62 protein-coding genes (2 of these 62 running past the window's edge) are annotated in these 54,697 nt (G+C 63.7%); 49 read left to right on the top strand and 13 right to left on the bottom strand.

The window, feature by feature from the left end; all coding sequences use genetic code 11:
• The 34 genes from rpoB to rplQ all read left to right on the top strand — a co-directional run.
• Positions 1-286 carry the 3' end of a DNA-directed RNA polymerase subunit beta gene (rpoB, locus tag ACLD0W_RS16725; protein WP_410308597.1) on the top strand. The gene continues 3,857 nt to the left of window position 1, outside the view, so only the last 286 of its 4,143 coding nucleotides appear in the window; its start codon lies beyond the left edge, outside the window; the stop codon is at positions 284-286.
• A 102-nt stretch (positions 287-388) separates the two neighbouring features.
• The gene (rpoC, locus tag ACLD0W_RS16720; RefSeq protein ID WP_410308596.1) at positions 389-4,588 is read left to right on the top strand and encodes a DNA-directed RNA polymerase subunit beta'; all 4,200 of its coding nucleotides are present in this window, start codon (positions 389-391) and stop codon (positions 4,586-4,588) included.
• 169 nt (positions 4,589-4,757) lie between these two features.
• The gene (gene rpsL / locus ACLD0W_RS16715) at positions 4,758-5,132 is read left to right on the top strand and encodes a 30S ribosomal protein S12 (RefSeq protein ID WP_067606428.1); all 375 of its coding nucleotides are present in this window, start codon (positions 4,758-4,760) and stop codon (positions 5,130-5,132) included.
• 122 nt (positions 5,133-5,254) lie between these two features.
• Positions 5,255-5,725: a 30S ribosomal protein S7 gene (rpsG, locus tag ACLD0W_RS16710; protein ID WP_138770772.1), complete on the top strand. Its 471-nt coding sequence runs from the start codon at positions 5,255-5,257 to the stop codon at positions 5,723-5,725.
• Positions 5,726-5,803: 78 nt separating this feature from the next.
• Positions 5,804-7,903 (top strand): elongation factor G, encoded by a 2,100-nt coding sequence (gene fusA / locus ACLD0W_RS16705; RefSeq protein WP_410308595.1) that lies wholly within the window; start codon positions 5,804-5,806, stop codon positions 7,901-7,903.
• A gap of 32 nt (positions 7,904-7,935) precedes the next feature.
• Positions 7,936-9,129, top strand: coding sequence for an elongation factor Tu (gene tuf / locus ACLD0W_RS16700; RefSeq protein ID WP_377899043.1), 1,194 nt, complete (start codon positions 7,936-7,938; stop codon positions 9,127-9,129).
• Between the two features lie 214 nt (positions 9,130-9,343).
• Positions 9,344-9,655, top strand: a complete 312-nt coding sequence (gene rpsJ / locus ACLD0W_RS16695) for a 30S ribosomal protein S10 (protein ID WP_067612426.1) — start codon at positions 9,344-9,346, stop codon at positions 9,653-9,655.
• Positions 9,656-9,726: 71 nt separating this feature from the next.
• Positions 9,727-10,362, top strand: coding sequence for a 50S ribosomal protein L3 (gene rplC / locus ACLD0W_RS16690; RefSeq protein WP_138770774.1), 636 nt, complete (start codon positions 9,727-9,729; stop codon positions 10,360-10,362).
• A gap of 14 nt (positions 10,363-10,376) precedes the next feature.
• Entirely contained in the window at positions 10,377-10,979 is a 603-nt protein-coding gene (gene rplD / locus ACLD0W_RS16685; protein ID WP_204429043.1) for a 50S ribosomal protein L4, read from the top strand.
• Positions 10,976-11,272 carry a 50S ribosomal protein L23 gene (gene rplW / locus ACLD0W_RS16680; protein WP_410308594.1) on the top strand — a complete coding sequence of 99 codons (297 nt, stop codon included), beginning with the start codon at positions 10,976-10,978 and terminating at the stop codon, positions 11,270-11,272. Before rplD ends, rplW begins: the two co-directional genes overlap by 4 nt.
• A 19-nt stretch (positions 11,273-11,291) precedes the next feature.
• The gene (gene rplB, locus ACLD0W_RS16675) at positions 11,292-12,116 is read left to right on the top strand and encodes a 50S ribosomal protein L2 (RefSeq protein WP_410308593.1); all 825 of its coding nucleotides are present in this window, start codon (positions 11,292-11,294) and stop codon (positions 12,114-12,116) included.
• Between the two features lie 22 nt (positions 12,117-12,138).
• The gene (gene rpsS / locus ACLD0W_RS16670; protein ID WP_204429035.1) at positions 12,139-12,414 is read left to right on the top strand and encodes a 30S ribosomal protein S19; all 276 of its coding nucleotides are present in this window, start codon (positions 12,139-12,141) and stop codon (positions 12,412-12,414) included.
• A gap of 10 nt (positions 12,415-12,424) precedes the next feature.
• Complete coding sequence (gene rplV / locus ACLD0W_RS16665) at positions 12,425-12,769, top strand: 50S ribosomal protein L22 (protein WP_410308592.1); 345 nt, start codon at positions 12,425-12,427, stop codon at positions 12,767-12,769.
• A 4-nt stretch (positions 12,770-12,773) separates the two neighbouring features.
• Positions 12,774-13,469 carry a 30S ribosomal protein S3 gene (rpsC, locus tag ACLD0W_RS16660; RefSeq protein WP_138770780.1) on the top strand — a complete coding sequence of 232 codons (696 nt, stop codon included), beginning with the start codon at positions 12,774-12,776 and terminating at the stop codon, positions 13,467-13,469.
• 13 nt (positions 13,470-13,482) lie between these two features.
• Positions 13,483-13,896 carry a 50S ribosomal protein L16 gene (gene rplP, locus ACLD0W_RS16655; protein ID WP_138770781.1) on the top strand — a complete coding sequence of 138 codons (414 nt, stop codon included), beginning with the start codon at positions 13,483-13,485 and terminating at the stop codon, positions 13,894-13,896.
• A gap of 3 nt (positions 13,897-13,899) precedes the next feature.
• The gene (gene rpmC / locus ACLD0W_RS16650) at positions 13,900-14,091 is read left to right on the top strand and encodes a 50S ribosomal protein L29 (protein WP_410308591.1); all 192 of its coding nucleotides are present in this window, start codon (positions 13,900-13,902) and stop codon (positions 14,089-14,091) included.
• Positions 14,092-14,093: 2 nt separating this feature from the next.
• Positions 14,094-14,363 carry a 30S ribosomal protein S17 gene (gene rpsQ, locus ACLD0W_RS16645; protein ID WP_410308590.1) on the top strand — a complete coding sequence of 90 codons (270 nt, stop codon included), beginning with the start codon at positions 14,094-14,096 and terminating at the stop codon, positions 14,361-14,363.
• Between the two features lie 49 nt (positions 14,364-14,412).
• Positions 14,413-14,781, top strand: a complete 369-nt coding sequence (gene rplN, locus ACLD0W_RS16640) for a 50S ribosomal protein L14 (protein WP_138770784.1) — start codon at positions 14,413-14,415, stop codon at positions 14,779-14,781.
• Positions 14,782-14,796: 15 nt separating this feature from the next.
• Positions 14,797-15,111 carry a 50S ribosomal protein L24 gene (gene rplX, locus ACLD0W_RS16635; RefSeq protein ID WP_138770785.1) on the top strand — a complete coding sequence of 105 codons (315 nt, stop codon included), beginning with the start codon at positions 14,797-14,799 and terminating at the stop codon, positions 15,109-15,111.
• Between the two features lie 13 nt (positions 15,112-15,124).
• Positions 15,125-15,664, top strand: coding sequence for a 50S ribosomal protein L5 (rplE, locus tag ACLD0W_RS16630; RefSeq protein ID WP_410308589.1), 540 nt, complete (start codon positions 15,125-15,127; stop codon positions 15,662-15,664).
• A gap of 8 nt (positions 15,665-15,672) precedes the next feature.
• On the top strand, positions 15,673-15,978 hold the full coding sequence (gene rpsN / locus ACLD0W_RS16625; protein WP_410308588.1) for a 30S ribosomal protein S14: 306 nt from the start codon (positions 15,673-15,675) through the stop codon (positions 15,976-15,978).
• Positions 15,979-16,004: 26 nt separating this feature from the next.
• Positions 16,005-16,397, top strand: coding sequence for a 30S ribosomal protein S8 (gene rpsH, locus ACLD0W_RS16620; RefSeq protein ID WP_410308587.1), 393 nt, complete (start codon positions 16,005-16,007; stop codon positions 16,395-16,397).
• A 31-nt stretch (positions 16,398-16,428) separates the two neighbouring features.
• Positions 16,429-16,962, top strand: coding sequence for a 50S ribosomal protein L6 (gene rplF, locus ACLD0W_RS16615; protein WP_410308586.1), 534 nt, complete (start codon positions 16,429-16,431; stop codon positions 16,960-16,962).
• Positions 16,963-16,979: 17 nt separating this feature from the next.
• A complete protein-coding gene (rplR, locus tag ACLD0W_RS16610; RefSeq protein WP_204429019.1) occupies positions 16,980-17,330 on the top strand; it encodes a 50S ribosomal protein L18 in 351 nt (116 codons plus the stop codon).
• Between the two features lie 12 nt (positions 17,331-17,342).
• Entirely contained in the window at positions 17,343-17,840 is a 498-nt protein-coding gene (gene rpsE / locus ACLD0W_RS16605) for a 30S ribosomal protein S5 (protein WP_067612765.1), read from the top strand.
• Between the two features lie 24 nt (positions 17,841-17,864).
• On the top strand, positions 17,865-18,047 hold the full coding sequence (rpmD, locus tag ACLD0W_RS16600; protein WP_203101496.1) for a 50S ribosomal protein L30: 183 nt from the start codon (positions 17,865-17,867) through the stop codon (positions 18,045-18,047).
• A gap of 3 nt (positions 18,048-18,050) precedes the next feature.
• Positions 18,051-18,485, top strand: coding sequence for a 50S ribosomal protein L15 (rplO, locus tag ACLD0W_RS16595; protein WP_410308585.1), 435 nt, complete (start codon positions 18,051-18,053; stop codon positions 18,483-18,485).
• A gap of 11 nt (positions 18,486-18,496) precedes the next feature.
• A complete protein-coding gene (secY, locus tag ACLD0W_RS16590) occupies positions 18,497-19,876 on the top strand; it encodes a preprotein translocase subunit SecY (RefSeq protein WP_410308584.1) in 1,380 nt (459 codons plus the stop codon).
• Positions 19,877-19,912: 36 nt separating this feature from the next.
• The gene (gene rpmJ, locus ACLD0W_RS16585; protein WP_008928865.1) at positions 19,913-20,029 is read left to right on the top strand and encodes a 50S ribosomal protein L36; all 117 of its coding nucleotides are present in this window, start codon (positions 19,913-19,915) and stop codon (positions 20,027-20,029) included.
• Between the two features lie 124 nt (positions 20,030-20,153).
• Entirely contained in the window at positions 20,154-20,510 is a 357-nt protein-coding gene (gene rpsM / locus ACLD0W_RS16580) for a 30S ribosomal protein S13 (RefSeq protein WP_138770794.1), read from the top strand.
• A 22-nt stretch (positions 20,511-20,532) separates the two neighbouring features.
• Complete coding sequence (gene rpsK / locus ACLD0W_RS16575) at positions 20,533-20,931, top strand: 30S ribosomal protein S11 (protein ID WP_014996090.1); 399 nt, start codon at positions 20,533-20,535, stop codon at positions 20,929-20,931.
• Between the two features lie 16 nt (positions 20,932-20,947).
• Positions 20,948-21,574, top strand: a complete 627-nt coding sequence (rpsD, locus tag ACLD0W_RS16570; RefSeq protein ID WP_204429016.1) for a 30S ribosomal protein S4 — start codon at positions 20,948-20,950, stop codon at positions 21,572-21,574.
• Between the two features lie 20 nt (positions 21,575-21,594).
• A complete protein-coding gene (locus ACLD0W_RS16565; RefSeq protein ID WP_204429013.1) occupies positions 21,595-22,602 on the top strand; it encodes a DNA-directed RNA polymerase subunit alpha in 1,008 nt (335 codons plus the stop codon).
• A gap of 20 nt (positions 22,603-22,622) precedes the next feature.
• Positions 22,623-23,006, top strand: coding sequence for a 50S ribosomal protein L17 (rplQ, locus tag ACLD0W_RS16560; RefSeq protein WP_204429012.1), 384 nt, complete (start codon positions 22,623-22,625; stop codon positions 23,004-23,006).
• Between the two features lie 178 nt (positions 23,007-23,184).
• On the opposite strand, the gene ahpF is transcribed toward rplQ, so the two are convergent.
• The 3 genes from ahpF to ACLD0W_RS16545 all read right to left on the bottom strand — a co-directional run bounded on the left by ahpF (position 23,185) and on the right by ACLD0W_RS16545 (position 25,733).
• The gene (ahpF, locus tag ACLD0W_RS16555; RefSeq protein ID WP_410308583.1) at positions 23,185-24,756 is read right to left on the bottom strand and encodes an alkyl hydroperoxide reductase subunit F; all 1,572 of its coding nucleotides are present in this window, start codon (positions 24,754-24,756) and stop codon (positions 23,185-23,187) included.
• A gap of 91 nt (positions 24,757-24,847) precedes the next feature.
• On the bottom strand, positions 24,848-25,411 hold the full coding sequence (gene ahpC, locus ACLD0W_RS16550) for an alkyl hydroperoxide reductase subunit C (RefSeq protein WP_410308582.1): 564 nt from the start codon (positions 25,409-25,411) through the stop codon (positions 24,848-24,850).
• Positions 25,412-25,532: 121 nt separating this feature from the next.
• On the bottom strand, positions 25,533-25,733 hold the full coding sequence (locus ACLD0W_RS16545) for a CopG family transcriptional regulator (RefSeq protein WP_410308581.1): 201 nt from the start codon (positions 25,731-25,733) through the stop codon (positions 25,533-25,535).
• 137 nt (positions 25,734-25,870) lie between these two features.
• Between ACLD0W_RS16545 and dauA the strand changes: the two genes are divergently transcribed.
• The 3 genes from dauA (at position 25,871) to ACLD0W_RS16530 (ending at position 28,750) form a co-directional block, all read left to right on the top strand.
• Complete coding sequence (gene dauA, locus ACLD0W_RS16540) at positions 25,871-27,583, top strand: C4-dicarboxylic acid transporter DauA (protein WP_410308580.1); 1,713 nt, start codon at positions 25,871-25,873, stop codon at positions 27,581-27,583.
• Positions 27,584-27,696: 113 nt separating this feature from the next.
• Entirely contained in the window at positions 27,697-28,233 is a 537-nt protein-coding gene (locus tag ACLD0W_RS16535) for a bacterioferritin (RefSeq protein WP_204429002.1), read from the top strand.
• Positions 28,234-28,267: 34 nt separating this feature from the next.
• The gene (locus ACLD0W_RS16530; RefSeq protein WP_410308579.1) at positions 28,268-28,750 is read left to right on the top strand and encodes a GyrI-like domain-containing protein; all 483 of its coding nucleotides are present in this window, start codon (positions 28,268-28,270) and stop codon (positions 28,748-28,750) included.
• A gap of 14 nt (positions 28,751-28,764) precedes the next feature.
• Here ACLD0W_RS16530 and ACLD0W_RS16525 read toward each other — a convergent pair whose 3' ends face one another.
• From ACLD0W_RS16525 to ACLD0W_RS16515, 3 genes are all read right to left on the bottom strand, one after another.
• Positions 28,765-29,139 (bottom strand): hypothetical protein, encoded by a 375-nt coding sequence (locus ACLD0W_RS16525; RefSeq protein ID WP_410308578.1) that lies wholly within the window; start codon positions 29,137-29,139, stop codon positions 28,765-28,767.
• A gap of 68 nt (positions 29,140-29,207) precedes the next feature.
• A complete protein-coding gene (uvrA, locus tag ACLD0W_RS16520) occupies positions 29,208-32,087 on the bottom strand; it encodes an excinuclease ABC subunit UvrA (RefSeq protein ID WP_410308577.1) in 2,880 nt (959 codons plus the stop codon).
• A gap of 134 nt (positions 32,088-32,221) precedes the next feature.
• The gene (locus ACLD0W_RS16515; protein ID WP_410308576.1) at positions 32,222-32,869 is read right to left on the bottom strand and encodes a LuxR C-terminal-related transcriptional regulator; all 648 of its coding nucleotides are present in this window, start codon (positions 32,867-32,869) and stop codon (positions 32,222-32,224) included.
• 183 nt (positions 32,870-33,052) lie between these two features.
• Here ACLD0W_RS16515 and ACLD0W_RS16510 point away from each other — a divergent pair, with 183 nt between their 5' ends.
• The 5 genes from ACLD0W_RS16510 (at position 33,053) to gspD (ending at position 38,917) form a co-directional block, all read left to right on the top strand.
• Complete coding sequence (locus ACLD0W_RS16510) at positions 33,053-34,426, top strand: MFS transporter (RefSeq protein WP_410308575.1); 1,374 nt, start codon at positions 33,053-33,055, stop codon at positions 34,424-34,426.
• Between the two features lie 105 nt (positions 34,427-34,531).
• Entirely contained in the window at positions 34,532-35,059 is a 528-nt protein-coding gene (ssb, locus tag ACLD0W_RS16505; protein ID WP_410308574.1) for a single-stranded DNA-binding protein, read from the top strand.
• Positions 35,060-35,074: 15 nt separating this feature from the next.
• Entirely contained in the window at positions 35,075-35,797 is a 723-nt protein-coding gene (gene gspN, locus ACLD0W_RS16500) for a type II secretion system protein N (RefSeq protein ID WP_410308573.1), read from the top strand.
• A gap of 161 nt (positions 35,798-35,958) precedes the next feature.
• Positions 35,959-36,762 (top strand): type II secretion system protein GspC, encoded by an 804-nt coding sequence (gene gspC, locus ACLD0W_RS16495; RefSeq protein WP_410308572.1) that lies wholly within the window; start codon positions 35,959-35,961, stop codon positions 36,760-36,762.
• A 7-nt stretch (positions 36,763-36,769) separates the two neighbouring features.
• Positions 36,770-38,917 carry a type II secretion system secretin GspD gene (gene gspD, locus ACLD0W_RS16490; protein WP_410308571.1) on the top strand — a complete coding sequence of 716 codons (2,148 nt, stop codon included), beginning with the start codon at positions 36,770-36,772 and terminating at the stop codon, positions 38,915-38,917.
• A 48-nt stretch (positions 38,918-38,965) separates the two neighbouring features.
• Here the strand turns inward: gspD and ACLD0W_RS16485 are convergent, their stop codons facing one another.
• On the bottom strand, positions 38,966-40,006 hold the full coding sequence (locus tag ACLD0W_RS16485; protein ID WP_410308570.1) for a hypothetical protein: 1,041 nt from the start codon (positions 40,004-40,006) through the stop codon (positions 38,966-38,968).
• A complete protein-coding gene (locus ACLD0W_RS16480; protein ID WP_410308569.1) occupies positions 39,993-41,516 on the bottom strand; it encodes an adenylate/guanylate cyclase domain-containing protein in 1,524 nt (507 codons plus the stop codon). Before ACLD0W_RS16480 ends, ACLD0W_RS16485 begins: the two co-directional genes overlap by 14 nt.
• 95 nt (positions 41,517-41,611) lie before the next feature.
• Here ACLD0W_RS16480 and ACLD0W_RS16475 point away from each other — a divergent pair, with 95 nt between their 5' ends.
• Positions 41,612-42,607, top strand: coding sequence for an alpha/beta fold hydrolase (locus tag ACLD0W_RS16475; RefSeq protein ID WP_410308568.1), 996 nt, complete (start codon positions 41,612-41,614; stop codon positions 42,605-42,607).
• A gap of 618 nt (positions 42,608-43,225) precedes the next feature.
• Here ACLD0W_RS16475 and ACLD0W_RS16470 read toward each other — a convergent pair.
• Positions 43,226-45,232, bottom strand: a complete 2,007-nt coding sequence (locus ACLD0W_RS16470) for an SDR family oxidoreductase (protein ID WP_410308567.1) — start codon at positions 45,230-45,232, stop codon at positions 43,226-43,228.
• 180 nt (positions 45,233-45,412) lie between these two features.
• Between ACLD0W_RS16470 and ACLD0W_RS16465 the strand changes: the two genes are divergently transcribed.
• From ACLD0W_RS16465 to ACLD0W_RS16450, 4 genes are all read left to right on the top strand, one after another.
• Positions 45,413-46,099, top strand: coding sequence for a nitroreductase (locus ACLD0W_RS16465; protein ID WP_410308566.1), 687 nt, complete (start codon positions 45,413-45,415; stop codon positions 46,097-46,099).
• A gap of 63 nt (positions 46,100-46,162) precedes the next feature.
• On the top strand, positions 46,163-46,513 hold the full coding sequence (locus tag ACLD0W_RS16460; protein WP_410308565.1) for a putative quinol monooxygenase: 351 nt from the start codon (positions 46,163-46,165) through the stop codon (positions 46,511-46,513).
• Positions 46,514-46,538: 25 nt separating this feature from the next.
• On the top strand, positions 46,539-47,468 hold the full coding sequence (locus ACLD0W_RS16455) for an AAA family ATPase (RefSeq protein WP_410308564.1): 930 nt from the start codon (positions 46,539-46,541) through the stop codon (positions 47,466-47,468).
• A 3-nt stretch (positions 47,469-47,471) separates the two neighbouring features.
• Complete coding sequence (locus tag ACLD0W_RS16450) at positions 47,472-48,830, top strand: VWA domain-containing protein (RefSeq protein WP_410308563.1); 1,359 nt, start codon at positions 47,472-47,474, stop codon at positions 48,828-48,830.
• Here the strand turns inward: ACLD0W_RS16450 and ACLD0W_RS16445 are convergent.
• Positions 48,796-51,216, bottom strand: coding sequence for a 7TM diverse intracellular signaling domain-containing protein (locus tag ACLD0W_RS16445; RefSeq protein ID WP_410308562.1), 2,421 nt, complete (start codon positions 51,214-51,216; stop codon positions 48,796-48,798). The genes ACLD0W_RS16450 and ACLD0W_RS16445 overlap by 35 nt on opposite strands.
• 133 nt (positions 51,217-51,349) lie before the next feature.
• On the opposite strand from ACLD0W_RS16445, the gene ACLD0W_RS16440 reads away from it, so the two are divergent.
• Positions 51,350-51,901, top strand: a complete 552-nt coding sequence (locus tag ACLD0W_RS16440) for a porin family protein (RefSeq protein ID WP_410308561.1) — start codon at positions 51,350-51,352, stop codon at positions 51,899-51,901.
• A gap of 90 nt (positions 51,902-51,991) precedes the next feature.
• On the opposite strand, the gene ACLD0W_RS16435 is transcribed toward ACLD0W_RS16440, so the two are convergent.
• Positions 51,992-53,314: an ABC1 kinase family protein gene (locus ACLD0W_RS16435; RefSeq protein WP_410308560.1), complete on the bottom strand. Its 1,323-nt coding sequence runs from the start codon at positions 53,312-53,314 to the stop codon at positions 51,992-51,994.
• A 109-nt stretch (positions 53,315-53,423) separates the two neighbouring features.
• Entirely contained in the window at positions 53,424-53,849 is a 426-nt protein-coding gene (locus tag ACLD0W_RS16430) for a hypothetical protein (RefSeq protein ID WP_410308559.1), read from the bottom strand.
• Positions 53,850-54,116: 267 nt separating this feature from the next.
• On the opposite strand from ACLD0W_RS16430, the gene ACLD0W_RS16425 reads away from it, so the two are divergent.
• Positions 54,117-54,497 (top strand): hypothetical protein, encoded by a 381-nt coding sequence (locus tag ACLD0W_RS16425; protein WP_410308558.1) that lies wholly within the window; start codon positions 54,117-54,119, stop codon positions 54,495-54,497.
• Between the two features lie 76 nt (positions 54,498-54,573).
• Here ACLD0W_RS16425 and ACLD0W_RS16420 read toward each other — a convergent pair whose 3' ends face one another.
• On the bottom strand, positions 54,574-54,697 hold the 3' portion of the coding sequence (locus tag ACLD0W_RS16420; RefSeq protein WP_410308557.1) for a hypothetical protein. The gene runs 77 nt beyond the window's last position; the window shows 124 of its 201 coding nt (coding positions 78-201); its start codon lies off the right edge, out of view — the gene reads right to left on this strand; it ends in the stop codon at positions 54,574-54,576.

Below are 54,697 nucleotides of genomic sequence, written 5' to 3'. Positions count from 1 at the left end.
CGGCTCCTACAGCCTGGTGACCCAGCAGCCGCTGGGCGGCAAGGCGCAGTTCGGTGGCCAGCGCTTCGGTGAGATGGAAGTGTGGGCCCTGGAGGCCTACGGCGCGGCGTACACGCTGCAGGAAATGCTCACCGTGAAGTCGGACGATGTGAATGGGCGTACGCGCATTTACAAGAACATCGTCGATGGCGACCACCGGATGGATCCGGGTATGCCGGAGTCCTTCAACGTACTGCTGAAGGAAATCCGTTCGCTCGGTATCAACATCGAGCTGGAAAACGACTGAGGCCGAGTGCGCCGCTCCCGCCCCCAGGGCCGGGAGCGGCACCTCGTCTGACCCGGGTTTAGGAAAGAATCGCGAGCGAAAGCTCCATACGGAGGACTGGCCTTGAAAGACTTGCTGAATCTGCTCAAAAGTCAGGGACAAGTCACGGAGTTCGACAAACTGAAGATCGGTCTGGCACCGCCGGATCTGATCCGTTCCTGGTCTTTTGGCGAAGTGAAAAAGCCGGAGACCATCAACTACCGCACCTTCAAGCCGGAGCGTGACGGCCTGTTCTGCGCGCGCATTTTTGGTCCGATCAAGGACTACGAATGTCTGTGCGGCAAGTACAAGCGTCTCAAGCACCGTGGCGTGATCTGTGAAAAGTGCGGCGTGGAGGTCACCCTCTCCAAAGTACGCCGGGAGCGCATGGGCCATATCGAGCTGGCCAGCCCGGTGGCGCACATTTGGTTCCTGAAATCGCTGCCGTCCCGCATCGGCCTGATGCTGGACATGACCCTGCGCGACATCGAGCGGGTGCTGTACTTCGAATCCTTCGTGGTCACCGAGCCGGGCATGACCACCCTGGAGCGCGGCCAGCTGCTCACCGACGAAGAGTACTTCGACGCGCTGGAACAGTTTGGTGATGAGTTCGAAGCCAAGATGGGCGCGGAAGCGGTGCAGCAGCTCCTCACCGAGCTGGATCTCAAAGAAGAGATCAACACCCTGCGCGAGGAAATCGAGGCCACCAACTCGGACACCAAGCTCAAGAAGCTGTCCAAGCGGCTCAAGCTGATGGAAGCGTTCCACGCCTCCGGCAACGAGCCCGAGTGGATGATCATGACGGTGCTGCCGGTGCTGCCGCCGGACCTGCGTCCGCTGGTGCCCCTGGACGGTGGCCGTTTCGCGACCTCCGACCTGAACGACCTGTACCGTCGCGTGATCAACCGCAACAATCGTCTCAAGCGGCTGCTGGATCTGAACGCGCCGGACATCATCGTGCGCAACGAAAAGCGCATGCTGCAGGAGTCCGTGGACGCGCTGCTGGACAACGGCCGTCGCGGCCGTGCCATCACCGGTTCCAACAAGCGCCCGCTGAAGTCCCTGGCCGACATGATCAAGGGCAAGCAGGGCCGTTTCCGTCAGAACCTGCTCGGCAAGCGGGTGGACTACTCCGGTCGTTCCGTGATCGTGGTGGGCCCGACCCTCAAGCTGCACGAGACCGGTCTGCCGAAAAAGATGGCGCTGGAGCTGTTCAAGCCGTTCATCTTCGCCAAGCTGGAAGCCCGGGGCCTGGCCACCACCATCAAGGCGGCCAAGAAGATGGTCGAGCGCGAAACCGCCGAGGTGTGGGATATCCTCGCCGAGGTGATTCGCGAACACCCGGTGATGCTGAACCGGGCGCCGACCCTGCACCGTCTGGGTATCCAGGCGTTCGAGCCGGTGCTGATCGAGGGCAAGGCGATCCAGCTGCACCCGCTGGTGTGCGCCGCCTTCAACGCGGACTTCGACGGTGACCAGATGGCGGTGCACGTACCGCTGACCCTGGAAGCCCAGCTGGAAGCCCGCGCGCTGATGATGTCCACCAACAACATCCTGTCCCCGGCCAACGGTGAACCGATCATCGTGCCGACCCAGGACGTGGTGCTGGGCTTGTATTACATCAGCCGTGAAAAGATCAACGCCAAGGGTGAAGGCCGCATCTTCGCTGACACCAAGGAAGTGATGCGCGCCCTGGGCACCAAGGAAGTGGATCTGCACGCCCGCATCAAGGTGCGCGTGTACGACGTGGTCAAGGATCAGGAAGGCCGTGTCGAGGAAGGCACCCGGCTGGTGGACACCACCCCGGGCCGCTGCAAGATCTGGGACATCGTGCCCGCGGGCATCGGCTTCGATCAGGTCAACCGCAACATGACCAAGAAGGCGATTTCCGGGCTGCTGAACACCTGCTACCGGATCCTGGGCACCAAGGAAACCTGCATCTTCGCTGACCAGATCATGTACATGGGCTTCCGCGAAGCGACCCTGTCCGGCTCCTCCATTGGTGTCGAGGACATGGTGATTCCGGACGCCAAGGTGAAGCTGATCGCCGCCGCCGAGGAAGAGGTGCGCGAGATCGAGGAGCAATTCGCTTCCGGTCTGGTGACCCGTGGTGAGCGCTACAACAAAGTGGTCGACATCTGGGCGCGCACCAACGACCAGATCGCCAAGGCGATGATGGACAACCTGAACAAGGAAATCGTCGTCAACAAGAAGGGCGAGGATGAAGAGCAGGCGTCCTTCAACTCCATCTACATGATGGCGGACTCCGGCGCCCGGGGCTCCCCGGCGCAGATCCGTCAGCTGGCCGGCATGCGCGGCCTGATGGCCAAGCCGGACGGCTCGATCATCGAGACGCCGATCACCAGTAACTTCCGTGAAGGGCTGAACGTACTCCAGTACTTCATCTCCACCCACGGTGCCCGGAAAGGTCTGGCGGATACCGCGCTGAAGACCGCCAACTCCGGTTACCTGACCCGTCGTCTGGTGGACGTGGCCCAGGATCTGGTGATCACCGAGCAGGATTGCGGTACCGAGGACGGTCTGCTGATGACCCCGCTGATCGAAGGCGGTGACATCGTGGAGCCCCTGCGCGAGCGGGTGCTGGGCCGTACCGTGGCCCGTGATCTGGTCCGCCCCGGCACCGACGAAGTGGTGTTCCAGGCCGGCCTGGTGCTCGACGAAGTCTGGGTGGAAAAACTCGAGGCCATGGGCATCGACGAAATCGCGGTGCGCTCTCCGATCACCTGTAAGACCAAGTGGGGCATCTGTTCCGCCTGCTACGGTCGTGATCTGGCGCGCGGTCACCGGGTCAACGTGGGTGAGGCCGTGGGCGTCATGGCGGCCCAGTCCATCGGTGAGCCGGGTACCCAGCTGACCATGCGGACCTTCCACATCGGTGGCGCGGCGAGCCGGGCCACCGCGGTGTCCAACATTCAGATCAAGCACGGCGGCAAGGTGCGTTTCCACAACGCCAAGCACGTGCAGCACCGGGACGGTCTGGTGATCGTTTCCCGCTCCGCGGACCTGGCCGTTCTCGACGACCTGGGCCGTGAGCGCGAGCGCTACAAGATGCCCTACGGTGCCCTGGTCACGGTCAACGAAGGTGACAGCGTGGACGGCGGCCAGGTGGTAGCCACCTGGGATCCGCACACCCACCCGATCATCGCCGAAGTGGCGGGTAAGGTGCAGTTTGGTGACATGGAGGAAGGTATCTCCGTGAACTACCAGACCGATGAGCTCACCGGCCTCACCAACATCGAGGTGCTGAGCAGCCAGGACCGCCCGTCCGCGGGTAAGGACCTGCGTCCGGTGGTGCGTGTGACCGATGCCAAGGGCAAGCCGGTGACGCTGCCCAATACCGAGAATCCGGCCAACTACTTCCTGCCCGGCGGCGCGCTGTCGGCACTGAAGAACGGCGCGGACATCCAGGTAGGTGACGTGATCGCGCGGATTCCCCAGGAATCCTCCAAGACCCGGGACATCACCGGTGGTCTGCCGCGGGTGGCCGACCTGTTCGAGGCCCGTAACCCGAAAGAGGCCGCGATTCTCGCCGAGAAGAGCGGGACCGTCTCCTTCGGCAAGGAGACCAAGGGCAAGGTGCGGCTGGTGATCACCCCGGACGAAGGTGGCGATACCTACGAAGAACTGATTCCCAAGTGGCGTCAGCTGAACATCTTCGAAGGCGAGCACGTGGAGAAAGGCGAGGTGGTCTCCGACGGCCCGCTCAACCCCCACGACATCCTGCGTCTCATGGGTGAAGTGGAGCTGGCCCGTTACATCGTCAACGAGGTGCAGGAGGTTTACCGCCTGCAGGGCGTGAAGATCAACGACAAGCACATCGAGACGATCATCCGTCAGATGCTGCGCAAGGTGGAAATCACCGACGTCGGCGACTCTCCGTTCATCAAGGGCGAGCAGCTTGAGTACGCCCGTCTGGTGGAAGAGAACGAGCAGCTCAACAGCGACGACAAGATGCCGGCACGGGGCGAACGCCTGCTGCTGGGTATCACCAAGGCGTCCCTGGCCACCGAGTCGTTCATCTCCGCGGCCTCCTTCCAGGAGACCACCCGGGTGCTGACCGAGGCGGCGGTAACCGGCAAGGAAGACGGCCTGCGCGGCCTCAAGGAAAACGTGGTGGTGGGGCGTCTGATCCCGGCCGGTACCGGCTATGCCTACCACGAGGAGCGCCGGCGTCAGCGGGCCGAAGCCAGCGGCGACGGTCCCACCATGGACGAAGTGGAAGCGGCCCTGTCCGAGGCGCTCAGTTCCTCCGACCAGGAGTAACCGGGCCCCGGAGCGGGCATGGACCTCCGGCGCCTTGACTTGGCGCCGGGGGGTCCCTAGAATCCGTCGCCCCTGTCTATAGCCCGGAAAAGGCTATGGGACCAACACAAGGGTGGCGACCCGAAAAGCAAGGTTCGTCACAGAACTGTAAGCGTGGAGCAGTAGTTTCATGGCAACTGTAAACCAGCTTGTGCGGAACCCGCGCAAGAGAAAGGTTGAGAAAAGCGACTCGGTCGCCCTGCAGGGCTGCCCGCAGCGTCGCGGCGTTTGCACCCGGGTGTACACCACTACCCCGAAAAAGCCGAACTCCGCGCTGCGTAAGGTTTGCCGGGTGCGCCTGACCAACGGTTATGAAGTGTCCTCCTATATTCCGGGGGAAGGTCATAACCTGCAGGAGCACTCCGTGGTGCTGATCCGTGGCGGTCGTGTAAAAGACCTCCCGGGTGTGCGTTACCACACCGTGCGCGGCACGCTGGACACCGCTGGTGTTCAGGATCGCAAGCAGCGTCGTTCCAAGTACGGCGCCAAGCGGCCGAAGAAGTAAATACACCCCTTTCCATACGGCCGGGCGCCTGGCGACCCGGCGGGATGAGTAAGGCCGGGCTTCGTCCCGGGTAACCCTGAAGCTTTCCCCGCCCCGGCGGGGCATGATGAGGAACACATCCGATGCCAAGAAGACGCGTCGTAGCCAAACGCGAGATCCTGCCGGATCCGAAGTTTGGAAGCCAGCTGCTGGCCAAGTTCATGAACCACGTAATGGTCGACGGTAAGAAGTCCGTGGCCGAGCGCATTGTGTACGGTGCGCTGGATACCGTGGCTGAGCGCAAGAATGGCGAGCCCCTGGAACTGTTCGAGAAAGCCCTCGACAACATCCGCCCGATGGTGGAAGTGAAGAGCCGCCGTGTCGGTGGCGCCACCTATCAGGTGCCGGTCGAGGTGCGTCCGAGCCGCCGTACCGCCCTGGCCATGCGCTGGCTGGTGGACTCCGCCCGCAAGCGCGGTGAGAAAAGCATGGCCCAGCGTCTCGCCGGTGAGGTGATGGACGCGGCGGAAGGCAAGGGCGCCGCCATGAAGAAGCGGGAAGACGTGCACCGCATGGCCGAGGCCAACAAGGCCTTCTCCCACTTCCGCTTCTGAGGCAGAAGGCAGCACGAGTAAACCGGCCTGCGATCAGGCCGGTTTTTGTATTGGATTCAGTGAATCGAGGTTAGCAGCGTGGCACGTAAGACTCCTCTCAACCGTTATCGCAATATTGGTATCTGCGCGCACGTGGACGCGGGCAAGACCACGACCACCGAGCGCGTTCTTTTCTACACCGGTGTGTCTCACAAAATCGGTGAGGTGCACGATGGTGCCGCGACCATGGACTGGATGGAGCAGGAGCAGGAGCGTGGTATCACCATTACCTCCGCTGCTACCACCACCTTCTGGCAGGGCATGGACCAGCAGTACGACCAGTACCGCATCAACATCATCGACACCCCCGGGCACGTGGACTTCACCATTGAGGTGGAACGTTCCTTGCGGGTTCTCGACGGTGCCGTGGTGGTGTTCTGTGGCACCTCCGGCGTTGAGCCGCAGTCCGAGACCGTATGGCGCCAGGCCAACAAATACGAAGTGCCCCGCATCGTGTTCGTCAACAAGATGGACCGTGCCGGCGCCAACTTCGAGCGCGTGGTTGAGCAGATCCGCAAGCGCCTCGGCGCCAAGGTGGTTCCGATTCAGCTGAACATCGGCGCCGAGGACGAGTTCAAGGGCGTGGTCGACCTGATCCGGATGAAGGCGATCTACTGGAACGAGGCTGACATGGGCATGACCTATGAGCAGACCGAGATTCCCGCCGAACTGCAGGACCGCTGTAACGAACTGCGTGAGCAAATGATGGAGTCCGCCGCGGAAGCCTCCGAAGAGCTCATGGAGAAGTATCTGGAAAGTGGCGAGCTGACCAACGAAGAGATCAAGGCCGGTCTGCGCCAGCAAGTGCTGGCCAACGAGATCGTGCTGGCTCTGTGTGGCTCCGCGTTCAAGAACAAGGGCGTGCAGGCCATGCTCGACGCCGTGGTGGAATACCTGCCGGCGCCGGACGAAGTAAAAGCCATCCAGGGCGTACTGGAAGACGGCGAAACCGTGGAGTCCCGTAAGTCCTCCGACGACGAGCCGTTCTCCGCGCTGGCGTTCAAGATCGCCACCGACCCCTTCGTGGGCTCCCTGACCTTCATCCGGGTGTACTCCGGGGTGCTGAATTCCGGTGACTCCGTGTTGAACTCCGTGAAGGACAAGAAGGAGCGCGTTGGTCGTCTGCTGCAGATGCACGCCAACAGCCGTGAAGAGATCAAGGAAGTGCGCGCCGGCGACATCGCCGCCTGTGTGGGCCTGAAGGACGTCACCACCGGTGACACCCTGTGTGACCTGAACAAGGTGATCGTGCTCGAGCGTATGGAATTCCCGGATCCGGTGATCTCCGTGGCGGTGGAGCCGAAATCCAAGGCCGACCAGGAAAAAATGGGCATGGCCCTGGGGCGCCTGGCTCAGGAAGATCCCTCCTTCCGGGTGAAGACCGACGAGGAAACCGGCCAGACCATTATCTCCGGCATGGGCGAGCTGCACCTGGACATCCTGGTGGACCGCATGCGTCGTGAGTTCAAGGTGGAAGCGAACATCGGCGCGCCGCAGGTGGCGTACCGCGAGACCTTCACCAAGCCGGCCGACGTGGAAGGCAAGTTCGTCAAGCAGTCCGGTGGTCGCGGCCAGTACGGTCACGTCAAGGTCAAGTTCGAGCCCATCGACCGCGATGAAGAGTTCCAGTTCGAGGAACAGATTCACGGTGGTGTGGTTCCGAAGGAATACTTCGGCGCGGTCCAGAAAGGTATCGACGAGCAGCTGCAGGCTGGCGTGCTGGCCGGTTACCCGATCCTGGGCGTGAAAGCGATTCTCTACGACGGTTCCTACCACGAGGTGGACTCCAACGAGAACGCCTTCCGCATGGCGGGTGCCCTGGCGGTGAAGAACGCCGCCAAGGAAGCCGGCGCGGTACTGCTGGAACCGATGATGAAGGTGGAAGCGGTTACTCCCGAAGAGTACATGGGTGATGTGATGGGCGACCTTAACCGTCGCCGCGGTATCGTGCAGGGCATGGAAGACACCCTGTCCGGTAAGATCATTCGCGCGGAGGTGCCGTTGTCCGAGATGTTCGGTTACGCTACCGACCTGCGCTCCATGTCCCAGGGTCGTGCCAGCTACTCCATGGAGTTCCTGAAGTACGCCGAAGCGCCGCGCAACATCGCCGAAGATGTGATCAGCGGTAAGAAATCTTAAATTTACGGTTAATTTGTTAAAGGTATAGAGCCGTGGCAAAGGAAAAGTTTGAACGTAATAAACCGCACGTAAACGTAGGCACCATTGGTCACGTTGACCATGGTAAGACGACGCTGACCGCCGCCCTGACGCGGGTGTGCTTCGAGACCTGGGGTTCCGGTTCCGCGAGCGCGTTTGACCAGATCGACAATGCGCCGGAAGAGCGTGAGCGCGGTATTACCATTGCGACCTCTCACGTGGAATACGATTCCCCGAATCGTCACTACGCGCACGTTGACTGCCCCGGCCACGCCGACTACGTGAAGAACATGATCACCGGTGCGGCGCAGATGGACGGCGCGATCCTGGTGGTGAGCGCGGCGGACGGCCCGATGCCGCAAACCCGCGAGCACATCCTGCTGTCCCGCCAGGTGGGCGTACCGTTCATCGTTGTGTTCCTGAACAAAGCGGACATGGTGGACGATGAAGAGCTGCTGGAACTGGTTGAAATGGAAATCCGTGAGCTGCTGAGCAGCTACGACTTCCCGGGCGACGACACCCCGATCATCACCGGTTCCGCGCTGAAGGCTCTGGAAGGTGACACCAGCGATATCGGCATGCCGGCGGTGGTGAAACTGGTTGAGTGCCTGGACGACTACATCCCGGAGCCGGAGCGCGCCGTGGATCAGCCGTTCCTGATGCCGATCGAAGACGTGTTCTCCATCTCCGGCCGCGGTACCGTGGTAACCGGTCGTGTGGAGCGTGGCATCATCAAGGTGGGCGACGAGATTGAAATCGTTGGCATCAAGGACACCACCAAGACCACCTGTACCGGCGTTGAGATGTTCCGCAAGCTGCTGGACGAAGGCCGGGCGGGCGAGAACGTGGGCGTGCTGCTGCGCGGCACCAAGCGTGACGACGTTGAGCGTGGTCAGGTGCTGGCGAAGCCGGGCTCCATCACTCCGCACACCAAGTTCGAAGGTGAAGTGTACGTGCTGAGCAAGGAAGAGGGTGGTCGTCACACCCCGTTCTTCAACGGCTACCGTCCGCAGTTCTACTTCCGTACCACGGACGTGACCGGTGCGTGCACCCTGCCGGAAGGCACCGAAATGGTGATGCCGGGCGACAACGTACAGATGACTGTACAGCTGATCGCACCGATCGCCATGGAAGAAGGTCTGCGTTTCGCGGTCCGCGAAGGCGGCCGTACCGTGGGCGCCGGCGTGGTATCCAAGGTCATCGAGTGATAGTTAGACAAAAAATGGCCGGGGCGCTTGCCCTGGCCATTTTTTGTCTCTATAATTTGCGCCCTCTTCGCTGGTAAAGCGTAGCGAAAGAGCGCGATCAACCGGGGCATCGTTCCCGGGCTTGTTTTGACACCCACCACCTTCCGGATGGATAGGTCGGGCGGGCTTTTTGCCATCTAATGAATGGTTCGAAACAGTCTGGAGTTTGTTAGCTATGGCTAACCAAAGAATCCGCATCCGTCTCAAGGCCTTTGATCATCGCCTGATCGATCAGTCCGCCCAGGAGATCGTGGATACGGCAAAACGGACGGGTGCGCAGGTACAGGGGCCGATTCCCCTGCCGACGCGCAAAGAACGGTTTACGGTGCTGATCTCTCCGCATGTGAATAAAGATGCGCGGGACCAGTACGAGATCCGCACTCACAAGCGGCTGGTGGATATCGTCGAGCCCACGGACAAAACCGTGGACGCGCTGATGAAGCTGGACCTGGCTGCTGGTGTGGACGTGCAGATCAGCCTGGGATAACTGGCCTGAGAGACAGCTCAGACCTACAACTACGGGCGGTTCAACCGCGACAGGTTGTAAAGAGGTAAACAATGGCGATTGGTGTAATCGGTCGGAAATGCGGGATGACCCGGGTGTTCACTGAAGAAGGTGTCAGTGTTCCGGTTACCGTTATCGAGGTGACTCCGAACCGGGTAAGTCAGGTCAAGACCGACGAGACAGATGGCTACGAAGCCGTGCAGGTAACGGTGGGTGAGCGCCGGGCCAACCGGGTGACCAAGCCTCAGGCGGGTCATTACGGCAAGGCGGGCGTGCAGGCTGGCCGCAAGGCGGGCGAATTTCGCGCCGAAGCGGGCGAGCTGCAGGCCGGCTCCGAGATTACCCTGGAAATCTTCGAGGCAGGTCAGTCCGTGGACGTGACCGGCACTTCCAAGGGGAAGGGCTTCGCGGGCGCCGTGAAGCGTTGGAATTTCCGTACCCAGGATGCGACCCACGGCAACTCTCTGTCCCACCGGGCTCCCGGCTCCATCGGTCAGAACCAGACCCCGGGGCGGGTGTTCAAGGGCAAGAAAATGGCCGGTCATCTGGGCGCCGAGCGTGTCACGGTTCAGAACCTGGAAATCGTGCGCGTGGACGCGGAAAAGAATCTGTTGCTGGTAAAGGGTGCCATCCCCGGTGCGGCCGGTGGTGATGTGATCGTGCGCCCGGCAGTGAAGGCGAAGGCCTGAAAGAGGAATAGAGGATGAATCTCAATACTGCCTCTGGAGGTACCGTAACCGTTTCCGAAGTCGCCTTCGGCAAGGACTTCAACGAGCCTCTGGTTCATCAGGTTGTGACCGCGTTTCTGGCCGGTGCCCGTCAGGGTTCCAAGGCCCAGAAAAACCGTGCCGCGGTAGCGGGCGGTGGTCGCAAACCCTGGCGTCAGAAGGGAACGGGTCGGGCCCGCGCGGGTACCATTCGCAGCCCGCTGTGGCGTGGCGGCGGCAAGACGTTCGCTGCCGAACCCCGCGATTTTTCACAGAAAGTGAATCGCAAGATGTACCGCGGCGCGCTGCGTTGCATTCTGTCCGAGCTGGTGCGCCAGGAGCGTCTGGTGGTGGTCGATGAATTTGCCATCGAAGCCCCCCGGACCAAGGAAGTGGCCACCAAGCTGAAGGATCTGGCTCTGAGCAGCGTGCTGATCGTGACCGGCGAAGTGGACGAGAATCTGTACCTGGCGGCCCGCAATCTGCCCAAAGTGGATATTCGCGACGCCAAGGGTGTGGATCCGGTCAGCCTGATCGCCTTCGAGAAAGTGCTGATCACGGTGCCGGCTCTGAAACAGCTTGAGGAGGCGCTGGCATGAACAAAGAGCGTATTTTTAGCGTACTTCTCGCGCCGCATATTTCCGAGAAGGCCACCATGGCGGCCGAGCAGGGCAACGCTTTCGTGTTCAAAGTCGCGAAAGATGCCAACAAGCTGGAAATCAAGAAAGCGGTGGAAAGCCTGTTTGATGTGAAGGTTCGCTCCGTGCGTACCCTCAACGTCAAGGGCAAGCAGAAGTTCTTTGGTCGCATCTCCGGCAAGCGCGCGGGCTGGAAGAAAGCCTACGTGTCGCTGGCGGAAGGCCAGGACATCGATTTCCTGGGCGCAGAGTAAGGTAAGGGAGTAAGGAATCATGGCGATTGTAAAAACCAAGCCGACTTCCCCGGGCCGCCGCTTTGTCGTCAAGGTGGTCAACGAGGAGCTCTACAAAGGCGCTCCGTACGCACCGCTGCTGGAAGCCAAGAGCAAGAACGGCGGCCGTAACAACAACGGTCGCATCACCACCCGCCATAAAGGTGGTGGTCACAAGCAGAAGTACCGTCGTGTCGACTTCCGTCGCAACAAGGACGGCGTGCCGGGCGTGATCGAGCGGATCGAATACGATCCCAACCGCTCCGCGCACATCGCCCTGGTCAAGTACCTGGACGGCGAGCGTCGCTACATCCTGGCGCCGAAAGGCCTCAAGGCCGGCGACCGGGTGCAGTCCGGCGAAGACGCGTCGATCAAGGTGGGCAATGCTCTGCCGCTGCGCAACATCCCGCTGGGTTCCACGGTTCATAACGTGGAAATGAAGCCTGGCAAGGGTGGTCAGCTGGCACGGTCCGCCGGTACTTCGGTACAGGTTCTGGCAAAGGATGGTGGCTATGTGACCCTGCGTCTTCGCTCCGGCGAGATGCGCAAGGTGCACGCCGAGTGTGTGGCCACCATCGGTGAAGTCTCCAACAGCGAGCACAGTCTGCGCTCGCTGGGCAAGGCCGGCGCCAAGCGCTGGCGGGGTGTTCGCCCGACCGTACGCGGTGTGGCGATGAACCCGGTGGATCACCCGCACGGTGGTGGTGAAGGCCGCACTTCCGGTGGTCGTCATCCGGTAACCCCGTGGGGCGTGCCCACCAAGGGCCACAAAACGCGTACCAACAAGCGCACCTCCAAGATGATTGTGCGCGACCGTCGTAAGTAAGGGATAGAGAGAGGTTCAGGCTGTGCCACGTTCACTGAAGAAAGGTCCGTTTCTGGATCACCACCTGCTCAAGAAGGTGGAAGAAGCGGTGGAAGCCGGCTCCCGTAAGCCGATCAAAACCTGGTCCCGTCGCTCCATGATCATCCCGGAGATGGTGGGTTTGACCATCGCGGTGCATAACGGCCGTCAGCATGTGCCGGTATTGGTCACTGAGCATATGGTGGGCCACAAGCTGGGCGAATTCGCCCTGACCCGCACCTACCGCGGGCACATCGTGGACAAGAAGGCTAAGCGATAAGGTGACAGCCATGGCGACTGAAGTTGCAGCCCGTCTGCGGGGCGCAAGAATTTCGGCTCAAAAGGCCCGGCTGGTGGCAGACCAGATCCGCGGCCTCGAGGTGGAGAAGGCGTTGAATGTTCTCGCCTTCAGCCCCAAAAAGGCGGCCCGGATTGTTAAAAAGGTGCTGGAGTCCGCGATTGCCAACGCGGAAAACAACGAAGGCGCCGACGTGGATGAGCTGAAAGTATCCACAGTGTTTGTGGATGAGGGCATGACGATGAAGCGTATTCGTCCGCGCGCCAAAGGCCGCGCCGATCGCATTCTCAAGCGTACGTGCCACATTACTGTGAAAGTCTCGGAAGGTCAGGAGTAACCAGATGGGTCAGAAAGTTCATCCGATCGGTATCCGCCTGGGCATCGTCAAGGAGCACAACTCCCTGTGGTATGCCGGGCCGAAAACCTATTCCGACTGCCTGGTGACCGATCTGCAGGTACGTGAGTATCTGTTCAAGCGACTGAAGAACGCGTCCGTGAGTCGGGTGAAAATCGAACGTCCCTCCGAGAACGTTCGAATCACCATCTCCACCGCGCGTCCCGGTATCGTGATCGGTAAGAAGGGCGAGGATGTGGAGCGCCTGCGCCGTGACGTGGCCGCCATGATGGGTGTGCCCGTTCACATCAATATCGAAGAAGTGCGCAAGCCCGATCTGGATGCGCGTCTGGTGGGCGACAACATCGCCGGTCAGCTGGAGCGTCGCGTGATGTTCCGCCGCGCCATGAAGCGGGCCGTGCAGAACGCCATGAAGGCCGGCGCCGAGGGCATTCGCGTGCAGCTGTCCGGTCGTCTGGGTGGCGCCGAGATCGCCCGTACCGAATGGTACCGCGAAGGTCGGGTTCCCCTGCACACGCTGCGTGCCGATATCGATTACGCCAGCGTCCGTGCGGAAACCACCTACGGCACCATCGGCGTCAAGGTCTGGATCTTCCGCGGCGAAGTGCTGGGTGGCATGGAGCAGGTGCAGGAAGAGCAGAAGCAGCAGTCCAAGGGCGCCAAGAAGCGCGGCCGCGGTTAAAGGGTAACTAACGATGTTGCAGCCGAAGCGTACCAAATTCCGGAAAGTTCAAAAGGGCCGTAACCGCGGCCTGGCACAGCGGGGCAGCAAGGTGTCTTTCGGCACCGTGGGCCTGCAGGCCACCGGTCGTGGCCGGATCACCGCTCGCCAGATCGAAGCCGCGCGTCGTGCCATGACCCGTCATATCAAGCGGGGCGGCAAAATCTGGATTCGCGTGTTCCCCGACAAGCCGATCACCCAGAAGCCCCTCGAGGTTCGGATGGGTAAAGGTAAGGGTAACGTGGAGTACTGGGTAGCCCAGATTCAGCCGGGCCGCATGCTCTACGAAATGGAAGGTGTTTCAGAAGACGTGGCGCGTGAAGCGTTTCGTCTCGCCGCGGCCAAGCTGCCGATCAGCACCCGCGTTGTGACTCGGACGGTGATGTAAGCCATGAAAGCGAGTGAACTGAGAGATAAAAGTGTTGAAGAGCTGCAGAACCAGCAGCTCGAGTTGCTGGAGCAGCAGTTCAAGCAGCGCATGCAGCTGGCATCCGGGCAGCTTTCACAAACCCATAACCTCGGGAAGGTTCGCCGTGATATCGCACGTGTGAAAACCATTCTGAGAGAGAAGCAGGGTAACTAGTCATGGCAGAAGCGAAAGAACAACTGCGCCGGACCGCGACTGGCAGAGTGACCTCCAACAAGGGTGATAAAACCATCACCGTGTTGGTGGAGCGCCGGGTTCAGCACCCCATTTATGGCAAGATCATCAAGCGGTCCACGAAACTGATGGCGCATGATGAAGAGAATCAGTGCAACGAAGGCGACCTGGTCACTATCGAAGAGTGCCGTCCGTTGTCCAAGCGTAAGACCTGGACGCTGGTGAACGTGGTGGAACAGACCAACAAGGTCTGACCGACGTTGCTGTGGCTGCCTGCAGGGCAGGAGTTGGAGAGAGTAAGCGATGATTCAGACCGAAACCATGCTCGAAGTCGCCGATAACAGCGGCGCGCGTCGAGTGCAGTGCATCAAGGTGCTGGGTGGTTCCCACCGCCGCTATGCAGGCATTGGTGACATCATCAAGGTCACAGTAAAGGAAGCGATTCCGCGCGGCCGCGTCAAGAAAGGTGACGTGATGACCGCGGTGGTGGTGCGCACCCGTCGTGGCGTGCGTCGCCCGGATGGCTCCGTGATTCGTTTCGATGAAAACGCCGCGGTGCTGCTGGGTAACAACAAAGCGCCGGTAGGTACCCGGATCTTTGGCCCGGTGACTCGTGAACTGCGTACCGAGCAGTTCATGAAGATCATTTCACTGGCACCGGAAGTTCTTTAAAGGCGGGTGAAGGCAATGCTCAAGATCAAGCGTGATGATGAAGTCATCGTAATCGCGGGCAAGGACAAAGGTAAGCGCGGCAAGGTACAACGCGTGCTGCCGAACGGTCGCCTGGTAGTGGCCGGTGTGAACGTGGTGAAGAAGCACGTGCGCGCTAATCCTAACCGCGGAATCCAGGGTGGCATCGTGGAACAGGAAGCCGGTATCGACGCTTCCAACGTGGCCATTTGGAATGCCAAGGCCGAGAAGGCGGACCGCGTGGGTTTCCGCGTCGAGGACGGCCGTAAGGTGCGTTTCTTCAAGTCCAACGGCGAACCGCTGGACGCGTGAGGACAGGTGGACCATGAGTGATCTGAAAAAGGTTTACAACGAAGAGATCGTGCCGAAGCTCAAAGAGCAATTCGGTTACGATAACGTCATGCAAGTGCCGAAAATCACCAAAATCACCCTGAATATGGGTGTGGGTGAAGCGGCCTCGGACCGTAAGGCCATCGAAGGTGCCTTGTCCGACATGACCGCGATCGCCGGCCAGAAGCCGTTGGTTACCAAGGCACGCAAGTCCGTGGCGGGTTTCAAGATCCGTGAGGGCTGGCCGATCGGCTGCAAGGTGACGCTGCGTAACCGTCGTATGTACGAGTTTCTGGAGCGTCTGGTTTCCGTGGCGATCCCGCGGGTACGCGACTTCCGTGGTCTGAACCCCAAGTCCTTCGACGGCCGGGGTAACTATTCCATGGGTCTGCGCGAGCAGATCGTGTTCCCGGAAATTGATTTCGACAAGGTCGACAAGCTGCGTGGTCTGGATATTACCATTACCACCACGGCGAAGACCGATGACGAAGCACGCGCGCTGCTGCGCGCCTTCAACTTCCCGCTGAAAGGCTGAGAGGATTCATGGCAAAAGTCTCTATGAAAAATCGGGAGGCGAAGCGCGCCAAGCTGGTTCAGCGTTACGCCGCCAAGCGTGAAGCGCTGAAAGCGATCATCCAGGATCCCAACGCCGAACCCGAGGCGAAGTGGGAAGCCCAGATCCAGCTTCAGAAACTGCCGCGCGACTCCTCCCCGGTACGCCAGCGTAATCGCTGCCGGATCACCGGTCGTCCGCACGGCTACTACCGTAAATTCGGTTTGAGCCGCATCAAGCTGCGCGAAGCGGCGATGCGCGGCGACGTCCCCGGCCTGGTTAAATCCAGCTGGTAATCGAGTAAAAGCGGAGCGATTGCGGCATGAGCATGCAAGATACCCTGGCGGATATGTTTACCCGTATCCGCAATGCGCAAATGGCCCGGAAGAGCAAGGTGGAAATCCCCTCTTCCAAGACCAAAGAGGCCATTGCCAAGGTACTGAAGGAAGAAGGTTACATCGAAAGCTTTTCGGTGGCTGGCGACAAGAAGCCGGTCCTGACCGTAGAGCTTCGGTATTTCGAGGGCCAGCCGGTGATCGAGAAGATCGCCCGGGTGAGCCGCCCCGGCCTGCGCGTTTACAAAAACGCTGGTGATATTCCCAAGGTCAAGGGCGGTCTGGGCGTGATGGTCGTGTCCACCAACCAGGGCATTCTTTCCGATCGCGCGGCACGCCAGGCCAACGTCGGCGGCGAGCTGATCTGCGAAGTGTCCTGACGGTGACGGTGTAGACGGGTTAGGTGCAGCAATGTCTAGAGTAGCGAAGAATCCGGTTAAATTGCCCAGTGGTGTCGAGGTGAAAGTCGACGGCGCCAAGGTGTCCGTCAAAGGCGGCAAGGGCAACCTGGAACACGAAGTGCACGAACTGGTGGAAGTGTCCGTGGACGACGGTGTGTTCACCGTCAAGCCGCGCGAGGAGTCCCAGGATGCCTGGGCACTGGCCGGTACCACCCGGGCCCTGGTGAACAACATGGTCACCGGCGTTTCCGAGGGCTTCGAGCGCAAGCTGGTTCTCAACGGCGTGGGTTACCGCGCACAGGCGCAGGGCAAGACCCTGAACCTGACGCTGGGTTTCTCCCATCCGGTGGCCTACCAGCTGCCCGAGGGCATCACCATCGAGACCCCGACCCAGACCGAAATTGTCATCCGGGGCATTGATAAGCAGCTGGTGGGTCAGGTTGCCGCCAATGTCCGTGGTTTCCGTCCGCCCGAGCCCTATAAAGGCAAGGGGGTGCGCTATGCCGATGAGCAAGTGCGCCGTAAGGAAGCCAAGAAGAAATAATCGTTGAGACTAGAGCCATGATGGACAAGAAAGTTGCACGTCTGCGCAGGGCCAAACGTACTCGCCTGAACATCCGCGAGTCCGGCCAGATCCGTCTGTCCGTACATCGCACCCCGCGCCATATCTATGCACAGATTACCAGCGCGGCCGGTGACCAGGTTCTGGTCGCGGCGAGCACGGTGGAGAAGGACCTGCGTGGTGGGGCGACCGGCAATGCCGACGCCGCCGCCAAAGTGGGCGAAATGATCGCGAAGCGCGCCAAAGAGGCGGGCATCGAGCGCGTCGCCTTTGACCGTTCCGGTTTCCGTTACCACGGTCGTATCAAGGCGCTGGCCGATGCCGCGCGCGAAAACGGGCTTGAATTCTAAGGGTGCTTGGTTATGGCGAAAGTTGATCCCAACGAAGGTCTCCAGGAGAAGCTGGTTCAGGTGAACCGGGTCGCCAAGGTGGTCAAAGGCGGTCGGATCTTCGGCTTCACTGCGTTGACCGTGGTGGGCGACGGTAAGGGCAAGGTAGGCTTCGGCCGCGGCAAGGCACGCGAAGTGCCGGCGGCGATCCAGAAAGCCCTGGAAGCGGCCCGTCGCAATATGATTCAGGTGGACCTGAAAGGCACCACCATCCAGCACCCGATCAAGGCGCGTCATGGGGCCTCCAAGGTCTACATGCAGCCCGCCGACGACGGTACCGGTGTGATTGCCGGCGGTGCCATGCGCGCCGTGCTGGAAGTGGCCGGTGTGCAGAACGTACTGGCCAAGTGCTACGGCTCCACCAATCCGGTGAACGTGGTGCGGGCGACCTTCAACGGTCTCAAGCAGATGTCCTCCCCGGAATCGGTGGCGGCTAAGCGTGGCAAGTCCGTTGAAGAGATTCTCGGCTAAGCGCACACAGACGGAAGCTTAAAGATGGCTGACAAGATCAAAGTAACCCAGGTTAAAAGCACCAACGGCCGGCTGGAAGGCCACAAGGCCTGTGTGCGCGGTCTCGGGCTGCGCCGCATCGGTCACACCGTTGAAGTTGAAGATACGCCTGCGGTGCGCGGCATGATCAACAAAGTCGCGTACATGGTACGGGTAGAGGGAGAATAAGCGATGCGTCTCAATGATCTGCATCCGGCTGACGGTTCCCGTCCGCAAGAGAAGCGGGTAGGCCGTGGTATTGGCTCCGGTCTGGGCAAGACCGGTGGTCGTGGCCACAAAGGTCAGAAGTCCCGCTCCGGTGGTACCGTGAAGCCCGGTTTCGAAGGCGGTCAGATGCCGCTGCAGCGCCGCGTGCCCAAGTTTGGCTTTACCTCCAAACTGGCCATGGCCACCGCCGAGGTTCGCCTCGAGGAACTGGCCAAGGTGGAAGGCGACGTGGTCGACCTGGACACTCTGAAAAAAGCCGGCGTGGTGCGCTCCGACAAGAAGCGCGCCAAGATCGTACTGCGTGGCGGCATCGATCGCGCGGTCACCGTACGCGGCGTGGCGATCACCAAGGGTGCGCGCGAAGCGGTGGAAAAGGCCGGCGGTAAAATCGAAGAGTAAAAGGCGGGGTTATGGCCAAGAACCGTGCACAAACTTTGAAGAACAGCACCGGGGCCACCGGCGGCGCTACCCGTGAACTGGGGCGTCGCATTGGGTTTCTGCTGGGCGCCCTGGTGGTGTTCCGCATTGGTGCGCACATTCCGGTGCCGGGGATGAACCCGGACGCGTTGCAACAGATGTTCAACAACAACCGGGATACTATTCTTGGCCTGTTCAACATGTTCTCGGGCGGTTCGCTGGAGCGCATGAGTATTTTTGCGCTCGGCATCATGCCGTACATCACCGCGAGCATCGTGATCCAGCTGATGAGCGCCGTGGTGCCTTCTCTTGAGCAGCTGCGCAAGGAAGGGGAGCAGGGCCGTCGCAAGATCACCCAGTACACCCGCTATCTGACCGTGGTGCTGGGCCTGATTCAGTCGTTCGGCGTGGTCGCCGGGCTGAAGAGCCAGGGCATTACCCTGCTGCCGGAGGCGGCCTCCACCATGCAGGTGGCGAGCTTCTACTTCGTGGCGGTGAGCACCCTGGTAACGGGGACCGTTTTCCTGATGTGGCTGGGTGAGCAGATCACCGAGCGGGGCATCGGCAACGGCATCTCGATGCTGATTTTCGCTTCCATCGTGGCCGGTTTGCCCGGTGCGGTGGCGCAGACCTTCGAGTCCGCCCGGCAGGGCGATCTGAGTCTGCTGGCCATGCTGCTGGTATTCCTGGTGGCGGTGGCGGTGATCTTCGGCGTGGTGTTCGTGGAGCGTGGTCAACGGCGTATTACCGTCAACTACGCGCGGCGTCAGCAAGGCCGCCGGGTCTACGCGGCCCAGCAAAGCCATCTGCCGCTGAAGGTGAACATGGCGGGCGTGATTCCGGCCATCTTCGCCAGTTCGATCCTGCTGTTCCCGGCGTCCATCAGCCAGTGGTTCAGCACCAGTGATCCGGACTCCTGGTGGGGCCAGACGCTGCGCACCGTGAGTGACGCACTGCTGCCTGGCACGCCGCTGTACATTTTGCTGTTTACCCTGGCGATCGTGTTTTTCTGCTACTTCTACACGGCGCTGGTGTTCAACCCGAAAGACGTGGCGGACAACCTGAAGAAGTCCGGGGCCTATATCCCCGGTATTCGTCCCGGTGAGCAGTCCGCCCGTTATATCGATACGGTGATGGGCCGCCTGACGCTGATCGGCGCGGTTTACATGACCCTGGTCTGTCTGCTGCCCCTGGGTCTGCAGGCGGTCTGGAACGTGCCTTTCTATCTGGGCGGCACCTCCCTGCTGATCGTGGTGGTGGTGGTGATGGACTTCTGGTCGCAGGTCAACTCGCACCTGATGTCCACCCAGTACGAAAAGTTGATGAAGAAAGCCAACCTGAAAGGGTATGGCGGCACCGGTCTGGTGCGTTAACGGCCCGCGGGCCAACGGTAAAACGAGGCGAGTGCGATGAAAGTTCAGGCTTCTGTGAAGAAGATCTGCCGCAACTGCAAGGTGATCCGTCGTAAGGGTCGCGTCATGGTGATCTGCAGTGCCGAACCCCGGCACAAGCAGCGCCAGGGCTAAGGCTCTGTCGGGGCAGAACTTCTTTCCTTGGATTTGGTTGAAATTCAGTCGGTGTGACGCTAGACTCTTCCGCCTTTCGGCGCCAGAGCCTGGCACCACCGCGTTGTGAATCGGAGATATTCGGATGGCCCGTATTGCAGGCGTTAACATCCCGGACAACAAGCATACGGTGATTTCCCTCACCTATATTTTCGGGATCGGCCGCACCCGTGCCCGCAGCATCTGCGAGCAGACCGGCATCGACCCGACGGCCAAGGTTCGTGATCTGTCCGGCGACCAGCTGGACGCGATCCGCGCCGAAGTGGCCAAGGTTTCCACGGAAGGCGATCTGCGCCGGGAAATCAACATGAACATCAAGCGCTTGATGGATCTCGGCTGCAACCGCGGTATCCGTCATCGCCGCAGCCTGCCCCTGCGCGGGCAGCGCACCAAAACCAATGCCCGGACCCGCAAGGGCCCGCGGAAACCGATCCGCAAGTAAGTCCTGATTTGGATTGAGCAACATGGCTAAAGCGAAAAGAGACAGTGGCGCACGTCGGAAGAAGGTAACGCGGACCGTTGCGGACGGTATCGCGCACGTTCACGCTTCTTTCAACAACACCATCATCACCATCACCGACCGTCAGGGCAACGCGCTGTCCTGGGCGACCTCCGGTGGTGCGGGCTTCCGTGGTTCTCGTAAGAGCACCCCGTTCGCGGCGCAGGTAGCCGCCGAGAACGCGGGCAATGCCGCCAAGGACTATGGCCTGAAAAACCTGGAAGTGCGCGTGAAGGGCCCCGGCCCGGGCCGCGAGTCCTCTATTCGCGCCCTCAATGCCTGTGGCTACAAAATCACCCACATCCAGGACGTGACGCCGATTCCGCACAACGGTTGTCGTCCGCCCAAGAAGCGCCGCGTGTAACGGGAGTTAGAGCAAGATGGCAAGATACATCGGTCCCAAATGCAAGCTTTCCCGTCGTGAAGGCACTGACCTGTTCCTGAAGAGCGGTATTCGTCCGCTCGAGTCCAAGTGCAAGGCGGAACAGCCCCCGGGCCAGGCCGCTGGTGGCCGTCGCCCCGGTCGTCTGTCCGATTACGGCGTGCAGCTTCGTGAAAAACAGAAAGTCCGTCGTATGTACGGCGTGCTCGAGAAGCAGTTCCGCGGCTACTACAAGAAAGCCGCCCGCTCCCGTGGCGCCACCGGTGAGGTGCTGCTGCAGCTGCTGGAAGGTCGTCTGGACAACGTGGTTTACCGCCTTGGTTTCGGCGCCACCCGCTCCGAAGCACGTCAGCTGGTGGCCCACCGCGCCATTCTGGTCAACGGTCAGAGCGTGAACATCGCCTCCTATCAGGTCGCCCCCGGTGACGTGGTCAGCGTGCGTGAGAAGTCCAAGAACCAGCTGCGCGTGAAAAACGCCATGGAGCTGGCTCAGCAACGCGGCTTCCCGACCTGGGTGGAAGTGGACGAGAAGAAGCTCGAGGGCACGTTCAAAGCCCGCCCGGAGCGCATCGACCTGCCGGCCGAGATCAACGAAAACCTGATCGTCGAGCTGTACTCCAAGTAACGACTGCCTGAGGGATCTCTATGACCGCCGTGAACGAATTTCTCACGCCCCGCTCGATCGCGGTCAACGCGATCAGCGAGACCCACGCCAAGGTCGTTCTGGAGCCGCTGGAGCGTGGTTTCGGCCACACTCTGGGCACCTCGCTGCGCCGCATTCTGCTGTCCAGCATGCCGGGTTGCGCGATCACCGAAGTGGAGATCGAAGGCGTACAGCACGAGTACTCCTCCATCGAGGGTGTACAGGAAGATGTGATCAACATCCTCCTGAACCTGAAGGGCGTGGCCCTGAAGATGGACGATCGTGACGAAGCCACCCTGGAGCTGGTGAAGAAAGGTCCCGGTGACGTGACCGCCGACGATATCCAGCGCGATCACAGCGTGGAAATCGTCAACCCGGATCACCTGATCTGCACCATCACCGGCGACACCGAGCTGCGCGTGCGCATGAAAGTGCGTAAGGGCCGTGGCTACGAAGCCGCCGACAGCCGTCAGAATGACGACGACGAGACCCGCGGCATCGGCCGTCTGCAGCTGGACGCCAGCTACAGCCCGGTACGCCGCGTGGCCTATGTGGTGGAAGCCGCCCGGGTAGAGCAGCGCACCGACCTGGATAAGCTGGTGATCGATCTGGAAACCGACGGTACCATCGACCCGGAAGAGGCGATTCGCCGCGCGGCCACCATTCTTCAGCAACAGATCGCGGTGTTCGTCGATCTGGAGCAGGATTCCAAGCCGGAACCCAAGCAGGAACGTGAGGAAATCGATCCGATCCTGCTGCGCCCGGTGGACGATCTGGAGCTGACCGTCCGCTCCGCCAACTGTTTGAAGGCGGAGAACATCTACTACATCGGTGACCTGGTACAGCGTACCGAGGTGGAACTTCTGAAGACGCCCAACCTGGGCAAGAAGTCCCTTACCGAGATCAAGGACGTGCTGGCTTCCAAAGGCCTGTCGCTGGGCATGCGCCTGGAAAACTGGCCGCCGGTCAGCCTCCGGGACGATGACCGGCTCAACACCAAGTTGCGTTAATCGATTTTAGGAACAGAACCATGCGTCATCGCAAGAGCGGCAGAAAACTGAACCGGAACAGCTCACACCGTCAGGCCATGTTCCGCAACATGGCGGTGTCGCTGTTTGAACATGAAGCGATCAAGACCACGCTTCCCAAAGCCAAGGAACTGCGTCGGGTGGCCGAGCCCCTGATCACCCTGGCCAAGGAAGACTCCGTGGCCAACCGCCGGCTGGCGTTCGACCGCACCCGGTCGAAGGAAATGGTCGGCAAGCTGTTCAACGAGCTGGGCCCGCGCTATAAGTCCCGCCCCGGCGGCTACCTGCGCATCCTCAAGATGGGCTTCCGTGCCGGCGACAACGCCCCCATGGCGTACGTCGAGCTGGTGGATCGCCCGGAAGGCGAGGCCGTCGAAGCCGAATAAGCCCGCTGGCCGTTCAAGGTCGCGTGCTGAAACAAACCCCCGCACCGGAGACGGCGCGGGGGTTTTGTTTTGCCCGGTGTTCCGAGGTTCAGGCACGGACACCGCGGGTTCCGCCGACAAAAAAAGCCCGGCCCACTCAGGTGGGCCGGGCTTTTTGTTGCCGGTGCGGCGGTCGGGATCAGGCCGCGTTGCTGACCGAGTGTCGGATCAGGTGGTCGAAGGCGCTCAGCGCCGCCTTGGCACCTTCGCCGACCGCGATCACGATCTGCTTGTACGGCACCGTGGTCACGTCGCCGGCGGCGAACACACCGGGCACGGAGGTTTCGCCCCGCGCGTCGACGATGATCTCGCCGTGGGCGGTGAGTTCCACGCTGCCCTTGAGCCAGTCGGTGTTGGGCAGCAGGCCGATCTGCACGAACACACCCGCCAGGGCCACATTGTGCTCCTCACCGGTCTTGCGGTCCTTGTAGACCAGACCGTTGACGCGGCCGTTCTCACCAGTGATCTCGGTGGTCTGGGCGCTCACCAGCACGGTCACGTTGGGCAGGCTGTGCAGTTTCTTCTGCAGCACCGCGTCCGCGCGCAGCTTGTCGTCGAACTCCAGCAGGGTCACGTGTTTGACCACGCCGGCCAGGTCGATGGCTGCTTCCACACCGGAGTTACCGCCGCCGATCACCGCTACGTCCTTGCCCTTGAAGAGCGGACCGTCGCAGTGCGGGCAGTAGGCCACGCCCTTGCCCTGGTATTCGCTCTCGCCGGGCACGTTGATCTTGCGCCAGCGGGCGCCGGTGGCCAGCACCAGGGTTTTTGACTTGAGGCTGGCGCCGGAAGCGAAGCGCACTTCGTGCAGGCCGCCTTCCTGGGACGCGGGAATCAGCTGCTCGGCACGCTGCAGGTTCATGATGTCCACTTCGTAGCTGCGGACATGCGCTTCCAGCTGGGCGGCCAGCTTCGGCCCGTCGGTTTCCTCCACGGAGATAAAGTTCTCGATGGCGTTGGTGTCGAGCACCTGGCCGCCAAAGCGTTCCGCGGCCACGCCGGTGCGGATGCCCTTGCGCGCGGCGTAGATGGCGCTGGCCGCGCCCGCCGGGCCGCCGCCGACGACCAGGACGTCAAACGGGTCCTTGGCGTTCAGTTTCTCGGCGTCACGCTCGGCGGCGCCGGTGTCCAGCTTGGCGATGATCTCTTCCAGATCCATGCGGCCCTGGCCGAACGGTTCGCCATTCAGGAACACGCTGGGCACCGCCATCACTTCACGGCTTTCCACTTCATCCTGGAACAGGGCGCCGTCGATGGCCACGTGTTGGATGTTCGGATTGAGGACCGCCATCAGGTTCAGTGCCTGGACCACGTCCGGGCAGTTCTGGCAGGACAGGGAAAAATAGGTCTCGAACCGGAAGTCGCCTTGCAGCGCCTTCACCTGGTCGATCACCTCGTCGCTGGCCTTGGGCGGATGACCACCCACCTGCAGCAGAGCCAGTACCAGCGACGTGAATTCGTGGCCCATGGGGATGCCGGCGAAACGCAGGCTGATGTCACCGTCGATGCGATTCAGGCTGAACGAGGGCTTACGGTCGTCGTCGCCGTCCTCGCGCAGGCTGATCTTATCGGACATGCCTTCGATTTCGTGCAGCAGCTCCGACAGTTCCCTGGATTTGTCGCCATCGTCCAGGGACGCCACCATTTCAAACGGTTGCGTGATGCGCTCCATGTAGGATTGCAATTGGGTTTTCAGATTGGCGTCCAGCATGCCGGTCTCCATGAACTAAAAAGAAATAGGGGGTAGGGCGGAAGAGGCCCGGGCGCGCGGCCCGGGCCGGAATCACACGGTCAGAGCGTGATCAGATCTTGCCAACCAGATCCAGGGACGGTGCCAGGGTCTTTTCGCCTTCTTTCCACTTGGCGGGGCACACTTCGCCCGGATGGGCGCGTACGTATTGAGCGGCTTTCACTTTGCGCAGCAGGTCGGAAGCGTCACGGCCGATGCCTTCGGCGGTGATTTCCAGAGCCTGGATCACGCCGTCGGGATCGACGATGAAGGTACCACGGTTGGCCAGGCCTTCGTTTTCACGCAGCACTTCGAAGTTGCGGCTGATGGTCGCGGTGGGATCACCGATCATGGTGTACTTGATCTTGCCGATGGTTTCGGAGCTGTCGTGCCACGCTTTGTGGGTGAAGTGGGTGTCGGTGGAAACAGAGTAGATCTCCACGCCCATCTTCTGGAACTCTTCGTAGTGGTCAGCCACGTCACCCAGCTCGGTGGGGCATACGAAGGTGAAGTCGGCCGGGTAGAAGAAGAACACCGCCCAGTTGCCTTTGACGTCGGCGTCGCTCACTTCGATGAACTTGCCATCTTTGAACGCCTGGGCCTTGAACGGTTTGATTTCGGTGTTGATTACAGACATGTCGTAAAGCTCCTTTTGAGAGTGGTCAACGTGACACCCCCTAAGATAGGGGTGAAGGTGTGATATTAATAATGGATTGCGGAAATAATCATGATTGGTGTCTCCTATCGGCGGATTCACCTCAATCGTCGCCCTCCTTGGTCCGCAATGCCGCCTCCGCGTCGTCCATCCATTCGTCGCCGAGCTGCTGCTGAACGTAATCCCGGATGAACTGCCGTACCTTCTGGGACGGCGTGACGTCTTCCCGGGCGCAGAGCTGCTCGAACACCGCCTTCTTGCGCGGATCGATCAGCAAAGTCAGGCGGGCGGTGCGTTTTTCCACGGTGCCTCCGGTCAGCGGTCGCGGGTGGGTGCCCGGCACTATGTTAATTTCGATATGTTAATTCGATTAACATATGATTCGGGTCTCATTGCAATATAATGCCGGCCTGTCGTTTTTCAACCGGGTGGGGGCCGTCCATGTCGCATCGAGCGCACCTTTTTTCCCTGCGTCCCGCCCATGCGCTGCGCGAGAGCCTGGCCGAGGGCTATGACCGGCGGCGACTGGGCCGGGACCTCACCGCGGGCCTGACCGTGGGGCTGATCGCCATTCCCCTGTCCATGGCGCTGGCCATCGCCAGCGGCGTGGCGCCGCAGTATGGCCTCTACACCGCCATCGTGGGCGGTTTTCTGATTGCCCTGCTGGGCGGTTCGCGCTTCAGCATCTCCGGCCCCACCGCCGCCTTCGTGGTGATTCTCTACCCGGTGGCCCAGAGCCATGGCCTCACCGGCTTGTTGCTGGCCACCATGATGGCCGGCGTGATGCTGGTGGCGATGGCCATTCTGCGGCTGGGCCGGCTGATCGAATACATTCCGCCACCGGTGACCCTGGGCTTCACCGCCGGCATCGCGGTGGTGATCGCCACCCTGCAGATCAAGGATTTTCTGGGGCTGCCGCTGGACCAACTGCCGGAGTCCTACCCCGGTAAGCTGGTCGCCCTGGCCGGGGCACTGCCGGGTCTGGACCCGGCCAGCCTGGCGGTGGCGGCGGCCACGCTGGTTACCCTGCTGGCCTGGCCGCGCCTGAGAACGCCACTGCCGCCGCATCTGCCGGCGGTGCTGGTGGGCGCCCTGCTGGCCTTGTGGCTGAATCGGATGGGGGCCGAGGTGCCTACCATCGCGTCGCGCTTTCATTACGTCCTGGACAACGGCCTGAGCGGCCAGGGTATTCCGTCGGTGCTGCCGGAACTGGCCTGGCCCTGGGCCCGCCACGGTGAGCCGTTGCCCTGGGGCGAGCTCGGCCGCCTGGTGGTGACCCTGGTGCCCACCGCCTTCGCCATCGCCATGCTCGGTGCCATCGAGTCACTGCTCTGCGCGGTGGTACTGGACGGCATGACCGGCCGGCGCCACAGCGCCAACAGCGAATTGCTGGGGCAGGGCATCGGCAATCTGGTGGTGCCCCTGTTCGGGGGCATCACCGCCACCGCCGCCCTGGCCCGTTCCGCCGCCAACTATAAGGCCGGCGCGCAAACGCCGGTGGCGGCCATGGTGCATGCCCTGGTGGTGCTGCTGGCGATGGTCGCCCTGGCCCGCTGGCTGGGCTATCTGCCCATGCCCGCCATGGCGGCGCTGTTGATGCTGGTGGCCTGGAACATGAGTGAGGCGCCCAAGGCGGTGAAGCTGGTGCGGCGGGCGCCGCTGGGCGATGTGCTGGTGTTCCTGACCTGCTTCGCGCTGACCGTGCTGGTGGACATGGTGGTGGCCATCACCGTGGGGGTGCTGCTGGCGTCGGTGCTGTTCGTGCGCGAAATCGCCGCCATGACCCGGGTGGCCGACATCACCACCTCGGCACGGGTGCGCGCCTATGACCCGCCGGCGGACTGGGCGGTGTTCAAGATCAGCGGCGCGCTGTTCTTCGCCGCCGCCGACCGGGTGTTCGCCGAGCTGGCGGAGCTGGCCGGCGAGCGCCGGATGCTGGTGCTGTATATGGACGGGGTGCCGGTGATGGACGCCGGTGGCCTGGCCGCCCTGCAGGGCTTTCTGGCCCGCTGCGAACAGGCCGGCACCCGGGTGCGGATCGCCGATCTGCAGTTCCAGCCGCTCAAGGCCCTGGCCCGGGCCGGCCAGGAATCGCGGCCGGACACCTGCACCTTCCATTCCACTCTGGACGATGCTTTGCGCGTGCCGGCCTGAGTCGCCGGCTTTACGCGATTTTGCGATTCGGACTCTTGTTTTCCAGACCTGTCGGCGGCATCACTAAGGGATACCCCATACCCCTTTTTCGATCACGCACGCAGGGAGAAATCATGAGTGAAAAACAACCTTTCCTGACCGACATAAAGACCATCCGTGAGCGCGCCCGCAATCATATCGAGCAGGGCGCGGTAACCGCCGGCTACGCCGCCGACCGGGAAACCGTGCTCAAACTCCTCAACGAGGCGCTGGCCACCGAGATTGTCTGCACCCTGCGTTACAAGCGGCACTACTACATGGCGGACGGCCTGAACGCGAAAATCGCCGCCGATGAATTTCTCGAGCACGCCCAGCAGGAGCAGCAGCACGCCGACTGGCTGGCCGAACGCATCGTGCAACTGGGTGGCGAGCCGAATTTCTCACCGGAGGGCCTGCAAAGCCGCAGTCACGCCGAATACGTGGCCGGTGACACGCTCAAGGAGATGGTGAAGGAAGACCTGATCGCCGAGCGCATCGCCATCGACAGCTATCGCGAAATCGCCACCTATCTGGGCGACAAGGACCCCACCACCCGCCGCATCATGGAAGAGATCCTGGCTCAGGAAGAAGAGCACGCCGACGATATGGCGGCGATTCTCGAAGCCCTCTGAGGCTGAACCACCGATGCCCGGACACCAAGAATCAATGGAGGAACGCCGAGTGATCAAGCCGGAACGAGAACGCCGCCACGGCAAAACCGTGGCGGGCATCCAGGTGCGCACCAACAAGGAGCGCGAACTGCAACCGGAGGATGCACAGCTGGACCGGCTGTGGGAGAAATTCAACGACGAGGGGCTGGCGGATTCGATCCCCGACAAGGCCGCCGGCTCTCCGGTGTATGGTGTCTACACGGAATACGACAACGGCGCCGATGGCGATTACAGCGTTCTGGCCGGTGTCGAGGTGACCGACGAAACCAAGGTGCCGGACGAGTTCGCCACCCTCACCCTGGAAGCCGGCGAATACCTGGTATTTCATGGTGATCGCGCCGGGCCGGACGCCGCCATGGAGATCTGGGGCAAGGTCTGGCATTACTTTGAGACGGAAGACGCCCCCCAACGCGCCTTTCTGACCGACTACGAGGTCCACGAAGCGGACCGCGTCACCCTGTACGTGGGCATCAAGTAAGGCGGACCCGCCTGTCAGCCGCCGCGTACCCGGCGGCCCCGGTAGATAATGGTCTTTTCCGGCCCGCTGTCTTCCGAGGCCCCGGGCTCCGCCGGCGGGTCGGGCAGCGGCTGGCCCCGGTACATGCGCCGTGTCGGGGGCCGCTCAGCGGGGGGCGCCGCTTCACTCTCCGGCATCGCCTCGTCCGCTTCCTCATCAATCTGCTTGATCAAACGTCTGAGTTCCGCCGAACCACTGCGCCCGGCGTAGTCGTTGAGCGCTTCGCGCAGCCTTGGATCGGTAAGGGCCAGCTTGACCCCGAATTCATCGCGGATCAGCCGGCGACACTGGTTCACCAGAGTCACCACCCGATAGTGCATCAACCAATGGGCGTTGATTCCCCCGCTCATGGTCCCTCCATGACGTCGTCCCGGACCCGGAAGAACCAAGCAGCTTCCGTGCCAGAGCGGGGGGCGGGCTATTTTCCGGCCCGGCGCGCCGCCGCTTTTTTCTTCCTGGCGGCGGGGCGTTGGGCGGCGCCCAGCATCGGTTTGAGGAAGCGGCCGGTGTGGCTGCCCTTGGTGTCCGCCACCTGTTCCGGGGTGCCCTCGGCGATGATGCGGCCGCCGCCGTCGCCCCCCTCCGGGCCCAGGTCGATGAGCCAGTCGGCGGTCTTGATCACATCGAGATTGTGCTCGATCACCACGATGGTGTTGCCGTGGTCCCGCAGCCGGTTGAGCACGTCCAGCAGCAGCTGGATATCCTGGAAGTGCAGGCCGGTGGTGGGCTCGTCGAGAATGTACAAGGTGCTGCCGGTGTCCCGCCGGGACAGCTCCCGGGCCAGTTTGACCCGCTGGGCCTCGCCACCGGACAGGGTGGTGGCCGCCTGGCCCAGCTTGATGTAGCTGAGCCCCACATCGAGCAGGGTCTGCAGGCGGCGCTGCAGCGCCGGCACCGCGTCGAAGAATTCGCGGGCCTCCTCGATGGTCATCTCCAGGACTTCGTAGATGTTCTTGCCCTTGTAGGTGACTTCCAGGGTCTCCCGGTTGTAGCGGCGGCCGTCACAGACCTCGCAGGGTACGTAGATGTCCGGCAGAAAGTGCATTTCCACCTTGATCACGCCGTCGCCCTGGCAGGCCTCGCAGCGGCCGCCCTTGACGTTGAAGCTGAAGCGGCCCGGCTTGTAGCCCCGCGCCCGCGCCTCCTGGGTGCCGGCGAACAGCTCCCGCACCGGTGTGAAAATGCCGGTGTAGGTGGCCGGGTTGGAGCGCGGCGTGCGACCGATGGGGCTCTGGTCGATGTCCACCACCTTGTCCAGGTGCTCCAGCCCCTCCAGCTTTTCGTGGGGGCCGGCTTTCAGGGTGGACGCCTTGTTCAGCTTGGTGGCGGCCAGCGGGTAGAGGGTGTGGTTGATCAGGGTGGACTTGCCGGATCCGGACACCCCGGTAATACAGGTGAACAGGCCCAGTGGCACGTTCAGCGGGTCGCCCTTGAGATTGTTGCCGGTGGCGCCGAACAGGGTCAGCCACTGGTCCTTCTCGTTCCCGTGGCGGCGCTCCGGCACCGCGATGCGCTTGCGGCCGGAGAGGTAGTCGCCGGTCAGCGAATCCTTGTTGGCGGCCACCTGCCTGGCGGTGCCCTGGGCCACCACGCGGCCGCCGTGGACGCCGGCCCCGGGGCCGATGTCGATCACATAGTCGGCGGTGCGGATGGCGTCCTCGTCGTGCTCCACCACCAGCACGGTATTGCCCAGATCGCGCAGTCGGGTCAGGGTATTGAGCAGTCGCTCATTGTCGCGCTGGTGCAGGCCGATGGAGGGTTCGTCGAGCACGTACATCACCCCGACCAGGCCGGCGCCGATCTGGCTGGCCAGCCGGATGCGCTGGGCCTCGCCGCCGGACAGGGTTTCGGCGCTGCGCTCCAGGGTCAGGTATTCCAGGCCCACGTTGACCAGGAACTGCAGCCGGTCGCGGATTTCCTTGAGGATCTTCTCGGCGATCTCGCCACGGCTGCCGCTCAGCTTGAGGTTGTCGAAGTGGGAGAACGCCTTGCCCACCGCCAGGCGCACCACCTCGGGGAGCGTGGTCTCATTGATATAGACATGGCGGGCCGCCTCGCGCAGCCGGGAGCCATCGCAGCTGGGGCAGGTGGAGGTGGACAGGTAACCGGCCAGCTCCTCGCGCACCGCCTCGGACTCGGTGTCCCGGTAGCGGCGCTCCATATTGGGCAGGATCCCCTCGAACGGGTGGTTGCGCTTGATGATGTCGCCGCGCTCGTTGAGGTAGCGGAACTCCACGTTGTCCTTGCCGGTGCCGTACAGAATCTTGCGGCGGGTGGCCTTGGGCAGCTTTTTGAACGGCTGGTCCATGTCGAAGTCCAGGCTCTGCGCCAGCGCATTGAGCATCTGGAAGTAGTAGACGTTGCGCCGGTCCCAGCCACGGATCGCCCCCTCCGCCAGGGACAGCTCGTCGCTGGTGATCACCTTGTCCTCGTCGAAGAACTGCTTCACCCCCAGGCCGTCACAGCTGGGGCAGGCACCGGCCGGGTTGTTGAACGAGAACAGGCGCGGCTCCAGTTCCGGGATCGAGTAGCCGCAATGGGGGCAGGCGAACTTGGCGGAGAAGGTGGTTTCCTCGCCGTCGCCGTCCATGGGCGCGATCACCGCGATGTCGTCGGCCAGATTCAGGGCGGTTTCGAAGGACTCCGCCAGGCGGTTCTGCAGGTCGCCACGGACCTTGAAGCGATCCACCACCACTTCGATGGTGTGCTTCTTGTTCTTGTCCAGGCTGGGAGCCTCGTCCAGATCGTGGATGCGACCGTTCACCCGGGCGCGGATAAAGCCCTGGGCGCGCAACTCGTCGAACAGGTTCAGATGCTCGCCTTTCTTCTCGCGGATCACCGGCGCCAGCAGCATCAGCTTGCTGCCTTCCTCCATGGCCAGCACCTGGTCGACCATCTGGCTGATGGTCTGGGCCGCCAGCGGGGCGCCATGCTCGGGACAGCGGGGCTCGCCCACCCGCGCGAACAGCAGCCGCAGATAGTCGTAAATCTCGGTGATGGTGCCCACCGTGGAACGCGGGTTGTGGCTGGTGGATTTCTGCTCGATGGAAATGGCCGGGCTGAGGCCCTCGATGTGGTCCACATCGGGCTTTTCCATCATCGACAGGAACTGCCGGGCGTAGGTGGACAGCGACTCCACATAACGGCGCTGGCCCTCGGCGTACAAAGTATCGAACGCCAGGGAGGATTTGCCGGACCCGGACAGCCCGGTGATCACCACCAGCTTGTCGCGGGGGATGTCGAGATCCACGTTTTTCAGGTTATGGGTGCGCGCGCCCCGAACCAGAATGGTATCCATGAGATGGCGAGCCCTCGGCTACTGTCAAAATGAACAGTGCAGTATAGGCGAAAGATCGTGAAGGGGAAAAGAAAGGTCGACGCTGCGGGAACGTCCGGCGGGGGGAACCGGACGGCGGGCCGGACAGCCCGTGATCAGAGGTTTTCCTGGGCCCAGTTCACCGCTTGCAGGCGATTGGAGGCGTTGATCTTTTTGAAAATGTTGTAAATGTGGGTCTTGATGGTGTGCGGGCTGAGGTTGAGCACCTTGGCGATCTCGGAATTCTTGGCGCCGGTGGCCATCACCTTGAGCACCTCGATCTCCCGGTCGGTCAGATTGACCTCGTTACGCGCGAACGTTTTGTTGAAGGCCCGGCTTTTGACCAGATATTGCTGCAAAACCTTGCGCGGGAACCAGAGCTCGCCCTTGAACATGGCCTTGATGCCCTTGGTCAGCAGATCCTGGGGGCAATCGTGCTGGAAGCCGCCGTTGACCATGGGCAGCCCGGCCAGCCGGGTCAGGTCGTCGTCATGGTCCACATTGAACACGCCGATGAGGATTTCGTTCTCGATGCGACGGTCCACATCCATCAGGCGGGTGATCACCTGGTTGACGTCCACGGAGTGAAAGTCCACCAGGAACAGGTTCTGTTCCACGCCGCCCACGTCGTGTTCGTCCACCTGATCCACGGATTTCACCGCCATGGCGGGGATCGAGGCTTTATCGAGAAATTCGGTCAGCAGCGCATTCTGCAGGTGCTGGCCACCCACTACATACACTCTTTGTGCAGTCAGATTGTTCATTCATTCGTCCATGACACAACCCGGAGAGCCCGGGGGGCTAAGAAGAAAAACTGAATCAAGTCATCAATTTATCACCGCTTTCACGGGGGTTCAATTTACTATCGACAGCGATTTGCACGTCACCCCGCCGTCCTGGAATCTGCTACACTTCCCGCCCATTTCTCGTAGCACCGACCCTCGACCATGACGGACGCTTCCCGGGCCGCCCTGCGGCGCACCGAACTGACCACCACCGGCTCCCTGGCGGCGATCTTCGCGCTGCGCATGTTCGGGCTGTTCATGATCCTTCCGGTTTTCGCGGTTTACGGCACCGGCCTGGAAGGCGCCACACCGCTGTTGATCGGCACCGCCATCGGCGCCTATGGCCTGATGCAGGCGATCCTGCAGATTCCCTTCGGCATGCTGTCCGACCGCTTCGGCCGCCGCCCGTTGCTGCTGGCTGGCCTGTTGCTGTTCGTCGCCGGCGGCGCGGTGGCGGCGCTCAGCGACACCATTTACGGGGTGATTATGGGTCGTGCCCTGCAGGGCGCCGGCGCCATCGCCAGCGTGATCATGGCGCTGATCGGTGATGTGGTCAGCGAGCGCCACCGCACCCGCGCCATGGCCCTGATCGGCATGTCGGTGGGCGCTTCCTTTATCCTGGCGCTGATTCTGGGGCCGGTGCTGGCCCATTGGCTGGGCCTGAGCGGTCTGTTCTGGCTTACCGTGGTGCTGGGCACCCTGGCCATGGGCGTGGCCTTCTCGGTGCCGTCGCCCCAGGTGCGCGCCAGTGAGCCTCTGCCGGCCCGGCTGCGTTTCCGCCGGGTGCTGGGGGATCGCAATCTGCGCCGCCTGGATCTGGGCATCATGGTGCTGCACCTGACCATGACCGCCTCGTTCGTGGTGCTGCCGCAGTTGCTCAAGCACCGCCTCGGGCTGGACCTGGACCAGCACAGCCTGCTGTATCTGGCGGTGCTGGTGAGCAGCTTTCTGGCCATGGTGCCGCTGATCATCGCCGCCGAGCGGCGTGGCGCCCTGCCGGTGAAGCGCGCCGCGGTGTGCCTGCTGATCGTCGCCGAGGTGCTGCTGGCCCTGGCCGGGCAGACCCTGTGGCACTTCGTGCTGGCCCTGTTCGTCTATTTCATGGCCTTCAACCTGCTGGAGGCCCTGTTGCCGTCCCTGGTGGGGCGGGCGGCGCCGGCCGGTACCCGGGGCACCGCCATGGGCGTCTATTCCACCAGCCAGTTCCTGGGCGTGTTCATCGGCGGCCAGTTGGGCGGCGCTCTCTATCAATGGGTGGGGGCCGAGGCGGTGTTTCTGGGCTGCGCCGGTCTGGCGGTGGTCTGGCTGCTGTATCTGTGGGGCATGGGCGAATTGCCCAAGCTGGATAACCGGGTGGTGCACCTGGGCCGTCAGCAGGACCCCACCCAGGCGGCCAGCCGGCTGCGCGCCATCCCCGGCGTGCTGGAGGCGGTGGTGGTGGCCGAGCAGCGGCTGGCCCTGCTCAAGGTCGATAACAGCGAGCTCGATGAACAGGCTCTGGAGGCCCTGGCCGGCGAGGTGCGGGAGCCGTCCTGACCGGGGGTTACTCCGGGCCGCGTAAAGCTGCACAATATCCGGTCTGCATACATAACCGCACCGGCGCGTCGCCGGTGGTCGTCCGAACGTAGGGAGCGAACAGCCATGGCACGAGGCGTCAATAAAGTCATTTTGATCGGCAATCTGGGCGCCGATCCGGAAACCCGGTTCATGCCCAGCGGCGGGGCCGTCACCAACATCCGCCTGGCCACCAGCGAAACCTGGAAGGATCGTCAGAGTGGCCAGATGCAGGAACGCACCGAATGGCACCGGGTGGTGTTCTTCAACAAACTGGGCGAGATCGCCGGTGAGTATTTGAAGAAGGGCTCCAAGGTGTACGTGGAAGGCTCCATCTGTACCCGCAAATGGCAGGGTCAGGACGGCCAGGACCGCTACACCACCGAAATCGTCGCCAACGAGATGCAGATGCTCGACGGTCGCGGTGGCGCCGGCGGCGGCGGCGACTACCAGGGTGGCGGCCAGGGCGGTTACGGCAACCAGGGCAACGACTACTACGACCAGAGCCCCGGCCAGGGCGGTGGTCAGCAGGGTGGCCAGCAGAAGGCGCCGGCCAATCAAGGCGGTGGGTTCAGCGGCCCGGCGGACGATTTCGACGACGATATTCCGTTCTAAATTCCGGGGGAAGTCATGCGGCGCTGGATAGCCCTGGGGGCGGTGTTCGTCATCAGTTTGTTGGTGTGCCTGGTGGCCTTGATGCCGGCGGCGGTGCTGGTGGATCGCCTGCCGGCTCTGCGTCCCGGCGGTGCCCCGCTGGTACTGTCCGGGGCCCGTGGCCCCTGGTGGGATGGCCAGGTGCGGGCGCGCTGGCGCAACCGTAACGGGGATCTGGCCTGGACACTGGACTGGCACGGTTTGACGCCCGGCCTGCAACTGTCCATGGTAAGCGACGGTCTCAGCGCCGACGGCTGGCTGGGTGCCGCCTGGGGCGACTGGCGCCTGGAACAGTGGCGCGCCACCGTGCCGGTGGCGCCGTTCAGCGCCGAGGTTCCGCAGGGCAACGCCGACGGCACCGTGAATCTGACCTTGATGACGCTGGAACTCGCGGAACAGGCCGTGGTCGATGCCAAAGGAACGCTGACGTACAGCGGCGGCACCGTGACCTGGGGCCGCGATGGCGCCGCCGAGGTGCCGCCCCTGGACGGGCGCCTGGCCATGGTCGACGGAGCACCGGAGCTGGAAGTCACCGGACCGCGGCAACAACAATTGGTGCACGCACGGCTGGATAATCAGAAACTGAACGTGCAAGTGCGCCGGGCCTGGCCCCAACTGCTCGGGGTCAGTCAGGGCGGCGACCCGTCCGACGTGGTGTTTCGCATGAGCCGCCCCTTGACTCTGGGGCAGTCCGGCTGAGTTTCGTCGGATAATATGGGGGTCACACTGGCGCGCCTAGAATGCGCCGTGGCACCCGCCCGGCCGCGGATGGAATAACAGGGCCGGGATAACGATAAGCGGGATTGAAGGACTTTATGATTCAGTGGGCCCGGAGGGGAAACCGGCAACGATGGGAGCGGGTGGCACGCGCGGTGCTGGCGCTGTTGTTGGTGGTGGTTCTCGCCTATTTGATCGCTCAGACCATCTGGCTGCTTTGGTACGGTCCGCAGGATGCGTTGTCCGGCTCGGATCTGCGCCGGGTCGCCGTCAATGGCGGCGCCCAGCAGAGCGCCGCGCTGTCCTCGTCCCAGGTGCAGCGCTGGGGGCTGTTCGGCGCCTATCAGGCCGAACCCCAGGCCGAGCAGCGCCCAGTGGACGCCCCCGAGACGCGGCTGAGCCTGGAGTTGCTGGGCCTGTTCCAAACCCGTGATCGCGGCAAATCGTCGGCGATCATCGCCGAGCGGGGCGGCGACGCCCAGCTGTATCACATCGGCGATGGCATCCCCGGCAACGCCTCCCTCGAGGAAATCTATCCGGACCGGGTGATTCTCAAACGCCAGGGGCGTTTCGAGACGCTCCGTCTGAATGAATTGAAAGGCCTGGCCGGCGGCGTCACCCAGGTGACCGAACCGGAGCCACGCAGCCCGGCGCCCAGCCCGGAGACCGATCTGGCTCAGCAGCGCACCGCGCTGATCCGTCAGCTGGGCCTGCAACCGGTCAGCGACGGCGGCACTGAAGGTTACAAGATCGGCGACCGCGCCCCCAAGCAGCTGATCGAGCAGGTGGGATTGCAGCCCGGGGACGTGGTGGCGTCGGTGAACGGCTATCCGCTGGGCTCCGAGGAAAGCGATCTGGCTGCTTTGCAGTCGTATATGGAGAGCCAGTCGGCCGTCATCGTCGTGCAGCGCGGCGAACAGGAATTTACCGTGAACTATCCACCGTGAGATGCCTATGAAGTCGGCTCTGAAAACAATAATCGCAGTAGTGGCACTCAGCTTCACGCTCAGTGTGCATGCCCAGGAACAGGCCTCGGTGGAGGCGACCGGCGATGGCAAAACCTGGACGGTGAATATCCGCAACGCGGATATCCAGGCGTTCATCAACCAGGTGGCGCAGATGACCGGCAAGAACTTCGTGGTGGATCCACGGGTACGGGCCCGGGACGTCACCGTGATTTCCAACCAGCCGCTCACCGCCAGCGAGGTCTACGAGCTGTTTCTCTCGGTGCTGCAGGTGCACGGTTACGCGGCGGTGCCGGCGGGCAACGGCGTGATCAAGATCGTTACCAACACCACCGCCAAGCAGAGCAACCTGCCGCTCACCCAGAACGCCGGCAGCGTGGACGGCGAGGAACTGATCACCCAGGTGATCACGGTGGACAATTCGCCGGTGGAAGAACTGGTGCCGGTGCTGCGACCGCTGGTGCCGCAATATGGTCATCTGGCGGCGGTGGGCTCCGCCAATGCCCTGATCATCAGTGACCACGCCGACAATATTCAGCGCATGCGGGCCATTATCGGCAGCCTGGACAGCGCGGAAAGCGACGAGCTGGAAATCGTGCAGCTGGAACACGCGTTCGCCGGCAACATGGTGGCGCTGCTGGAAGAATTGACCAAGGCCGACGCCGCCGGCGGCAACAACCGCCGCCGTGGCCTGCAGGGCGGGGCCACGGTGATCGCCGACGAACGCACCAACCGTCTGATCGTCAAGGGCGACCGGGGTACCCGGGCACGCCTGATCCCGCTGATCCGCCAGCTGGACACCCCCTCCAGCGCCGCCGGCGGCGTGCAGGTGGTGCGGCTCAGCCACGGTGACTCGGAACAGATGGCCGAGCTGCTGAAGAACTTCGCCGCCGGCGCCTCCGCGGTGCGCCAGGGTGGCGAGGGCAGCGCGGGCGGCGCGGCGGCGCGCACCGTCTCCGACGCCGACGCCCGGGTTTCCATTCAGGCCGACACCTCGCTGAACGCGCTGGTGATTCGCGCCGAGCCGGAAATGATGAAGGAACTGCAGTCGGTGATCAGTCAGCTCGACGTGCGCCGCGCCCAGATCCTGATCGAGGCCGCCATCGTCGAGGTCACCGGCGACAAAGCCAGCTCCCTGGGCTTCCAGTACGTGGCCGGTGATCTGAACAACGGCATCGGCGCGGTCAACTTTGGCGGCGACGGCGTCAGCATCAACTCCCTGCTGCAGGCGGTGATCACCGAGGACCCGTCGAACATTTCCCTGGGCGACGGCATCACCGCCGGCATCGGCGAAACCGACGCCGATGGCGATATCCAGTGGGGCGCGCTGATTCAGGCGCTGGCCTCCACCACCAACACCAACCTGCTGTCCACCCCCAGCATCCTGACCCTGGACAACCAGGAAGCCTCGATCATCGTCGGTGAGAACGTGCCGTTCGTCACCGGCCAGGCCTCCAGCACCGGCTCCGGCGTGTCCAACCCGTTCACCACCATCCAGCGCGAGGACGTGGGCCTGACCCTGAAGGTCACCCCCCATGTGGCCGGCCTGGATACCGTGCGGTTGGAACTGGAGCAGGAAACCTCGGCGGTGAAGGATTCCATCGGTGAGGCGGTGGACATCGTCACCACCAAACGCAAGCTGACCACCACGGTGCTGGCGGACGACGGCGAGACCATCGCCCTGGGTGGCCTGATCAACGACGACGTGCAGGAAACCGTGCGCAAGGTGCCGCTGCTGGGCGACATCCCGCTGCTGGGTGTGCTGTTCCGCTCCACCAGCAAGCAGCACATCAAGCGCAACCTGATGGTGTTCATCAAACCCACGGTGCTGGCCAGCAACGACCGGCTGGTGGACATGACCCGCGAGAAATACATGGGCGTCACCGCCATGCAGTTCCGGGTCAACGAGCAGGGCGATCTGGTACGCGAAGTGAAGTTCCCGCTGCCCACCCGGGCGGACCGTCTGTTCCAGGGCCGTTCGCCGGTGTCCGACGACTATCGCCGGGCCTATGAGGCGGAGCAGAGCAAGTCGGTGGAGGAGTCCGCCGCGCCGCCCACGTCCGGCCCGGTCACCGACACCGACAGCGCGCTGCCGGAGCAAGAGGCGCCGGCGGCCAGCCGGCCCGAGGAACAGTGATCCACCGCACCGGCGCCCGAGGGCGCCGGTGCGCTTTGAGCATCACGCTTACTGTTCCAGGGAGCGCAGGTTCTCGAGTACCTTGCCGCCCCGTTCCAACTTCTTGAGCAGCTCCGGATTGTCCGGGTCCAGGGGCGCCACGCTTCGCCAGAGCCGGTAGGCGCCCTGGTAGTCTCCCTTCACATACAGTGTTTCGCCGCGCTCCAGGGTGCGCTCGACGCGCTGCCGTGCCCAGGCGTCCACCTGTTGGCGCAGCGGGGTCAGCTGATCGTCGTCGCGGTGTTGTTGCAGAAAGGTGCGCGCGGCCAGCAGGTCCGCCAGCTCGCCGCTTTCCCGATAACGATCCACCCGCTGTTCCGCTTCCTGGAGGTGGGCCCGGTCGCGGGCGTCCCGCGCTTGATCCCGGGCGCTGTGCAGCACCCGCCGGGCTTTTTCCAGGTTGTCCGGCACCGGTGCGTCCGGGTAGAGAAGGCGCGCGGTTTCCAGGGAGGAGAGTGCCCGCTGCCATTGCCGGTCCGCGGCGTAGGCCTGGCCCTGCTCCAGCAAGCCGTGATAGAGCAACTCGCGGCGCTGCGCGCGCCAGTGGCGGGTGTCCCGGGCGCGCCGGTCGGGATAGGGCACCAGCGCGTCGTCCACGGAGTCGGTGCGCAGCAACGCTCCGGCTTCGGCCAGGTAGGCCTGGTTGAGCAGGTCGCGCAGGCGGGCATCATGGCGCAGTTGGAGTCTGGCCAGCAGAGCGTCCAGGGCGGTGGTATCCACCACCTGGTCGCGAATCGACGTCAGCGCATCGAAGGCCTGGCGCCATTGCTCCCGGTCGGCCAGCGCCTCGGCCCGGGCCTGGGCCTCAAGCCGATACTCGCGGCTTGCCTGCAGCACGCCCTCGCGCTGCTCCCGCAGCAGAGCGTGCTGCGGATGATGCTCGCCGGTGTGGTCGATGATGGCCAGGGCGCGCTGGTACTGGTGGTCGCGCAGCGCCGCGTCGACCCGCTGTTCCGGCGCCAGGAAGGGATTGAAGGTGGCGCAACCGGTCAGCAGCAGCGCCGTGCCCAGGGCAACGGTAAGGCCCGCGCGGTGGTCAGGAAGTGGCACCAGGGGTCTCCACGTAGTGTTCGGCGAGAAAGCGGGCGATGCGTTGTTCCATCAAGGTCTCCGACAGGGCGTGGACACCGTCCACCCGGGAGGTCAGCACCGGTTCGCTGCGACCGCGCACGCGCATGCGCCCGTATTCCGTGGCCCGTACCCGCGAACTGATGTTGGGGTCGTCGGTCAGCGCGGCGGCGGCGATGATCTCGCCGGCGCCGGCCATGTTCGACAGCCGCGAGGCCAGGTTCACGGCATCGCCCACCACCGTGTACTGCATGCGGTCCCGGGAGCCCAGGTTACCGGCCAGCATGGCGCCGGAGTTCATGCCGATGCGGAACTCGACCGTGGTCTGGCCGCGCCGGGCCCGGTACTCGTTGAGCCGGCTCACCAGCCGCTGGATCATCACCGCGCAGCACAGGCCATGAAAAAGATGCTCGGAGTCTTCTTCGGGCACCCCGAACACGATCATCGCGCAATCGCCCATGTACTTGTCGATGGTGCCCCGGTAGAACGAGGTGGCGGCGGTGATGGCGCCGAAGTAGACGTTCAGCATGTCCGCCACCGCTTCCGGCGCCAGGCTTTCCGACAGGCGGGTGAAGCCGACGATATCGGCGAACACCACCGTGGCTTCCACGTCGCGGCCGCCCAGGGTGACCTGATCCAGGTTGGCCATCATGGTGCGCGCCACCGACGGACTGACGAAGCGCTGCAGCACCCGCTCCACCTGATCCTTCTCCAGCATATCGTGGGCCATGCTGTTATAGGCCTCGATCAGATGGCCGATCTCGTCGTTGCGGCGTTCCTGAATACGGTATTTCAAATCGCCCTGCTGCAAGGCACTGGTGGCGGCCAGCAGGTTGTGAATCGGCTTGGCCAGTCGCCGGCTGATCAGGAAGGACGCGATGATCGCCAGCAGGCCCATGGCCAGGGTGGCGGTGATCATGGTGTCGCGCACCTGCCGCTGGGCGGCGGTGATGGAGCGGTCCGACAGGGTCACCGCCACCGCGCCCACCCGGCTTTGCTCCACGGTCACCGGCGCGAAATAGGTGCTCATGGCCTCGCCCTGGTCGCGCCAGCGCTGCACGGTGCCGTCGGCGAGCAGGGCACGGGGCGGCAGGTCGCCGGCCTGATCGATGGGCGTGTTGTCACGGTCGAACAGGGCGGCGCCATGAATGCTGTCGCTGCGCACCAGGTTGTTGATGTGCACCTTGAGCAGAAACCGGTCCTCGGCGAGCAGCGGCTCGCGGGCGGTGTGGGCCAGTTGGGCGGCGATGGCGGCACCGAAGCTGTCGGCCTGCTGGCGCATCCGTTGCAACTGGTCGTTGAGCAGGAACACGCCCAGCAGGGTCATGCCCACCAGGATCAAGGCGGAAATCGACAGCCCCATTTTCCAGGCCACCGGAAAATAGGACGGAACATAGGGGCGGATCAGCGCGCCGAAGCGGCGCCGGAGCGCACCGCCGGGCCGGTTCGCATCCGTGCCGGAGGGGGTGTCGTTGTCTGCGGGTGTGTTCACGGAGGTTACCGTAACGGCTTCTCTTGTCAGGGGGATTGCGCAGTGTCACATTGCCAGACTGGCCCCGGGGAAACCACCACAAGGTCGATAACAGCATGGCTTTTATTCGCGAACGGCGTGTGCGCGCCAATGGATTGGACTTTTTCGTTGCCGAGGCGGGCGAGCCGGGTGCGCCCCTGGTGCTCTGCCTGCACGGCTTCCCGGAATGCTGGGCGTCCTGGCGTTATCAACTGCCGGCCCTGGCGCAGTCCGGCTACCACGCGGTGGCGCCAGACCTGCGTGGCTATGGGGAGACCGGCGGCCCGAAGGAGGTGGACGCCTACCGGCAATCGCGGCTGGTGGCGGATGTGATCGCCCTGATGGACGCCCTGGAAGCGCCCCGCGCCGTGCTGCTCGGCCATGATTGGGGCTGCATGCTGGCCTGGCAGGTGGCGCGCCGCCATCCGGACCGGGTCGCCGCCGTGGTCGGTCTGTCCGTGCCCTATGGCGGGCCGGCGCCCAAGCCGCCCACCGAATCCATGCGTGAACTGTTCGGCGATCATTTCTTCTACATGCTCTATTTCCAGCAGCCGGAGCTGCCCGAGCAGGAACTGGAGGCCGATGTGGAAGACAGCCTGCGGCGCATGTTCCACAGTCTTTCCGCGGATGGCATCGACGACTTCCGGGTGGCGCCGGACGATACCCGCGTGCTGACCGCCATGCGGCCGCCGCCCACGCCGCCGCGCTGGATGCGCGACGAGGACCTGGCCTATTACGTGGCCCGCTTCCGCAAGACCGGTTTCACCGGCGCGCTCAACTGGTACCGGGCCATGGATTCCTCCTGGGCGGAAAGCCGGGACGACGACAACTGGACGATCCTGGCGCCGGCCCTGTTTCTGGGCGGCATGCAGGATCCGGTGGTGTTGTTCAGCCAGAAGGCGCTGGCGCGCATGCCGGACTACGTGCCCGACCTGACCACGGTGATGATCGATCGCTGCGGGCACTGGATCCAAATGGAACAGGCGGTGGAAGTGAACCGGGAATTGCTCAATTTTCTGCATGAGAAGCTGGAGCGGAACGACGCTTCGGACAAAAGGAGCGACAAGGGCTGACCTGGATCAAGAGCCGGCGGCCCCGACCGGGGCATGATGCGTGTGGGGCGGCAACGCCCCGCTGCGTATGCTTCCGGAAAAACACCGGATTATCGGCCCCGCCTGGCGGGGCCTTTTTTTTGGTTCATCGCACTTTGACGGGAAATCGAAGCGGGAGGCATCTATCCGGGACGCGGATCTGTGTGGGGGCCTTCCGGGAACGCCGCGAGTACGTCCCTGTAGGCTCCCTGTCAAACGTCCTGTTTGACAGGGTCCCGGAAGGCCCCCACACAGCTCCGCTTCGAGGTAGCGGAACCGTTCCGGGTTCCAAAAACGATGAACCGTGGGGGTGGAGGGGGCGGCTCCGTAGAGCCCATCGTTGAGCCGGCAGGGGCCGATTGTCGCTCCGCCAAACGCCTGAAGCGACCGTGGCGCCAAGGATCACTGCTCAGCGGCTCAGGGCGTGACGCCCTTCCGGGACCCTTGAGAACAGGACGTTCGAAAGGGAGCCCCCAGGGACGGGTTCACGGCGTTCCCGGAAGGGCGTCGCGCCCTGAGTCGCGCCCCGGCTGGAGCGAGACTTCCCGCTAAACGGCGATGAACCTTTTTTGTCCTCGATTTCTACCCGTGTCCGATTTTCTACCAGTGGATGCCCTTGAACAGCCGGGAGAAGGCGGCCTGCTCGCGGCTGATCTTCTTCGGCGTGGCTTCCTTGCGGCCCATGGCGGCGGCGGAGTCCGAGAAAATCTTGTAGCCCGTGTTCATGATCGTCTCGGTGACCTTGGGGGTGATGAAATGCATCACCTGACCGAGCACGCCCAGGCTGGTGGCGATCCGCTTGGGGCGCCGCACGATGGCGTCGCAGATCATGTCCGCGGCCTGGTTGGGGCTGATGGTGGGCACATGGTTGTAGAGCTTGGTGGGCGCGATCATCGGCGTGCGCACCAGCGGCATGTTGATGGTGGTGAAGTGGATGCCCTGGTGGGCCAGTTCACTGGCGGCGCAGCGGGTGAAGGAATCCAGCGCCGCCTTGGAGGCCACGTAGGCGGAAAAACGCGGTGCGTTGGTGAGCACGCCGATGCTGGAAATGTTGATCACATGGCCGAAGCCGCGCTCGATCATCCCCGGCAGCAATTTCATGATCAGTCGCAGGGCGCCGAAGTAGTTCAGCTGCATGGTGCGCTCGAAGTCGTGGAACCGATAGAACGAGTGCACCACCGAGCGGCGGATCGAGTGCCCGGCGTTGTTGACCAGAATGTCCACCCGGCCGTAATCGGCCAGCACCTTCTCCACCAGTTCGTCCACCGAGTCGGTGTTCGACACGTCGCAGCGATAGGCGCGGGCGGTGCCGCCCAGCTGCTTGATCTCGTGCAGGGTCTCTTCCAGCTTCTCCGGGGTACGCGCCACCACCAGGACGGTGGCGCCGGCGCGGGCCAGTTTCAGGGCGCTGGCCTTGCCGATGCCGGAGGTGGCGCCGGTGACCAGAACGATCTTGTCCTCCACCCGTTCCGGCAGGGACGGCAGCGGCTGCAGCTCGTCCTCGCGGCTGTCGCGATCCGGATCCAGATGGTTCTCCCAGAAATCCCACAGTTGCTGAATATAGCTTTCCAGCTCCGGCACCTCGATGCCGCTGCCCTCCAGGGCGGCCCGGGCGCGGTGGTTGTCGTACTCGGTGGGAAACGCCAGGAACTTGATCACCGACGGCGGGATATCCAGGTTTTCCAGGGCCTGATTGATCAGCATACGCGGCGTCAGGGCGCTCACGCCCTTGCGCACGAAGCCGGGCACCGCGTTGAACATCTTGCCGTCCAGCCGCACCGGCATGCGCGGCGCCTGGGCGGCGCTGGCGATGATGTCCATCACCTCGCCGAAGTTGTAGCTGCGGTCGGCGGTCAGGTGAAAGCACTGGCCGTTGCCTTCCTTGCGGTGGGCGATGTGGTCCAGCGCGTCGGCCACGAAGTCCACCGGCACGATATTGAAGTGGCCGCTGTCCAGGCCCACCAGCGGAATCCAGTTGGGCAGGAAATCCTTGATCTTCTGGATCAGCTTGAAGAAGTAATAGGGGCCGTCGATCTTGTCCATCTCGCCGGTCTGGGAGTGGCCCACCACCAGTGATGGCCGATAGATGCGCCAAGGGATGCGGCTCTCCTGGCGCACCAGGGCCTCGGCCTCGTGTTTGGTCAGCAGATAGGGATCGTCCAGGCCCTCCGCCTGCTCGAACATGTCCTCGGTGAAGGTGCCGTCGTAGAGGCCGCCGGCGGCCACCGAGGACATATGGTGGAAGCATTTGGCGTCCAGCTTCTCGGCCAGCTTCAGGGTCTGCCGGGTGCCTTCGATGTTGATGTAGCGCTGGCTGTTCTCGTCCGCGTTCAAATCGTAGATGGCGGCGAGATGGAAAAAGTGGTCGATCTGGCCGACCAGGTCATCCTGGTCGCGCTTGTTGACGCCCAGCAGCTTCTTGGTCAGATCGCCGCTGATCGGCACCAAACGGCTCTCTTCCACGCACAGCCGCCGGCGCATGGCGTCCAGCTTGTATTCCGAGCCGGGGCGTACCAGGGCGAACACCCGGGCGTTGTCCCGCTTGAGCAGGCGGGCGACCAGAAAGCGGCCGATAAAACCGGTGGCACCGGTGACGAAATAGTTCATGGCAATCCCCCTTTTTATGACGACTTCCCTGGCGGCGCTCGGGCTGCGGTCCAGACTCGCTTTGATGATGCCCCCTCGGGGCGCAAAGGGCCAGGGCCCGGGCGACGGGCCGGTTGTAGTTTCCCGGCAAAGCGCTAGGATGGAATCCGGTTCCATTTTCCCAGAACAAGAAGGACGCTCATGAATCCGGAAACCGTTTCCCTGGCGGACGCCCTGCGCCGCCGCCGCTCGGTCCGTGGCTTTCTCGACAAGCCGGTGCCCGAGGCGGTGCTGCGCGAGGTGTTCGAGCTGGCCCAGCTGGCGCCCTCCAACTGCAACATCCAGCCCTGGAAAGTGTTCGTGGCCTCCGGCGAGGTGCGCGACGAGCTGCGCCGCCGCATGGTCGACAAGGTCTCCGCCGGGGTGCCCATGGATCCGGATTTCGAGCCCAACGCGGGCAAGTTCGAGGGCATCTACCGCCAGCGGCAGGTGGACTGCGCGGTGGAGCTCTACAACAACATGGGGATCGCCCGGGACGACCGGCCCGGCCGGCTGCGCGCGCAACTGCGCAACTTCGAGCTGTTCGACGCGCCCCATGTGGTGTTCATCGGCATGGAGCGCAGCTTCGGACCCACCGTGGCGCTGGACGTGGGCATGTACATCCAGTCGCTGATGCTGACCCTCACCGCCCATGGTATCGGCAGCTGCGCCCAGGGCAGCATGCGCTATTACCCCAACGACGTGCGTGAGGTCTTCGGCGAGCCGGACTCCACGGCGATCCTGGTGGGCATCAGCTTCGGCTACGAGGACGAGGCGGTGGCCGCCAACCGCACCCGGGTCGGGCGGGCGCCCCTGGGCGACTCCGTGGCCTTCCGATCCACCCTGTGAGCGGCGCCAGAAGGGCCGATCCGTGCTATACTGCCGGGTTCACTTTTTACCCTTCCGAGCAGTATGGTCATTGTCAAAGGTTTGATTCCGGTTCGCGACAATTTGCGAGAGAGCGCCGTGGCCCTGGCGCAGGAACTGGCGCAGCAGGCACGGGACGAGCAGGGCTGCCTGTCTTACGAAGTCTATGTGAAGGCGGACGCCCCGCGGGTGATCATGCTGTGGCAGCAATGGACCGACCTGGACGCCCTGGAGCGCCACTTCGATTCCGAGCACCTGGACGACTTTCTCGATCGTATCCCGGACATGATCGACGGCGAGGTGCATTCACTGCGCTTCGACGTCACCGAGGATGGCGAGGAGCCGCCCGCCGGCCCGGCACCCTCCGCCCTGGCGGACGGCACCGTCCTGCACTGAACCCCGCTCTGAACAGGTTCCTGCCATGAAGACACGCATCGATTCCGTCGACGACGTGACGCGGAGCTTCGCCCGTCAGGGCTACATCTGCGACGCGCGCACCGCCCTGGCGGTGTACCTGGCCGCCCAGCTGCACAAACCGGTGCTGGTGGAGGGCCCGCCGGGGGTCGGCAAGACCGAGCTGGCCAAGGCCGCCGCCGCCTTTCTGGAGGCGCCGCTGATCCGGCTGCAGTGCTACGAGGGCCTGGACGAAAGCCGTGCCCTGTACGAGTGGAAGTACGGTAAGCAGCTGCTCTACACCCAGCTGCTGCGCGACAAGCTCAGTGGCACCCTGGCGGACACCGACAGCCTGGAAGAGAGCATGCGCCGGCTCGGCGATCTGGGTGAGGCGTTCTACAGCGACACCTTCCTGGAGCCCCGGCCGCTGCTGCGGGCGCTGCGCGCCGACGAGCCGGTGGTGCTGCTGATCGACGAGATCGACAAGGCCGACCAGGAGTTCGAGGCGTTTCTGCTGGAGCTGCTGTCCGACTTCCAGATCTCGATCCCCGAGCTGGGCACGGTACGCGCCCGCCACCAGCCGCTGGTGTTCCTGACCAGCAACGACCAGCGCGAGCTGTCGGACGCCCTCAAGCGCCGTTGCCTGCATCTGTACATCCCCTATCCGGACGCGGCGCTGGAGCGCCGCATTCTGGCGGAGCGGGTGCCGGAGCTGGACGACCAGCTGCGCGATCAACTGGTGGACTTCATCCAGCATCTGCGCGAGCAGGACATGAAGAAACTGCCGGCGGTGTCGGAAACCCTGGACTGGGCCCGGGCCCTGGTGCTGCTGCACGCCGACAGCCTGGAGCCGGAGCTGGTGGAACAGACCCTGACGCTGGTGCTCAAGAACGAGCAGGACGCGGAGCTGGCCCGCGAGCTGCTGCCTCACTGGTTCCGCGCCCGGCGCGCCCGCTGAACCATGGCCGGCCGGCGCCTGCATGAGTTCGTGCGTGCCCTGAGGGGCGCCGGGGTGCGCATTTCCCCGGTGGAGGCGGAAGAGGCGTTCCGCGCCGCCGCCCTGGTGGGCTACGGCGACCGGGACCGCTTCCGCGAGACCCTGGCGCTGACACTGGTGAAAAGCGAGGCGGAACGGCCGGACTTCGAGCGCTGCTTCGAGACCTTCTTCCGCTTCGAGGATCAGGAACGGGACGAGGGTGAGGATGGCCCGGCGGGCGACGCCGGCGAGACCGCCACGCCCACCCCGCCGGACGCGGAGGGGCTGTCAGCGCCGGCGGCGGAGCTGGCCGCGCAAAGCGAGACCCGGCTGGAGCAGACCCTGGCCCAGGCCGCCGCGGAGATCGACTTCACCGCCATGCAGGTGATCACCCAGCAGGGGCTGTTCGCCCGCCGTCTGCTGATGAACATGGGCATGGGCGCGGTGGACGACGAGATTCTGCGCCTGGACGCCTCCGCCCGCCCCGGTGACGGGGAGCGCGCCGAGGCGCTGCGCGACTGGCGCGGCCGGGTGCGCGAGCGGGCCATGGCCCATGTTCGCCGTCAGTACGATCTGCACGGCCGTGCCCATGGCCGCGCGCTCCGCGAGCACAGTATGCAGGCGGCGCCGTTCCGCGAACTGCGGGAATTCCAACAGGTGCAGATACTGGTGCGGCGCATGGCGCGGCGACTGGCCCGTTCCCACCAGCGCCGCCAGAAGAAAGCCCGGCGCGGCGCCCTGGACGCCCGTCGCACCCTGGCCGCCAGCCTGCGCTACAACGCCGTGCCGGTGCAGCTGCACTGGCGCCAGCGGCGGCGCACCCGGGCCAAGGTGCTGGTGGTCTGCGATGTGTCCAGTTCGGTGCGCGACGCGGCCCGCTTTCTGCTTCAGTTTCTCTACGCCATGACCGATGTACTGCCCAGGGTGCGCAGCTTCGCGTTCGCCGCCCGCTTCGACGAGGTCACCGACGATTTCGCGCGCTATGCGCCGGATGTGGCGGTGGGGCGCATTCTGGATCGGGTGTCCGGCAGCGGCACCGACTACGGCACCATGTTCAAGGAGCTGGAGGCCACCTGCCGGGGCGAGATCGACCAACAGACCACGCTGATCATCCTCGGCGACGCCCGCAACAACGATCTGCCCGCCGGCGAACGGCATCTGGCGGACATCGCCCGCCGCGCCCGGCAGGTGTTCTGGCTCAACCCGGAACCGCCGTCCCGCTGGAACAGCGGCGATGCCATCATGGCCCGCTATCTACCGTACTGCCGCGCCGCCCGGCGCTGCGGTTCGCTCAATGACCTGCGCCGCTTCACCGACGAGCTGCTGCGGAATCTGAACGGCTAGCCACGATGCCGCGCAGCGCGGCGCTCAGTGCCTGATTGAGGCGCTGCAGGTTCACTGGCTTGGCGATATGACCGATCATGCCGGCGTCGTGGCAGGCGGCGATTTTTTCCGGCACCGCATGGGCGGTCAGGGCGATCACCGGAATCACCGGCAGGCGCCCCTCCCGTTGCAGTCGGTGGATGGCGCGGGTCGTCTCGAACCCGTCCGGATCCGGCATCTCGCAATCCATCAACACCAGATCGAAACCGTCCGGTCGGGCCAGCAGGGTGGCCAGCGCCTCGGCGCCGCTTTCCGCGGTCTCGCAGTCGTGCCCGAGTTTGCGGCACAGACCCTCCGCCACCAGCAGATTGACGTGGTTGTCGTCGACGATCAGCAGCCGGGCACCGGGTCCGGTTTCCAGGGGCGCCGGCGCCGCCGCGCGCTCGTCCGCCGCCGCCGCCGGCAGCGGCAGGCGGAACCAGAACAGCGAACCCTGGTGTTCCGCGCTGGTGACGCCGATTTCGCCGCCCATGATCTCCGCCAGCTGGCGACAGATGGCCAGCCCCAGCCCGCTGCCGCCATCGTCGTGACGGCGCCGGCCGCCCTGGCCGGCCTGCTGGAAAAAGGTAAACAGCTTGGGCAACTGATCGGTGGCGATGCCGATGCCGGTGTCGCTCACTTCAAACAGCACATAGTCCCGGTTGGCGTCCTCGCGCCGCGCGCTCACGTCGATGGCGCCGTCGTCGGTGAACTTCACCGCGTTGCCGATCAGGTTGACCAGGATCTGCCGCAAGCGGACCGGATCGCCCACGCAATAGCCACCCAGCGACGGGTCCAGGCTGAGGCGCAGCTCGGTGGCGCGCCGACGGGCGGTCTGCTGGAACGGGGCGGTGCATTCCTGAAGCAGGCCGGGCAGATCGAACGGCGTTTGCTCGATGGGCATTTTGCCGGCGTCCAGGCGGGAATAGTCGAGGACATCGTCGATCAGATTGATCAGCGTGGCGCCGGACTGCTCGATGACATGGAGATGGCGCCGCTGGCTGTCGTCCAGCGGCGAGTCACGCAGCATATCGACGGTGCCGATGATGCTGTTCAGGGGCGTGCGGATCTCGTGGCTGATCACCGCCAGGAATTCTCCCCGGGCGCTGAGTGCCGCGTTCAGCTCGCGGGTGCGTTCCTCCACGCGCCGTTCCAGGGCCTCGTTGGCTTCCCGCTGGATGCGCTCATTGTCGCTCTTGAGCGTGGTCATGCGGTGGGCGAGGGCGAGGGAGAGCAGCAGTGCCTCGGCGAAGGTGCCCAGCTGCAGCGCGTTCTCGATCATCCAGTGGCCGGGAATCAGGCTGAAGGTTTTCAGGATGTAGACGGTGGAGGTCACCGCCACCGCCGCGAACGCGATCAGGAAAAACAGGGCGGGCCGGTAGCCCCGCCGGATCTGCCACAGCGCCAGGCCGGTGGCGATAAAGGGCCAGGGGAACACGATGGCGGAGGAAAACTGGATGAAAAAATGGAAATTGAGCATCGCCAGCGGTGCCACCAGCGCCAGGGCCACGGCGATCAGGGTCAGCCCCCGATTCAGCGCCGGCGCCCGCTGGCGCAGTTCCAGAAACGAACAGGAAAACAGGATCGCCGCCGCCAGGGTCAGCAGGTTCAGGACCGCCAGGCAAAGGTGGTTCCACTCCGGGGCGCCGGGCCACAGCCAGCGGAATCCCAGTCCCTCCCGGGCAAACAGATTGAGGCCGAAGATGCCGAGATAAAGCACGTACCAGAGGTAACTGGGTTCGCGGATGGACAGGAAGATCAGCAGGTTGAACAGGCACATGATGACCATGGCGCCGAAATAGAAGCCATTGAAGAAGTTCCAGCGTCCGTCGAACAGGTTGAAGTTGTCCGGGGTGCGCAGCGACAGGGGGAAATCGATGACGTTGTCCCCGTGCGCCCGGAACAGCAGCAGACGCGGCTCGCCGGGGGGCAGCACCAGCGGAAAGATCAGCTGATGGTGGGCCAGGGGGCGTTGCTCGAAGGGCACCCGGTCCCCGGCGCGCCAGTGGGCCAGCCGGCGCCCCTGCTGATCGAACAGGTACAGGTCCAGCCGGTCCAGATGGGGCCGGGCGGCGTGCAGATACCACAGGTCGCCGTCGGCGCCGTTGGTGAGCGGCAACAGGAACCACTGGTCGCCGTCCCGGAAACCCAGCGTCGGGTAGGGGTTGGAGAGCCGCTGCCCGCCGCCGTCACGGAGCAGGGCCAGGGCCCGCTCCGGGTCGAGCCGGTCCTCGCGGGCGTCCAGCCAGCGCAGTGAAGGCGCCGCGTCGTAGTGGTCGTGCCCGCCGTCCAGTGTGAGAGCGGTGCCCGGAGCACTCAGCGCCCAGGCCAATGCGACCAGGGCGAGTCTTGCAAGTAGCCGGCCCATGGTCCCTTCCCCCCTGGCGCAGTACTAATGTGATTCTTGTCACGCTCCTTTTACCGTATTTAACGGGCCTTGCGGAGCAACGCCAAGCCCTTCCGGTCAAATCTCCCTGACCGCTCAAGCAAAGGAGACGCAAATGAAGGTCAGAATTCTCGGCAAGGTGATGGTGTTGTCCTGTTCGCTGGTCGCCGGAGGTGCCTTCGCGGCGGGGCCGTACATCGGCGCCAACTATACCCAGGTGCAGTACGATAACGACGAATACGACACCGATACTCTGAAACTGGATACCGCGGTGGTTCGTGCCGGCTTCGAGTTCAACGACTACCTCGGCGTGGAAGCCCGGGGCGGCATGGGGGTCAGCGATGACTCCAAGGGCATTCTCGATTTCGATCTGGACCATATGTACGGCGCCTATCTGAAGCTTTCCGCGCCGCTCTCCGAAACGGTTCATCCCTATGTGGTCGGCGGCTACAGCAAGATGAAAGGCACCGTCAAAGCCCAGGGTACCGTGGCCGGCATTGATTATTCGGTCAATGAGGATGAGCACTACGAGGGCGAATCCTACGGCGCCGGCCTGGATTTCAATCTCACCGATACCTTCGGCGCCAACCTGGAATACATGCGCTATTACGATCAAGACGACGAGGAGATTTCCGGCATCAGCGTGGGCCTGCGGTCCGCCTTCTGATTGCGGGGCCCGTTTGACTCACCGACCGCGCCGGCGTTTTCGCCGGCGCTTTTCGTTGGGGCTTTACATTGGGGCTTTACGTTAGAGCGCTCAGGCCGCCCGTTCTTCGAGGATGCGCCGTAGCCGTGGCCGCAGGGCGCTGGCCACGCCCAGGTTCTTCAGGGTCCAGTAATGGCCACCCACCACGCGCTGCACCAGCAGCGTTCTGGAGCTGGGCTGGAACTTGAGCATGTCTTCCCAGGGCGTGGCCCGGGCTTTCTTCACCACCTCCTGGTGGACCCGGGCGGCGGCGAAGTCGTAGGGGGTGTCGGAGACACCCTGCAGCAGCACCGGCACCCAGGCGTCGTAGAAGCTGTCGGCGACCCGGGTGTCGGCGCGCCGGGCGCCGATCTCCAGCAGCGCCTGGTCCAATCGTGCCCAGTCCCGCCGCAGGGCGGCGTCGGTGAGCGTGGCCATCAACGCCACGTCCTCCTCCGGCAGCCGCTTCACGGCGCCGAAATCGTAGAACACGATGCTGCCGTCGGTGCGGAACGCAAAGTTGCCCGGGTGCGGGTCGCAATGCACGGCGTGCAGCTGGAAGATCTGCCGGGCGAGCAGGTCGAACAGACGTTCCCCCAGCCGGTTGCGCAGGTCCTGGTCGAAGCCATTGTCGTCGTTGACCCGGTCCAGCGGCGTGCCTTCTTCCAGACTCAGGGTCAGCACGGTGGCGCCGGACAGTTGCTCGAACACCGTCGGGATCACCACGTCGGTATCCGGGCGGTGGAAATCGCGGAACAGGCGCAGATTCTCCGCCTCCCGGTGGTAATCCAGTTCCTCGTCCAGTTGCTGGCGGATCTCCCGAAACACCGCGTCCAGGGCGCGCTCGTCCACCCGCAGCAGGCTGCCCAGCTTGAGAATGCGCTTGAGGTGCTTCATGTCCGAGTCGATGGAGCTCTTCACCGCCGGGTACTGCACCTTCACCACCACCGGCTCGCCGTCCAGGGTGGTGGCCCGGTGCACCTGGCCGATGGAGGCGGCGGCGAACGGGGTTTCCTGGAAGTCCGCGAAGCGCTCCGCCACCGGACCGCCCAGTTCCTTCTCCAGCTGCCGCCGGATCACGTGGAAGGGCATGGGCGCGGAGGCGTTCTGCAGCACCGCCAGTTGCTCACTGATTTCCCGGGGCAGCACGTCCTGCATTTGCGAAGCGATCTGCCCCACTTTCATCACCGCGCCTTTCATCTGCCCCAGGGTGGCGGCCACTTCCCGGCCGATGTGGCGCATCAGTTCCTCGCGGCTGGCCTGGCGGTCCTGGTCCGATTGGAACCAGCCGCGCACCTGCTGGCCCGCCACGCGGGTGGCGATGGAGGTGGTCATGCCCGTCAGTTTCCAGAATCGGCCGCCGGTGGAGGCGGCCCGGTCGCGGCGTTTGGCCATGGTGTGCTCGCTGGCGATGGGAAGCCGGATCAGCCTAGCGCCGTGGCGGGAATAAAAAAAGGGACCCGATCAGGGTCCCATCAAAGGAGAGCAGGCAGAAAAACAGGAATCAGGCGTCCTGCTGCTTGCCGGCACTCAGTTGTTCACCGGTGCTGACCCAGTCGTCGAACAGGCGGCGGCCGCGCTCGCGCACGGACGCCACCGCGCCGGCGCCGGCCAGTACGAATTCATTGCTGTGTTCCGCGCGCTCACCACGGACCTGTTTGCCGGTCTCGAGGCACTCTTCGTACAGCGCGTGGCGTTTTTGCGGCGCCTCGCTGAGCAGGGCGCGGGTATCTTCCACCAGGCCGCGACCGGCCAGCAGCAGCCGGGATTTGCCCTCGGCCTGCTCGCCATAGGCGTCACCACCGGCTTCCACCCAGCGGGCGTACAGCGCTTCCGAGTTCTCGCCGGCTTTGCTGTAGGCGCCCAGGCCGGCCAGGTACAGTTTGTCGCCCCATTGGCGGGCACGGTTCAAAAAGGTTGAATCAGACATGCGGTAACCTCCTTCACATCCGTCGCTTCGATGGCGGGCATAATAATGACCGTGCGAGGGTGGCCGGATCGCTGTTGTCCAACAATCCTACACAGTCATTCTCCGCAGGCTGTGACAAGCCGCTCAGGTCCGCCGCCAAGTCGGACGTGGCGGGAACCGGGGGCCGGGCCTTACACTCCCTTAAGGTGAGGCCGCGGGCCCTCCACGGCGCCCCGGGCGCCCCGCGCCGCCGCCATTCAATACCAAGTTCCGGATCGAGACGTCTTTATGATCGAAAAGGTGATCGCCAAGGTGCCTGACCGCATCTGGGCGAGCGAACGCCCCGCCCGTGCCCGCCAATGGGACGCGGAGTTCAACGTGGCCGCCTGGGCCCGGGTGTCCGGCCAGCCGGGCACGCTGCAATTGGTGGTTCGCTACCTGGATACCAGTAACCATCATGCGGTGCTGGTGGACGCCGCCGAGGTCAGCGGTGACGGCAGCGCGCTGCTGTCCGGGCTGGTGCGGTTGCGTTTCACGGACAGCGTGGAACAGGTCCAGTTGTCCCTGCGGCTGTCGGACCCGGGCACGCGCTATGTGATCGAGGAACTGTACATGCAACGTCGGGGCACCGCCCTGCGTCCCCAGGACAAGCTGATTTCCAACTATTGACCGCCGCCTTCGCGGCCACCGGCCGCGGGGCGGACCCGGCCTTCCCCCCGTGGGCCCGCCCTTGTCCGGCGCCTGACTAACGGCCGTAGCCGGCCGCCGGTTCCGGCGCCGTTCCCCCCTCGCGCTCGGACGGGGCCTCCAGATTGTCGGCGACCACGTCCTCTCCGATCTCCAGCAGGGATTCGGGCCAGCTCTGAAAA

Source organism: Alloalcanivorax sp. C16-1 (assembly GCF_046507805.1).
Classification (GTDB): domain Bacteria; phylum Pseudomonadota; class Gammaproteobacteria; order Pseudomonadales; family Alcanivoracaceae; genus Alloalcanivorax.
The sequence above is the reverse complement of the archived record's forward strand: the minus strand, read 5'-3'. Positions and strand labels throughout refer to the sequence as shown.

Excerpts from the sequence above, each read along its gene's own strand:
- rplN (WP_138770784.1), top strand. The coding sequence starts at position 14,413 with ATGATTCAGACCGAAACCATGCTCGAAGTCGCCGATAACAGCGGCGCG.
- ahpF (WP_410308583.1), bottom strand. The coding sequence starts at position 24,756 with ATGCTGGACGCCAATCTGAAAACCCAATTGCAATCCTACATGGAGCGC.
- rpmJ (WP_008928865.1), top strand. The coding sequence starts at position 19,913 with ATGAAAGTTCAGGCTTCTGTGAAGAAGATCTGCCGCAACTGCAAGGTG.
- rplC (WP_138770774.1), top strand. The coding sequence starts at position 9,727 with ATGGCGATTGGTGTAATCGGTCGGAAATGCGGGATGACCCGGGTGTTC.
- rpmC (WP_410308591.1), top strand. The coding sequence starts at position 13,900 with ATGAAAGCGAGTGAACTGAGAGATAAAAGTGTTGAAGAGCTGCAGAAC.
- rplD (WP_204429043.1), top strand. The coding sequence starts at position 10,377 with ATGAATCTCAATACTGCCTCTGGAGGTACCGTAACCGTTTCCGAAGTC.
- rplO (WP_410308585.1), top strand. The coding sequence starts at position 18,051 with ATGCGTCTCAATGATCTGCATCCGGCTGACGGTTCCCGTCCGCAAGAG.
- ACLD0W_RS16535 (WP_204429002.1), top strand. The coding sequence starts at position 27,697 with ATGAGTGAAAAACAACCTTTCCTGACCGACATAAAGACCATCCGTGAG.
- ahpC (WP_410308582.1), bottom strand. The coding sequence starts at position 25,411 with ATGTCTGTAATCAACACCGAAATCAAACCGTTCAAGGCCCAGGCGTTC.
- rplE (WP_410308589.1), top strand. The coding sequence starts at position 15,125 with ATGAGTGATCTGAAAAAGGTTTACAACGAAGAGATCGTGCCGAAGCTC.
- ACLD0W_RS16445 (WP_410308562.1), bottom strand. The coding sequence starts at position 51,216 with ATGGGCCGGCTACTTGCAAGACTCGCCCTGGTCGCATTGGCCTGGGCG.
- ACLD0W_RS16455 (WP_410308564.1), top strand. The coding sequence starts at position 46,539 with ATGAAGACACGCATCGATTCCGTCGACGACGTGACGCGGAGCTTCGCC.
- rpsQ (WP_410308590.1), top strand. The coding sequence starts at position 14,094 with ATGGCAGAAGCGAAAGAACAACTGCGCCGGACCGCGACTGGCAGAGTG.
- ACLD0W_RS16460 (WP_410308565.1), top strand. The coding sequence starts at position 46,163 with ATGGTCATTGTCAAAGGTTTGATTCCGGTTCGCGACAATTTGCGAGAG.
- rplR (WP_204429019.1), top strand. The coding sequence starts at position 16,980 with ATGATGGACAAGAAAGTTGCACGTCTGCGCAGGGCCAAACGTACTCGC.
- ACLD0W_RS16525 (WP_410308578.1), bottom strand. The coding sequence starts at position 29,139 with ATGAGCGGGGGAATCAACGCCCATTGGTTGATGCACTATCGGGTGGTG.
- rplX (WP_138770785.1), top strand. The coding sequence starts at position 14,797 with ATGCTCAAGATCAAGCGTGATGATGAAGTCATCGTAATCGCGGGCAAG.
- uvrA (WP_410308577.1), bottom strand. The coding sequence starts at position 32,087 with ATGGATACCATTCTGGTTCGGGGCGCGCGCACCCATAACCTGAAAAAC.
- gspD (WP_410308571.1), top strand. The coding sequence starts at position 36,770 with ATGAAGTCGGCTCTGAAAACAATAATCGCAGTAGTGGCACTCAGCTTC.
- ACLD0W_RS16440 (WP_410308561.1), top strand. The coding sequence starts at position 51,350 with ATGAAGGTCAGAATTCTCGGCAAGGTGATGGTGTTGTCCTGTTCGCTG.
- rplV (WP_410308592.1), top strand. The coding sequence starts at position 12,425 with ATGGCGACTGAAGTTGCAGCCCGTCTGCGGGGCGCAAGAATTTCGGCT.
- ACLD0W_RS16430 (WP_410308559.1), bottom strand. The coding sequence starts at position 53,849 with ATGTCTGATTCAACCTTTTTGAACCGTGCCCGCCAATGGGGCGACAAA.
- rplW (WP_410308594.1), top strand. The coding sequence starts at position 10,976 with ATGAACAAAGAGCGTATTTTTAGCGTACTTCTCGCGCCGCATATTTCC.
- rplQ (WP_204429012.1), top strand. The coding sequence starts at position 22,623 with ATGCGTCATCGCAAGAGCGGCAGAAAACTGAACCGGAACAGCTCACAC.
- ACLD0W_RS16470 (WP_410308567.1), bottom strand. The coding sequence starts at position 45,232 with ATGAACTATTTCGTCACCGGTGCCACCGGTTTTATCGGCCGCTTTCTG.
- ssb (WP_410308574.1), top strand. The coding sequence starts at position 34,532 with ATGGCACGAGGCGTCAATAAAGTCATTTTGATCGGCAATCTGGGCGCC.
- rpsG (WP_138770772.1), top strand. The coding sequence starts at position 5,255 with ATGCCAAGAAGACGCGTCGTAGCCAAACGCGAGATCCTGCCGGATCCG.
- ACLD0W_RS16515 (WP_410308576.1), bottom strand. The coding sequence starts at position 32,869 with ATGAACAATCTGACTGCACAAAGAGTGTATGTAGTGGGTGGCCAGCAC.
- rpsN (WP_410308588.1), top strand. The coding sequence starts at position 15,673 with ATGGCAAAAGTCTCTATGAAAAATCGGGAGGCGAAGCGCGCCAAGCTG.
- rpsC (WP_138770780.1), top strand. The coding sequence starts at position 12,774 with ATGGGTCAGAAAGTTCATCCGATCGGTATCCGCCTGGGCATCGTCAAG.
- rpsM (WP_138770794.1), top strand. The coding sequence starts at position 20,154 with ATGGCCCGTATTGCAGGCGTTAACATCCCGGACAACAAGCATACGGTG.
- rpsL (WP_067606428.1), top strand. The coding sequence starts at position 4,758 with ATGGCAACTGTAAACCAGCTTGTGCGGAACCCGCGCAAGAGAAAGGTT.
- ACLD0W_RS16475 (WP_410308568.1), top strand. The coding sequence starts at position 41,612 with ATGGCTTTTATTCGCGAACGGCGTGTGCGCGCCAATGGATTGGACTTT.
- rpsE (WP_067612765.1), top strand. The coding sequence starts at position 17,343 with ATGGCGAAAGTTGATCCCAACGAAGGTCTCCAGGAGAAGCTGGTTCAG.
- dauA (WP_410308580.1), top strand. The coding sequence starts at position 25,871 with ATGTCGCATCGAGCGCACCTTTTTTCCCTGCGTCCCGCCCATGCGCTG.
- ACLD0W_RS16435 (WP_410308560.1), bottom strand. The coding sequence starts at position 53,314 with ATGGCCAAACGCCGCGACCGGGCCGCCTCCACCGGCGGCCGATTCTGG.
- ACLD0W_RS16530 (WP_410308579.1), top strand. The coding sequence starts at position 28,268 with ATGGAGGAACGCCGAGTGATCAAGCCGGAACGAGAACGCCGCCACGGC.
- rpmD (WP_203101496.1), top strand. The coding sequence starts at position 17,865 with ATGGCTGACAAGATCAAAGTAACCCAGGTTAAAAGCACCAACGGCCGG.
- ACLD0W_RS16465 (WP_410308566.1), top strand. The coding sequence starts at position 45,413 with ATGAATCCGGAAACCGTTTCCCTGGCGGACGCCCTGCGCCGCCGCCGC.
- ACLD0W_RS16510 (WP_410308575.1), top strand. The coding sequence starts at position 33,053 with ATGACGGACGCTTCCCGGGCCGCCCTGCGGCGCACCGAACTGACCACC.
- rplB (WP_410308593.1), top strand. The coding sequence starts at position 11,292 with ATGGCGATTGTAAAAACCAAGCCGACTTCCCCGGGCCGCCGCTTTGTC.
- rplF (WP_410308586.1), top strand. The coding sequence starts at position 16,429 with ATGTCTAGAGTAGCGAAGAATCCGGTTAAATTGCCCAGTGGTGTCGAG.
- ACLD0W_RS16450 (WP_410308563.1), top strand. The coding sequence starts at position 47,472 with ATGGCCGGCCGGCGCCTGCATGAGTTCGTGCGTGCCCTGAGGGGCGCC.
- secY (WP_410308584.1), top strand. The coding sequence starts at position 18,497 with ATGGCCAAGAACCGTGCACAAACTTTGAAGAACAGCACCGGGGCCACC.
- rpsD (WP_204429016.1), top strand. The coding sequence starts at position 20,948 with ATGGCAAGATACATCGGTCCCAAATGCAAGCTTTCCCGTCGTGAAGGC.
- rpsJ (WP_067612426.1), top strand. The coding sequence starts at position 9,344 with ATGGCTAACCAAAGAATCCGCATCCGTCTCAAGGCCTTTGATCATCGC.
- rpsH (WP_410308587.1), top strand. The coding sequence starts at position 16,005 with ATGAGCATGCAAGATACCCTGGCGGATATGTTTACCCGTATCCGCAAT.
- rpsK (WP_014996090.1), top strand. The coding sequence starts at position 20,533 with ATGGCTAAAGCGAAAAGAGACAGTGGCGCACGTCGGAAGAAGGTAACG.
- ACLD0W_RS16565 (WP_204429013.1), top strand. The coding sequence starts at position 21,595 with ATGACCGCCGTGAACGAATTTCTCACGCCCCGCTCGATCGCGGTCAAC.
- ACLD0W_RS16425 (WP_410308558.1), top strand. The coding sequence starts at position 54,117 with ATGATCGAAAAGGTGATCGCCAAGGTGCCTGACCGCATCTGGGCGAGC.
- gspN (WP_410308573.1), top strand. The coding sequence starts at position 35,075 with ATGCGGCGCTGGATAGCCCTGGGGGCGGTGTTCGTCATCAGTTTGTTG.
- rplP (WP_138770781.1), top strand. The coding sequence starts at position 13,483 with ATGTTGCAGCCGAAGCGTACCAAATTCCGGAAAGTTCAAAAGGGCCGT.